The 55,065-nt window shown below is 62.5% G+C and carries 59 protein-coding genes, 2 tRNA genes and 1 pseudogene (1 of these 62 cut by a window edge); 40 read left to right on the plus strand and 22 right to left on the minus strand.

The features are described 5' to 3' along the window. Positions 1-54, minus strand: the beginning of a protein-coding gene (locus tag MTX21_RS28990; RefSeq protein WP_280968046.1) for an O-acetylhomoserine aminocarboxypropyltransferase. Its footprint begins 1,242 nt before the window's first position; 54 of the gene's 1,296 nt are visible here — the first part of the coding sequence; the start codon lies at positions 52-54; its stop codon lies beyond the left edge, outside the window. Between the two features lie 97 nt (positions 55-151). After that, complete coding sequence (locus MTX21_RS28995) at positions 152-946, minus strand: IclR family transcriptional regulator (protein WP_280968047.1); 795 nt, start codon at positions 944-946, stop codon at positions 152-154. A 139-nt stretch (positions 947-1,085) separates the two neighbouring features. On the opposite strand from MTX21_RS28995, the gene MTX21_RS29000 reads away from it, so the two are divergent. Genes MTX21_RS29000 through MTX21_RS29025 form a run of 6 tightly spaced genes read left to right on the plus strand, consistent with a single transcriptional unit; the run spans position 1,086 to position 5,703 of the window. Beyond that, positions 1,086-2,051, plus strand: a complete 966-nt coding sequence (locus MTX21_RS29000) for a tripartite tricarboxylate transporter substrate binding protein (RefSeq protein WP_280968048.1) — start codon at positions 1,086-1,088, stop codon at positions 2,049-2,051. Positions 2,052-2,054: 3 nt separating this feature from the next. Beyond that, positions 2,055-2,672, plus strand: a complete 618-nt coding sequence (locus MTX21_RS29005) for a flavin reductase family protein (protein ID WP_280968049.1) — start codon at positions 2,055-2,057, stop codon at positions 2,670-2,672. A 53-nt stretch (positions 2,673-2,725) separates the two neighbouring features. Beyond that, a complete protein-coding gene (locus tag MTX21_RS29010) occupies positions 2,726-3,586 on the plus strand; it encodes a fumarylacetoacetate hydrolase family protein (RefSeq protein WP_280968050.1) in 861 nt (286 codons plus the stop codon). A gap of 3 nt (positions 3,587-3,589) precedes the next feature. Next, positions 3,590-4,393 carry a 2-oxo-hept-4-ene-1,7-dioate hydratase gene (gene hpaH / locus MTX21_RS29015; protein WP_280968051.1) on the plus strand — a complete coding sequence of 268 codons (804 nt, stop codon included), beginning with the start codon at positions 3,590-3,592 and terminating at the stop codon, positions 4,391-4,393. 25 nt (positions 4,394-4,418) lie between these two features. Further along, complete coding sequence (locus tag MTX21_RS29020; RefSeq protein WP_280968052.1) at positions 4,419-4,814, plus strand: RidA family protein; 396 nt, start codon at positions 4,419-4,421, stop codon at positions 4,812-4,814. 13 nt (positions 4,815-4,827) lie between these two features. Further along, entirely contained in the window at positions 4,828-5,703 is an 876-nt protein-coding gene (locus tag MTX21_RS29025) for an amidohydrolase family protein (RefSeq protein ID WP_280968053.1), read from the plus strand. A 118-nt stretch (positions 5,704-5,821) separates the two neighbouring features. Here MTX21_RS29025 and MTX21_RS29030 read toward each other — a convergent pair whose 3' ends face one another. The 4 genes from MTX21_RS29030 to MTX21_RS29045 form a co-directional block, all read right to left on the minus strand. Then, the gene (locus MTX21_RS29030; RefSeq protein WP_280968054.1) at positions 5,822-6,820 is read right to left on the minus strand and encodes an LLM class flavin-dependent oxidoreductase; all 999 of its coding nucleotides are present in this window, start codon (positions 6,818-6,820) and stop codon (positions 5,822-5,824) included. A gap of 205 nt (positions 6,821-7,025) precedes the next feature. Further along, a complete protein-coding gene (locus MTX21_RS29035) occupies positions 7,026-8,072 on the minus strand; it encodes a hypothetical protein (protein ID WP_280968055.1) in 1,047 nt (348 codons plus the stop codon). Between the two features lie 230 nt (positions 8,073-8,302). After that, positions 8,303-9,538 carry a hypothetical protein gene (locus MTX21_RS29040; protein WP_280968056.1) on the minus strand — a complete coding sequence of 412 codons (1,236 nt, stop codon included), beginning with the start codon at positions 9,536-9,538 and terminating at the stop codon, positions 8,303-8,305. A 768-nt stretch (positions 9,539-10,306) separates the two neighbouring features. Continuing rightward, positions 10,307-10,381: transfer RNA gene (locus MTX21_RS29045), tRNA-Thr, on the minus strand. A gap of 320 nt (positions 10,382-10,701) precedes the next feature. Between MTX21_RS29045 and MTX21_RS29050 the strand changes: the two genes are divergently transcribed. The 12 genes from MTX21_RS29050 to MTX21_RS29105 all read left to right on the plus strand — a co-directional run bounded on the left by MTX21_RS29050 (position 10,702) and on the right by MTX21_RS29105 (position 19,370). Next, the gene (locus MTX21_RS29050; RefSeq protein ID WP_280968057.1) at positions 10,702-10,884 is read left to right on the plus strand and encodes a hypothetical protein; all 183 of its coding nucleotides are present in this window, start codon (positions 10,702-10,704) and stop codon (positions 10,882-10,884) included. A gap of 25 nt (positions 10,885-10,909) precedes the next feature. Then, on the plus strand, positions 10,910-12,616 hold the full coding sequence (locus MTX21_RS29055; RefSeq protein WP_280968058.1) for an FAD-dependent oxidoreductase: 1,707 nt from the start codon (positions 10,910-10,912) through the stop codon (positions 12,614-12,616). A 250-nt stretch (positions 12,617-12,866) separates the two neighbouring features. After that, the gene (locus tag MTX21_RS29060; RefSeq protein ID WP_280968059.1) at positions 12,867-13,175 is read left to right on the plus strand and encodes an EthD family reductase; all 309 of its coding nucleotides are present in this window, start codon (positions 12,867-12,869) and stop codon (positions 13,173-13,175) included. Between the two features lie 236 nt (positions 13,176-13,411). Beyond that, positions 13,412-13,921, plus strand: coding sequence for a hypothetical protein (locus MTX21_RS29065; RefSeq protein ID WP_280968060.1), 510 nt, complete (start codon positions 13,412-13,414; stop codon positions 13,919-13,921). A 107-nt stretch (positions 13,922-14,028) separates the two neighbouring features. Continuing rightward, positions 14,029-14,853 carry an alpha/beta hydrolase gene (locus MTX21_RS29070; RefSeq protein WP_280968061.1) on the plus strand — a complete coding sequence of 275 codons (825 nt, stop codon included), beginning with the start codon at positions 14,029-14,031 and terminating at the stop codon, positions 14,851-14,853. Positions 14,854-14,955: 102 nt separating this feature from the next. After that, the gene (locus MTX21_RS29075; protein WP_280970827.1) at positions 14,956-15,405 is read left to right on the plus strand and encodes a DUF2948 family protein; all 450 of its coding nucleotides are present in this window, start codon (positions 14,956-14,958) and stop codon (positions 15,403-15,405) included. Positions 15,406-15,695: 290 nt separating this feature from the next. Continuing rightward, entirely contained in the window at positions 15,696-16,991 is a 1,296-nt protein-coding gene (gene hisD / locus MTX21_RS29080) for a histidinol dehydrogenase (protein WP_280968062.1), read from the plus strand. Next, the gene (locus MTX21_RS29085; protein WP_280968063.1) at positions 16,988-17,485 is read left to right on the plus strand and encodes a UPF0262 family protein; all 498 of its coding nucleotides are present in this window, start codon (positions 16,988-16,990) and stop codon (positions 17,483-17,485) included. The genes hisD and MTX21_RS29085 overlap by 4 nt, the downstream gene beginning before the upstream one ends. Before the next feature lie 6 nt (positions 17,486-17,491). Further along, a complete protein-coding gene (locus tag MTX21_RS29090; protein WP_280968064.1) occupies positions 17,492-17,959 on the plus strand; it encodes a low molecular weight phosphatase family protein in 468 nt (155 codons plus the stop codon). A 185-nt stretch (positions 17,960-18,144) separates the two neighbouring features. After that, positions 18,145-18,774: a Maf-like protein gene (locus MTX21_RS29095; protein ID WP_280968065.1), complete on the plus strand. Its 630-nt coding sequence runs from the start codon at positions 18,145-18,147 to the stop codon at positions 18,772-18,774. A gap of 153 nt (positions 18,775-18,927) precedes the next feature. Next, complete coding sequence (yacG, locus tag MTX21_RS29100; RefSeq protein WP_280968066.1) at positions 18,928-19,107, plus strand: DNA gyrase inhibitor YacG; 180 nt, start codon at positions 18,928-18,930, stop codon at positions 19,105-19,107. Between the two features lie 187 nt (positions 19,108-19,294). Then, positions 19,295-19,370 (plus strand) — tRNA-Phe (locus tag MTX21_RS29105). Positions 19,371-19,497: 127 nt separating this feature from the next. Here the strand turns inward: MTX21_RS29105 and MTX21_RS29110 are convergent. The 5 genes from MTX21_RS29110 to MTX21_RS29130 form a co-directional block, all read right to left on the minus strand. After that, a complete protein-coding gene (locus tag MTX21_RS29110; RefSeq protein WP_280968067.1) occupies positions 19,498-20,619 on the minus strand; it encodes a cysteine desulfurase family protein in 1,122 nt (373 codons plus the stop codon). A gap of 18 nt (positions 20,620-20,637) precedes the next feature. Then, entirely contained in the window at positions 20,638-20,988 is a 351-nt protein-coding gene (locus MTX21_RS29115; RefSeq protein ID WP_280968068.1) for a DsrE family protein, read from the minus strand. Between the two features lie 42 nt (positions 20,989-21,030). After that, entirely contained in the window at positions 21,031-21,279 is a 249-nt protein-coding gene (locus tag MTX21_RS29120; RefSeq protein ID WP_280968069.1) for an SHOCT domain-containing protein, read from the minus strand. A 145-nt stretch (positions 21,280-21,424) separates the two neighbouring features. Beyond that, positions 21,425-22,717 (minus strand): MFS transporter, encoded by a 1,293-nt coding sequence (locus MTX21_RS29125; protein WP_280968070.1) that lies wholly within the window; start codon positions 22,715-22,717, stop codon positions 21,425-21,427. 4 nt (positions 22,718-22,721) lie between these two features. Further along, positions 22,722-23,462 (minus strand): MBL fold metallo-hydrolase, encoded by a 741-nt coding sequence (locus MTX21_RS29130; protein ID WP_280968071.1) that lies wholly within the window; start codon positions 23,460-23,462, stop codon positions 22,722-22,724. A 73-nt stretch (positions 23,463-23,535) separates the two neighbouring features. Between MTX21_RS29130 and MTX21_RS29135 the strand changes: the two genes are divergently transcribed. Both MTX21_RS29135 and MTX21_RS29140 read left to right on the plus strand, forming a co-directional pair. After that, positions 23,536-24,204 carry a metalloregulator ArsR/SmtB family transcription factor gene (locus MTX21_RS29135; RefSeq protein WP_280968072.1) on the plus strand — a complete coding sequence of 223 codons (669 nt, stop codon included), beginning with the start codon at positions 23,536-23,538 and terminating at the stop codon, positions 24,202-24,204. A gap of 21 nt (positions 24,205-24,225) precedes the next feature. Beyond that, a complete protein-coding gene (locus tag MTX21_RS29140) occupies positions 24,226-25,059 on the plus strand; it encodes a nucleoside phosphorylase (protein ID WP_280968073.1) in 834 nt (277 codons plus the stop codon). Between the two features lie 384 nt (positions 25,060-25,443). On the opposite strand, the gene MTX21_RS29145 is transcribed toward MTX21_RS29140, so the two are convergent. Further along, entirely contained in the window at positions 25,444-26,424 is a 981-nt protein-coding gene (locus tag MTX21_RS29145) for a LysR family transcriptional regulator (RefSeq protein ID WP_280968074.1), read from the minus strand. 102 nt (positions 26,425-26,526) lie between these two features. On the opposite strand from MTX21_RS29145, the gene MTX21_RS29150 reads away from it, so the two are divergent. The 12 genes and pseudogenes from MTX21_RS29150 to MTX21_RS29205 all read left to right on the plus strand — a co-directional run. Further along, positions 26,527-27,471, plus strand: coding sequence for a ketopantoate reductase family protein (locus MTX21_RS29150; protein ID WP_280968075.1), 945 nt, complete (start codon positions 26,527-26,529; stop codon positions 27,469-27,471). Positions 27,472-27,475: 4 nt separating this feature from the next. After that, a complete protein-coding gene (locus MTX21_RS29155) occupies positions 27,476-27,862 on the plus strand; it encodes a VOC family protein (protein ID WP_280968076.1) in 387 nt (128 codons plus the stop codon). A 19-nt stretch (positions 27,863-27,881) separates the two neighbouring features. Further along, entirely contained in the window at positions 27,882-28,352 is a 471-nt protein-coding gene (locus MTX21_RS29160) for a MaoC/PaaZ C-terminal domain-containing protein (protein WP_280968077.1), read from the plus strand. Further along, entirely contained in the window at positions 28,349-29,575 is a 1,227-nt protein-coding gene (locus tag MTX21_RS29165; RefSeq protein ID WP_280968078.1) for a CoA transferase, read from the plus strand. Before MTX21_RS29160 ends, MTX21_RS29165 begins: the two co-directional genes overlap by 4 nt. A gap of 3 nt (positions 29,576-29,578) precedes the next feature. Beyond that, entirely contained in the window at positions 29,579-30,406 is an 828-nt protein-coding gene (gene aroE, locus MTX21_RS29170; protein WP_280968079.1) for a shikimate dehydrogenase, read from the plus strand. A gap of 4 nt (positions 30,407-30,410) precedes the next feature. Beyond that, the gene (locus tag MTX21_RS29175; RefSeq protein WP_280968080.1) at positions 30,411-31,274 is read left to right on the plus strand and encodes a shikimate dehydrogenase; all 864 of its coding nucleotides are present in this window, start codon (positions 30,411-30,413) and stop codon (positions 31,272-31,274) included. 51 nt (positions 31,275-31,325) lie between these two features. Next, the gene (locus tag MTX21_RS29180; RefSeq protein WP_280968081.1) at positions 31,326-31,994 is read left to right on the plus strand and encodes an amino acid ABC transporter permease; all 669 of its coding nucleotides are present in this window, start codon (positions 31,326-31,328) and stop codon (positions 31,992-31,994) included. Between the two features lie 10 nt (positions 31,995-32,004). Beyond that, positions 32,005-32,661: an amino acid ABC transporter permease gene (locus tag MTX21_RS29185; protein WP_280968082.1), complete on the plus strand. Its 657-nt coding sequence runs from the start codon at positions 32,005-32,007 to the stop codon at positions 32,659-32,661. A gap of 48 nt (positions 32,662-32,709) precedes the next feature. Beyond that, positions 32,710-33,537 carry a transporter substrate-binding domain-containing protein gene (locus MTX21_RS29190; protein WP_280968083.1) on the plus strand — a complete coding sequence of 276 codons (828 nt, stop codon included), beginning with the start codon at positions 32,710-32,712 and terminating at the stop codon, positions 33,535-33,537. A 59-nt stretch (positions 33,538-33,596) separates the two neighbouring features. Next, positions 33,597-34,343 (plus strand): amino acid ABC transporter ATP-binding protein, encoded by a 747-nt coding sequence (locus MTX21_RS29195; RefSeq protein ID WP_280968084.1) that lies wholly within the window; start codon positions 33,597-33,599, stop codon positions 34,341-34,343. A gap of 13 nt (positions 34,344-34,356) precedes the next feature. Then, a complete protein-coding gene (gene aroQ / locus MTX21_RS29200; protein ID WP_280968085.1) occupies positions 34,357-34,806 on the plus strand; it encodes a type II 3-dehydroquinate dehydratase in 450 nt (149 codons plus the stop codon). A gap of 6 nt (positions 34,807-34,812) precedes the next feature. Beyond that, positions 34,813-34,947, plus strand: a pseudogene (locus tag MTX21_RS29205) (gfo/Idh/MocA family oxidoreductase); the annotation flags it as partial. Between the two features lie 144 nt (positions 34,948-35,091). Here the strand turns inward: MTX21_RS29205 and MTX21_RS29210 are convergent. The 3 genes from MTX21_RS29210 to MTX21_RS29220 are packed head-to-tail and all read right to left on the minus strand — an operon-like array spanning position 35,092 to position 37,924. Then, positions 35,092-36,006, minus strand: coding sequence for an aldo/keto reductase (locus MTX21_RS29210; RefSeq protein WP_280968086.1), 915 nt, complete (start codon positions 36,004-36,006; stop codon positions 35,092-35,094). Beyond that, entirely contained in the window at positions 35,991-37,301 is a 1,311-nt protein-coding gene (locus MTX21_RS29215; protein ID WP_280968087.1) for an MFS transporter, read from the minus strand. Before MTX21_RS29215 ends, MTX21_RS29210 begins: the two co-directional genes overlap by 16 nt. Continuing rightward, a complete protein-coding gene (locus MTX21_RS29220) occupies positions 37,298-37,924 on the minus strand; it encodes an NADPH-dependent F420 reductase (protein WP_280968088.1) in 627 nt (208 codons plus the stop codon). The genes MTX21_RS29215 and MTX21_RS29220 overlap by 4 nt, the downstream gene beginning before the upstream one ends. A gap of 1,526 nt (positions 37,925-39,450) precedes the next feature. On the opposite strand from MTX21_RS29220, the gene MTX21_RS29225 reads away from it, so the two are divergent. The 3 genes from MTX21_RS29225 to MTX21_RS29235 all read left to right on the plus strand — a co-directional run bounded on the left by MTX21_RS29225 (position 39,451) and on the right by MTX21_RS29235 (position 41,457). After that, positions 39,451-40,083: a DUF1326 domain-containing protein gene (locus MTX21_RS29225; protein ID WP_280968089.1), complete on the plus strand. Its 633-nt coding sequence runs from the start codon at positions 39,451-39,453 to the stop codon at positions 40,081-40,083. A gap of 49 nt (positions 40,084-40,132) precedes the next feature. Next, complete coding sequence (locus MTX21_RS29230) at positions 40,133-40,909, plus strand: DUF2182 domain-containing protein (protein WP_280968090.1); 777 nt, start codon at positions 40,133-40,135, stop codon at positions 40,907-40,909. 149 nt (positions 40,910-41,058) lie between these two features. Further along, a complete protein-coding gene (locus MTX21_RS29235) occupies positions 41,059-41,457 on the plus strand; it encodes a nuclear transport factor 2 family protein (RefSeq protein WP_280968091.1) in 399 nt (132 codons plus the stop codon). Positions 41,458-41,670: 213 nt separating this feature from the next. Here MTX21_RS29235 and MTX21_RS29240 read toward each other — a convergent pair whose 3' ends face one another. Then, positions 41,671-42,078 carry a hypothetical protein gene (locus MTX21_RS29240; protein WP_280968092.1) on the minus strand — a complete coding sequence of 136 codons (408 nt, stop codon included), beginning with the start codon at positions 42,076-42,078 and terminating at the stop codon, positions 41,671-41,673. Between the two features lie 329 nt (positions 42,079-42,407). Between MTX21_RS29240 and MTX21_RS29245 the strand changes: the two genes are divergently transcribed. Beyond that, complete coding sequence (locus tag MTX21_RS29245; RefSeq protein ID WP_280968093.1) at positions 42,408-43,343, plus strand: hypothetical protein; 936 nt, start codon at positions 42,408-42,410, stop codon at positions 43,341-43,343. 134 nt (positions 43,344-43,477) lie between these two features. Here MTX21_RS29245 and MTX21_RS29250 read toward each other — a convergent pair whose 3' ends face one another. Further along, complete coding sequence (locus MTX21_RS29250; RefSeq protein ID WP_280968094.1) at positions 43,478-45,274, minus strand: NAD(P)/FAD-dependent oxidoreductase; 1,797 nt, start codon at positions 45,272-45,274, stop codon at positions 43,478-43,480. Positions 45,275-45,601: 327 nt separating this feature from the next. Here MTX21_RS29250 and MTX21_RS29255 point away from each other — a divergent pair, with 327 nt between their 5' ends. Next, positions 45,602-45,994: a hypothetical protein gene (locus MTX21_RS29255; RefSeq protein WP_280968095.1), complete on the plus strand. Its 393-nt coding sequence runs from the start codon at positions 45,602-45,604 to the stop codon at positions 45,992-45,994. A 153-nt stretch (positions 45,995-46,147) separates the two neighbouring features. Here MTX21_RS29255 and ugpC read toward each other — a convergent pair whose 3' ends face one another. The 4 genes from ugpC to MTX21_RS29275 form a co-directional block, all read right to left on the minus strand. Then, positions 46,148-47,239 (minus strand): sn-glycerol-3-phosphate ABC transporter ATP-binding protein UgpC, encoded by a 1,092-nt coding sequence (gene ugpC, locus MTX21_RS29260; protein WP_280968096.1) that lies wholly within the window; start codon positions 47,237-47,239, stop codon positions 46,148-46,150. 38 nt (positions 47,240-47,277) lie between these two features. After that, positions 47,278-48,129, minus strand: coding sequence for a carbohydrate ABC transporter permease (locus tag MTX21_RS29265; RefSeq protein ID WP_280968097.1), 852 nt, complete (start codon positions 48,127-48,129; stop codon positions 47,278-47,280). Beyond that, positions 48,129-49,070: a sugar ABC transporter permease gene (locus tag MTX21_RS29270; RefSeq protein WP_280968098.1), complete on the minus strand. Its 942-nt coding sequence runs from the start codon at positions 49,068-49,070 to the stop codon at positions 48,129-48,131. The genes MTX21_RS29265 and MTX21_RS29270 overlap by 1 nt, the downstream gene beginning before the upstream one ends. 91 nt (positions 49,071-49,161) lie before the next feature. Further along, complete coding sequence (locus MTX21_RS29275; RefSeq protein ID WP_280968099.1) at positions 49,162-50,496, minus strand: extracellular solute-binding protein; 1,335 nt, start codon at positions 50,494-50,496, stop codon at positions 49,162-49,164. Between the two features lie 1,375 nt (positions 50,497-51,871). Here MTX21_RS29275 and MTX21_RS29280 point away from each other — a divergent pair. The 3 genes from MTX21_RS29280 to MTX21_RS29290 are packed head-to-tail and all read left to right on the plus strand — an operon-like array spanning position 51,872 to position 54,563. Next, a complete protein-coding gene (locus tag MTX21_RS29280) occupies positions 51,872-52,534 on the plus strand; it encodes a heme-binding beta-barrel domain-containing protein (protein WP_280968100.1) in 663 nt (220 codons plus the stop codon). A gap of 19 nt (positions 52,535-52,553) precedes the next feature. After that, positions 52,554-53,279 (plus strand): RibD family protein, encoded by a 726-nt coding sequence (locus MTX21_RS29285; protein WP_280968101.1) that lies wholly within the window; start codon positions 52,554-52,556, stop codon positions 53,277-53,279. A gap of 9 nt (positions 53,280-53,288) precedes the next feature. Beyond that, entirely contained in the window at positions 53,289-54,563 is a 1,275-nt protein-coding gene (locus MTX21_RS29290) for an NAD(P)/FAD-dependent oxidoreductase (protein WP_280968102.1), read from the plus strand. 50 nt (positions 54,564-54,613) lie between these two features. On the opposite strand, the gene MTX21_RS29295 is transcribed toward MTX21_RS29290, so the two are convergent. After that, positions 54,614-54,955, minus strand: a complete 342-nt coding sequence (locus MTX21_RS29295) for a hypothetical protein (RefSeq protein WP_280968103.1) — start codon at positions 54,953-54,955, stop codon at positions 54,614-54,616. Positions 54,956-55,065 lie beyond the last annotated feature (110 nt).

Below are 55,065 nucleotides of genomic sequence, written 5' to 3' on the forward strand. Positions count from 1 at the left end.
CTGGCCCGCATGCAGGCTCAGGGTCTCAAAGGCTGGCGGCTTGGGCGCGGGCATGCGTGGCCTCGTTGGTCGGTCGAGAGAGGCGGCCCTTGTGCCACAAATCGGCGCGCCGCGTCAGCCCATTGACAGCGCGGTGCGACGCCGCGCAGCGCTAGCCAAACCCACTCCGGATGTTCTGCTCGATGGCGCGGGCCTCGCGCAGCAGGATGTCCACGACTTCCTGCTCACGGCGGGGGCCGAGCCGCGTCCGCACGGCGGAGACGGTCATTGCCGCGGCGGGCCGCCCGTCGGGAGTCTTGATCCAGGTGGAGATCGATTTCGTGCCCTGCACCAAGCCGATCTCGCGCAAATTGTATCCCCGCCGCCGCGCTGCGGTGACCTGGGCGAGCACGGTCGCGACATCGGTGCGGTAGGCGTCGAACCGCTTCTCGTTGGCCGCGACGACTTTTCGCGCGTCCTGCGCCGCCATTGCGGCAAGGATCGCGACGCCCGCGCTGCTGACGCCGAGCGGCCGGCGCGCGCCGACCTCGATCGATAGCACCTGGATCGGATAGGCGCCGATCCTGCGGTCGACGCACAGCGTGTCGTTTCCGGTCCGCACCGTCAGGAACAGCGTGTCGCCGATGTCGGCGGATGCGCGCCGCAGCGAAGGGCCTGCCGCAACCAGCAGCGGCGAAGGCCGGGCGCGGGCCAGCGCCAATTCCGGCACTTGGTTGCCGATCGCGTAACGGCCGGTCTTGCCCTGCCGTTCGACTATACCTTCCTCGATCAGCACGTGGACGATGCGATGCACCGTCGGACGGGTGAGGCCGGTGACCTGCACGACCTCGGTCAGCGGCACACCGTCCTCGCGGCCTGCGGCAAGAATGCGCAGCACCGCGAGCGCGCGCCGGATCGCCTGCGCGCCCCGTCGCGGTTCCGCGGAGAGGCCGGGTGTCTTGTCCATAATATGGACAAGAACCGCATAATTCGGTCGACAGGTAAAGTCCGGAATCGACACATTGCGTTGGATCGGAGGCGCTGCGCACGGCGCCGATGGACTTTTGAGAAGAGGGCGGCCCCGGATCCGCTCGTGGGAGGCTGAGATGAGACTGCTCTGGATAGCCATGGCTGCGGTGGCGGCGATGCTGGCGGGTCCCGCGTCGGGCCAGCAATGGCCGGCGCGCAATGTCAAGCTGATCGTGCCCTATCCGGCCGGCGGCAATGTCGACAGCGCGGCTCGCATTGTCGCCGACAAGCTTCAGGAGCGGCTCGGCCAGCCCTTCATCATCGAGAACAAGGCCGGTGCCGGCGGCATGATCGCTGGCGAAGCCTTCGCGAAATCGCCGAACGACGGCTACACGCTGTTCGTCGGCGCCAACGGTCCGGTGCTGTTCGCGACCGAGATCAACAAGCGCGACGCCTATAGCTGGAAGCGGGATTTCCTCCCCATCTCGACCATCTCGATGACGCCGCTGGTGCTCGAGGTCCACCCATCCGTCCAGGCTGCGAACTTCAAGGAGTTTCTCGACCTTGCCAAGCGCGAGCCTGGCAAGCTGACGATGGCCTCGCCCGGTCCGGGAACCACCAACCATCTCCTCAGCGAATTGATGCAGTCCAGCCTTGGCCTGCAATGGGTCACCGCGCATTACCGCGGCAATGCGCCGGCGACCAACGACCTGCTCGGCGGCCAGGTGCAGTTCGCCTTCGACCAGCTTTCGGTCAGCCTGCAATACATCAAGACCGGCCTGTTCCGCGCGCTTGCCGTCACCAGCCCGCATCGCCTGAAAGCGCTGCCTGACGTGCCGACCTTCGCCGAGCTTGGCTACAAGGATTTCGATGCCCAGACCTTCACCGGCCTGTTCGCGCCTGCCGGCACGCCGGCGCCGGTCGTGGACAAGCTGCATGAGACGCTGGTGGCGATCCTCAAAGACCCCGGCGTGGTGGACAAGTTCGACAAGCTCGGAGCGGAAGCGGTTCCGATGACGCCGGCCGAGTTCACGGCCTATCTGGAGCGCGAGGATGCCAAGTGGATTCCGATCGTGCGCAAGGCCAACATCAGGGCTGACTGAGCGATGCAGATCGATCCTAGCGATCTCGGCGCAGAGCGCATCTATCGGCTGATGACCGGCATCGTGGTGCCGCGCCCGATCGCCTGGGTGACCAGCCTGTCGCGGAACGGCGTGCTCAATCTCGCGCCTTTCAGCGCCTTCACCTTCGTCTCGCAGAAGCCGCCGATGCTCGCCATCAGCGTCGGCCGCAAGGGAAGCGACTACAAGGACACCGCGCACAACATCCTCGATACCGAGGAATACGTGATTCACATCGCCGACACTCCGCTGATGAATGCGGTGCACGACAGCTCCATCGAGCATCCGCCCGAGGTCAGCGAGGTCGAGGCGCTTGGCCTCGAGACGCATCCCAGCGAGCGCATCAAGGTGCCGCGGCTCGCCGCCGCGCCGGTCGCGATGGAATGCCGCTTCCGGCAGTGCCTCGAATTCGGAGAAGCCCGCAGCCGGCTCATCGTCGGCGAGGTCGTGATGTTCCACCTCCGCGACGGCCTTCTGACCAACGGCAAGGTCGAGACCGAGGCGCTCGACCCGATCGCCCGCATTGGCGGGCCGCGCTATGCCCGTCTCGGCGAGATCGTGACGCTGCACACCGTCTTCCAGACTCCGAAATCGACCGATTGAGCGCGGGCCGGCGCATACCCGTCGCGCCGCCTGAATAATTTGGGAGAACGACAATGCGACTGCTGAGCTATCAGGTGGACGGGGAGCTGCGTTACGGCGCGGCCGTCGAAGGCGGTATCGTCGATCTGACCAGGCGGATTGGCCGGGACTTCTCCGATGTGAAGGCGCTGATTGCGGCCAATGCGCTCGCCGATGCGCAAGAAGCGGTGGCCGGGCAGAAGCCCGACTATGCGCTTGCGGACCTGGTCCTGCTCCCGCCGGTGCTCGCGCCGGAAAAGCTCTGGTGCATCGGCGTCAACTACGCCGAGCGCAACGCGGAATACAAAGACAATTCCGATCTGCCAAAATATCCGAGCCTGTTCGTGCGCAGCATGTCCTCGATGACCGGCTCTGGCCAGTCGATCGAGAAGCCGAACGTGTCGGAGCAGCTTGATTACGAGGGCGAGCTGGTCATCGTGATCGGCCAAGGCGGCCGACACATTCCACGCGAAAAAGCCTGGTCGCACATCTTCGGCATGACGCTGTGCAACGAGGGCACCGTGCGGGATTGGCTGCGCCACGGCAAGTTCAACGTCACGCAGGGCAAGAATTTCGATCGCTCCGGCAGCATCGGCCCGTGGATCGTCACGGCGGACGAGCTCGATCCGCGCGGTCCGCACGACATCGTCACGCGCGTGAACGGCGAGGTGCGCCAGCAGGATACGACCGAACGGCTGATGTTCCCGTTCGACTTCCTGATCTCCTATCTCTCCACCTTCGCCACGCTGAAGCCGGGCGACATGATCGTGACGGGCACGCCGACCGGGGCCGGCGCGCGTTTTGATCCACCACGATGGCTTAAGGTCGGCGACGTCGTCGAGGTCGAGTCGCGCCGCATCGGCGTGCTCAGCAATACAGTGGCGGCGGAGAGTTAAGCCGTGCTCGATGTCGCCACGATTGAACGTCTCGCCAACAGCCTGGACGAGGCCGAGCGCACCAAGACGCTGATCCCGATGTTTTCGAAGGACCATCCCGGCATCACCATCGCGGACGCCTATGCCATCCAGCGCGCCTGGACCAAGCTCCAGCTCGGCCGCGGCCGCGTCATCAGGGGTCACAAGATCGGCCTGACCTCGAAGGCGATGCAGAATGCGGTCGGCATCACTGAGCCCGATTACGGCGTGCTGTTCGCCGACATGTTCTATGCGGACGCCGGCCCCATTCCGTTCGATCGCTTTCACGCGCCAAGAATCGAGGTCGAGCTCGCCTTCGTGCTGAAAGCGCCGCTGCGCGGGCCGGACTGCACCATCTTCGACGTGCTCAACGCCTCCGACTACGTGACGCCGGCGCTCGAGATCCTGGAGACGCGCATGCACCGCGTCGATCCCGAAACCGGCAAGACCCGCAAGGTCATGGACACGATCTCGGACAATGCCGCGAACGCCGCGCTCGTGCTGGGCGGGCGGCCGTTCCGCCCGATGGATGCCGACTTGCGCTGGATCGGCGCGCTCTTGTTCCGCAACGGCGAGGTCGAGGAGACCGGGCTTGCCGCCGGCGTGCTCAACCATCCCGCCAACGGGATCGCCTGGCTCGCCAACCGGCTCGCGCCACACGACGAATATCTCGCCGCCGGCGAGGTCGTGCTGGCGGGATCGTTCACGCGGCCGGTCGACATCCGCCGCGGCGACACGTTCCACGCCGACTATGGCGGGTTCGGTTCGGTGTCGTGCCAGTTTGTCTGAACCAACAAGCAAGAGGAAGCGAACGATGACGGGTCATACGCGGCGCAAGAGCATTCACATCGGCGGCTTCAAGCACGCCAATCCGATTCCGAACGCCTGCCGTATCGGCAATCTCGTGATGTCGGGCGTCATCCTCGGCCGCGATGGCGCGACCGGCTCCATGCCGGAGAGCCTGGAGGCCCAATGCGCCAACATGTTCGCGCATATGAAGGCGACGGTGGAGGCCGCCGGCGGCACCACCGATGACATCATCAAGATGACGGTGTGGCTGAAGGATCGCTCGCAGCGCGGCCCGGTCAACGCCGAGTGGTTGAAGATGTTTCCGGACGAACATTCGCGCCCGGCGCGCCACGCGCTGCCGATGGACAACATGGATGGCGGCGCGCTGGTGCAGTGCGACTTCACCGCCGTGATCGACTGAAGGAGCATTGCGCATGCCGACCTATCTGCCGTTCGACCCCAATCCGCGCCGCCCGCTCAAGGCGCCGCCGCCGAAGACAGTCGACAGCCAGTTTCACGTGCTGGGTCCGCTGGACAAATATCCGATCCGCCCCGGTGCGGCCTATCAGATGCCGTCGGCGACTTGGGAGGCGGCGCTGCGCATGCACAAGACGCTCGGCATCGAGCGCGGCATCATCGTGCAGACCACGACCTATGGCGCGGATCATTCCGTTGTGCTCGACGGGCTCGCCGCCATGGGACCGAACTATCGCGGCTGCGCCAACGCCTTGGTCTTCGCCGAAGCGAGCGACGCGTACCTTGCGAAGCTGGATGACGCAGGCGTCCGCGGCGCGCGCTTCAGCTTTCGCCAGGAACTCGGCGCCGTGCTCTCGGATCAGGACTTCGCCCGTGCGATTGCGCGAATCCGCGAGCTCGGCTGGTATGTCAAGATCCAACCCGAGAAGGACGGCATCGTCTCAAGCGTCGCGAAGTACGAGAAGCTCGATGTGCCCGTGCTGATTGACCACATGGCGCGGCCCGAGCCCGTGCGCGGCAAGGACGACCCCAATCTGCGCAAGATGCTCGAGCTGCTCGCCAAGGGCAATTTCTGGGTCATGTTGTCGCTTGGCGAGAAGACCTCGCAGGCCGGCCCTCCTTACGACGACGTGATCCCGATCGCGCGCAGCTATATCGAGGCCGCACCCGACCGTTGCGTCTGGGCCAGCGACTGGCCGCATCCGGTCTCGGTGAAGCAGCCGCCCAATGATGCCGACCTGATCGAACTGATGTACCGCTATGCCCCGGACCAGGCGACGCTGGAAAAGATCATGGTGCACAATCCGGCCAAGCTGTTCGGCTTTCCGGATTAGAGCGTGACGAAATTAGGTCGCGGCGGCAAATTCGATATCGTCCTGGCTTTTGCCAGGACGACAGCGGAGTGTTTAGCGCGAGTGCGCCTTCGTCTTCGCCGATATCAACATCTTCGCTTCAAGGCGCCCCCAGCCTGTCGCGCACCTCGGCAGCGATCTCGAAGGAGCGAAGCCGCGCGGCGTGATCGTAGATCTGTCCCGTCGTCATCAATTCGTCCGCGCCGGTCTGATCGATCAACGCCTTCAGCCCGCGCTCGATGACTGCGGGCGAGCCGACTACGGAGCAGGCGAGCGACTGGCCGACGCCGGCCTTCTCCGCAGGCGACCATAACGCGTCCATGTCGTCGACCGGCGGCGGAAGGGGCCCAGGCGTGCCGCGGCGCAAATTGATGAACTGCTGCTGCAGCGAGGAGAACATGCGCTGCGCATCAGTGTCGCTGTCGGCGGCGAACACGTTGACGCCGATCATCGCATAGGGCCGGTCGAGCTGCGCGGACGGCTCGAAGCGCGACCGGTATTCGCTCAGCGCCTGCATCATCATGCCAGGTGCGAAGTGCGAGGCGAACGCGAAGGGCAGGCCAAGCATCGCCGCGAGCTGTGCGCCGAACGTGCTCGAGCCGAGGATCCAGAGCGGCACCTTGAGCCCCATGCCGGGCACGGCGCGGATGGCCTGGTTTGGCTGCACGTCGCCGAGCAGCGCCTGCAATTCCAAGACGTCATGCGGAAAATTTTCGGCAGCCGTGGCGAGGTCGCGCCGCAGCGCTCGCGCGGTGAACTGGTCAGTGCCCGGTGCACGCCCGAGCCCGAGATCGATCCGCCCCGGATACAGCGACTCCAGCGTGCCGAACTGCTCAGCGATGATCAGAGGCGAATGGTTCGGCAGCATGATGCCGCCGGAGCCGACGCGGATCGTCTTGGTGCCGCCTGCGACATGGGCGATCACCACCGACGTCGCGGCGCTGGCGATGCCGGTCATGTTGTGATGCTCGGCCAGCCAGAACCGTTTGTAGCCCCAAGCCTCGGCATGCTGGGCGAGATCGAGCGAATTGGCAAACGCCTGCGCCGCATCGCCACCTTGGCGGATGGGGGCGAGGTCGAGCACGGAGAATGGGATCATGCGAGGACACCGGAGTTGCGCAATTATGCGCGCTTGTAAGCTTAACATGTAGTGTCCGCGGCACGCGGCCGGTCACCCATTTGGGCAACGACGCCATCCAAAATTGCTGTGCATGGTATAAGAGTGGTGCTGCCGGGCAGGATTGAGCTGTCGACCTTTCCATTGCCAATGGAGAGGGTACCAATGCCTTGGTCTCGGGAAGGCCTTATAGGCGGCGAATAAGAGCTTTTGACCAACTCATACATGCTTCGATCGCCCAGTCGGACTGAACTGGATTCAGGGCGGGCGCAAACGAATCTCCTGCACCATGACCCAACGGATTGCGGACTTTCGCAAAGAAGGCCTTTAGCGCGTCAGCCTCCCATCCCCCAATCAGAGACCCGCGGACAAGATTGTCAATGTAGTTCGCCGCACCTCTCTCCTTTCCAGTTGATAGATTCCTATCGTTCGAAATGATTTTGATGGTGCTTTCCAAGGCCTTTGCCGCGTGGAACGGGGCATCGCCCAAACCGTTGTCGCGACGGTCGAAGGCTTCTTTCATCTCCAAATCAACATTCCTCCATTTGGGGTCGGCAACCAACTCCCAGAAGGGGATCTCGATTGTTTCCGCAGAGAGGGCATCGTCAGCGAGCTGAATGAAGCCGTTGTGATAGTGAAGCCTAGTTTCGGCCTGACGAAAGCGCTCGTTCAGCTCGATGACAGAATCCGAATAGAGTATGTTTTGGCGCTTGTTGATCTCGATTAGGTGTTCCGCGGGATCGCCCGGCAAGACGAGCCGGCCGGTGCTCCGTCGGCGTCGTTCTCTCTCGGATTTGACGGCGTTCGGCAGGGCGGCGTTCGACGCCGCAACTTCATCGCCGCACTTGCGAAAACCGATCTCAATCAAACTAATCCGCTCCTTGATAAAGCGGTCGGCAGTAATGCCTGTATTCGGATCGAAGTTCTGCAATATCCAATTTTTGCAAATGTAGTCGTATTCCCAGGTGCCTGACATAAAAGCCCCCGAGGGGGCCGTGAATGCATAAGCAACGGGGGAAAGAGAATCTAATCCCAATTCCATCGATATACTTGATTGCAAGTCTTGCCAAAACGCCTTGCCGCCGGCGTCAACTCTACCATTCGAGTCATAGTAGGGGCGTAGCTGATCAAGCAGAATTCGAAAGCCCTGTACGATGAGGCGTCGTTCGGGGACGCCAAACGCGTGCCATATCTTGGTTTTTGAGTATCGGTTCGCAAAGATGTCAGTAAGCATTTGCTGCGTCCGCTCTGGCTTCTGGCTGCTCGGAAGACGCGATAATCAGTTGCGACGCACTTAGGCGCGCACAGCGCAACGCCAACCTCGCCGACGCCCGAATCCCAGCCTCGTCAGCCGAATAATGTCGCGATTCGCCCGATAGCGCTATCCGTAGCTCATGTATCGACACTTGTCCGCCTGGAGCAACAATCTCCAAAAGAAGCCGTCGTAGCGGACGCAGGCGTTGGCTAGGATGGTCCTTGTGAGGCGTTTGAGAATCTCGCAACTGCATTCTGAACTACCGCCAAGGCAGCCTTCAAAATGCGAACATCCTCCCCACCGAATCTGATTCCCAATTGATGAGCTTTGTGGGGGTGCGCCAGATTTATGCGCTGTGCTCCATTGACGCCGAACAGCCGCTTCGAAACTGTTGAGCGATCTTCGTCGAAATATGCTTCGAATGCAGGCCAGTTGTCTCGGAGTATCTCGATAATATCGGCAAAGTAGGCATTACTGTACACGAAGCGTTGAATCTTTTCGTCCCAGAGCTTCTTCCTGACGCGCTCGGGCAGAAATTCATCAAGCGAATTCGAGGAGCTCTTCCGGATGAGGACGTCATATACAAACTGTCCCAACATTCTCTCGAGTGTCGCGAAGCGGTCGTAAGCGTCGGCCCGATCTCTCTCCTTTGATCGCGCTTCCTTATCGATAAAATCAATAAGATTTGCAGCGAACTCTCGATTCTCTTGGATTCCGGCGACATATCCTCCCGGAGATTCGTATCCTTCCTTCAGAAGACTAACTGAGAGAAGTATTTGAAGCTCCCGTCCTCGTCGGCGTCGTACAGCCACAGCATTCCGTCGTCCGGGAATGCCCGATGTGAAGAAATCGCTCTTGCCATCAACTAAGAAGTGCAGTGGAGATGCTTCAATAATTGGAAAGGAGCCAGCTTCGTAGTCCAATAAATAGGCGCCGTGTCCGACAAGCTTGTGAACGCCGTCAAACAATTCAGGATCATTCAAAGAATTATCTTCGTTGTTGAACTCGCATACATATGGGGAACTGTGTGAGGAGGTTGCGAGGAGTTCGCTGCCTACCTTCGTGTCCGTGGGATTGCAGCCGAAGCTTCTTAAGAGATCCTCCATTCCCTCCGGAGCTTGCTTTGTGGTTAGGCTGTGACGCATTCCACCGACTTGGAAGAGAATGGGGCATCCCTCAGAAGCTTTTTCTTTGATCCGTTGCAGCAGACGGGGCGCATCAGATCCAACTTGACGCAGAGTGACATAATCACCGAGGCAAATGATTATCTCTGCCTCAGCAACGGCGGCCCACACTCGTTCGAGCCATTTTTGTCCATCCGTTTGACCATCGAAGAAGGGCAATCGACGAACAGGTCGAGACATTCGTTGTCGCGCAAGTTCCGTAAACTGGCTCGCCCGGTCGTTGTATGAGGTGTAAATCGGATCGAATATCAGGGCGGTCATGGTGGTATAAGCATGTAGGACTACGAGTCTTGGCAAACTTCTGACTTAGATAATGCCGCAAGAGCAAACCAAAGCATATAGGATGAATAGAGACCAGCGAACCCATCAAAATCGCCAGCCCATGTCGACCCGTCGGGCAAAACACCTGCCCAATGAAAAAAACCGTCAAGCCTCTTCCACAAAAAAGATTCTGCTTTACAGAAATTCGGAATTACAGTATGCGTCCCCCATTCCGGTCCATGAAGAGGGGCGATCGTACGTCGTAACGAACGTGGATCGGGGTGCGGTGGACGCGGCAGCGTCGGGCACGCGAATGCGGGACCAGGGCGAGATGAACCTCGTGAGGTCCTTCTGCGTGCGGACGAACGGCGCCTGTGTCCGGTGAAGCTCTTTGGGCGGAGCCGGATGGCTGCGTACGGCAAAACCGTGTGGTCCTGGCCGTCGTTGCTACGGTCAAGCTTTGCGGAGATGGATCGGGGCTCAACCGGGTCTTAGGCCATCGTCAATTCGCGAAGCGACGGTGACAAAAGGAACTCGTCGCCGGGGAGAGCGCGGCATAAGCCGTCAACCCGCTGCGCAGGGAAGGCCGAGTGTTCGGCTACACCTGTATGCTGCTGTGCGGTTTCTCTGCGCTACATGCGCACAGTGGACCGCGGGTGCCAGCCGGCACCTGGTCTTCCCTGCGCCCTCTTCACCAAAGAGGGTCAAGGAAAAAAGCAAAACTCGGGCGCTTCGAGCCGCGAGAACGCTGATCCACGGGTGAAACGCTGGTGCTGCCGGACAGGATTGAACTGTCGACCTCTCCCTTACCAAGGGAGTGCTCTACCACTGAGCTACGGCAGCAAATGCTGGCGAAGAATCAGGCCGCGACATGGGCCCGCCAAGCGGGGCGATGGATGCCACAAGGCCCCCTCATGTGCAAGCTTGCCGCCTTGCGAAATCGATAAAATCGGCCCCGTTGGATGCCGGAGGTGGCCTTTTTGTCCCGAAATGACCGGTTTTGGCTCGATTTGGTTCCCGAAGAAATCCCCAGCCAACTGGCCAGTTGGCCGCGCCCTTGGATTCGACCAATTCTCCCGCCTTCGTTGCGCCGGCGGCCTGGCGCCCCTTGAGCTGTCGTTTTTCGGTGGCATGCTGCCGCCGACCAACCGTGATGGGCCACGATGACCGGCGAAAACGACAAGAGGCGAACGGGCGACTCCCGGCAGGACCGGCTGAAATCGGCGCTGCGCGAAAATCTGAAGCGGCGGAAGGCGCAGGCGCGCGAACGCGCGGAGAACACCGGTCCCTCGCACAATGACGAATCCTCCGTGGATGAGGAGACCGCCGGGAAGCCCGGCCGCTGAATTTTGCGAATGAGCGAGAGTGACGATGGTGCAGGACGAACCGCAACGAGCCGACAGGGACACGCTGATCTTAAAGTTCTCCCGCCCCGAGCAGACATTCCCGACGCTTGCCGCCGCCGAGATCGAGCGGCTGCGCCTGTTCGGCGAGATCAGGCATTACGAGAACGGGGAGCTCCTGTTCGAGACCGGCAAGCGCGGGCCGGGCATGTTCGTGGTGCTGTCGGGTCGTGTCGCCATCACCGAGCGTGATGGTCTCGGTCACGTCACGCCGGTGATCGACCAGGGGCCCGGCCAGTTCCTGGCCGAGCTCGGCCAGCTCTCCGGGCGGCCGGCGCTGGTCGATGGACGCGCCGAGGGCGATGTCGAGGTGCTGCTGATCCCGCCGGATCGGCTGCGCGCGCTGCTGGTCGCCGAGGCCGATCTTGGCGAACGCATCATGCGCGCGCTGATCCTGCGCCGGGTCAGCCTGATCCAGGGCGGCGTCGGCGGCCCCGTGCTGATTGGGCCGTCGAGCTCCGCCGGCGTGGTGCGATTGCAGGGCTTCCTCACCCGCAACGGCCAGCCGCATCACCTGCTCGACCCCGACAGTGAGCATGATGCGGCCGAGGTGATCGCGCGCTACTCGCCGAAGCCGGAGGACTGGCCGCTCGTCGTCACCGCCGACGGCACCGTGCTGCGCAATCCGAGCGAGATCGAGCTCGGGCGCGCCATCGGCATGATCGGCGGCGCGAAGGACGATCGCATCTACGACGTCGCGATCGTCGGCTGCGGACCGGCGGGGCTTGCGACCGCGGTCTATGCGGCCTCCGAGGGCCTCTCGGTCGCCGTCCTCGACACCCGTGCCTTCGGCGGTCAGGCCGGCGCGAGCGCGCGCATCGAAAACTATCTGGGCTTTCCGACCGGTATCTCCGGCCAGGCGCTGGCCGGTCGCGCCTTCACCCAGGCGCAGAAGTTCGGCGCCGACATCATGATCCCGATGTCGGTGCAGTCGCTGGATTGCTCGCGCGCCGGCGGCACCTTCGCGCTGGCGCTGGATTGCGGCGACACCCTGCGCTCGCGCGCGGTGGTGGTCGCGAGCGGTGCGCGCTATCGCCGGCCGGGAATCGCGAACCTGGACAAGTTCGAAGGCCGCGGCGTCTGGTATTGGGCCTCGCCGATCGAGGCACGGCTCTGCGCCGGCGAAGAGGTGGCCCTGGTCGGCGCCGGCAATTCGGCGGGCCAGGCTGCGGTGTTCCTGTCGGGACACGCGAAAAAGGTGCTGATGATCATCCGCGGCGGCGGCCTGGGCGCCAGCATGTCGCGCTATCTCATCGAACGCATCGAGGCGACGCCGAATATCGAACTGCTGTTCAATACCGAGATCACGGCGCTGGAGGGTGACGAGTCCTCGCTGCTGAAGCGCATCCGCTGGAAGAGCCGGCTGTCGAGCGACGAGGATTCCGCCGAGATCCGCAATCTCTTTTTGTTCGTCGGTGCCGATCCCGCCACCGGCTGGCTCGATGGCTGCGGTGTCACGCTCGATCGCGCCGGCTTCGTCGTCACCGGAGCGCAGTCCGAGCAGAATCTGGGACGGCTTGTAGCTCCGCTCGAAACCTCGGTGCCCGGCGTCTACGCCGTCGGCGACGTCCGCTCCGGCTCGGTCAAGCGCGTCGGCGGCGCCATCGGCGAAGGCGCGCAGGTCGTGGCCTCGTTGCACGGCTACCTCGGCGACGCCGCAAAACCGGCGCTTTAGGCAAGGATAAGACAAGCAATCGGCAAGCGGGATGTGACTTGCCATCTTGCCGGCAACCACTGACTATCCCCTCATCCTGAGGAGCGCGCCGCGCGCGCGTCTCGAAGGATGAAGGCCGAGCTGTTGCATTGCGGCCTTCATGGTTCTCGCGGCGATGCGAAAGCATCGTCCGCAAGGCGCTGGCGCGCCTCCTCACCATGAGGATCGAAAGCTGACCGAACGAACGAGGATTTCAATAAGGGAGGACTAAATGGCTGAACTCGTCGTGCTCTACAAGACGCCCAAGGATGCTGCGGCCTTCGACCAACATTATGCCGAAACGCACATTCCGCTTGCAAAGAAACTTCCCGGCTTGAAGAAGTACGCGATCAGCAAGGGGCCGGTCGGAACGCCCGCAGGTCCCTCGCAATTCCATCTCATTGCGATCCTGACCTTCGACAGCGTCGGCGATATCCAGGAGGCGTTCGGCACGCCTGAGGGCAAGGCGGCCGCAGCCGACGTGGCGAAATTTGCCACTGGCGGCGTCGAGATGCAGATCTTCGAGACCAAGGAAGTGTGAGGCGCGCAGCAAAGGACGGCGCGCGTGCGACGGGCCGTCCTTGCCAAGCCGACTCAACTTTCGTCGAAAGTTTGCTGTCGTTTGTGACAGCGGTGCAAAAAGTTCGAGCATGCGTCTGTCCATTCGCACGACGGCGCATGGCTCGGCGTGCGTGCGTGGCGCCAACGCATGTAGCAATCCGATGAGGGCCGTAATACCATACTTCCGATCTCAGCGCAGAGAGTAGGAGAGATGCCATGGTTCTCGGGTTGAGCCTGCCCGCCTTCACGATGGTACATGTCATCATCAGCTTGATCGCGATCGTCAGCGGCCTCTTCGTGATGTCTGGATTGCTCGGCTCGAAGCGGATGCCGGGCCTTACCGCGATCTTCCTCCTCTTCACCATCCTGACCAGCGCTACCGGCTTCCTGTTTCCGTTCAAAGAGCTAATGCCGTCGCATATGATCGGCATCCTCTCACTGGTGCTGCTCGCGATCGCCTGCATCGCGCTCTACGGCATGAAGCTATTGGGCGCGTGGCGCCCGATCTACGTCGTGACCGCGATGACATCGCTCTATCTCAACGTCTTCGTGCTGGTGATCCAGTCCTTCCTGAAGGTGCCGGCACTGGCTGCGCTGGCGCCCGCCGTGCCGCCGGCGCCGCCGTCAGGTCCCGTGTTCGCCGTGGTGCAGGGCATCGTGCTCGTGTTCTTCGTGCTCGTGATCATCGGCGCGTGGCGCCGCTTCAGGCCGATCGCGTTCGTCTGATCGATCGCGGGCCGGCTCGCCACGGCCCGTCATTCCGGGGCATCGCGCAGCGATGAACCTGGAATCTCGCACAACAATCCCCAGATTCCGGCCACCAAGGAGCAATCATGCCCACCATCACCACCAAAGACGGCGTCGAGATCTTCTACAAGGACTGGGGCTCGGGTCAGCCGATCGTGTTCAGCCACGGCTGGCCGCTGTCGTCCGACGACTGGGACGCGCAGATGATGTTCTTCGTGACCCGTGGCTATCGCGTCGTCGCCCATGACCGCCGCGGCCATGGCCGCTCGGCGCAGGTCGCGGACGGCCACGACATGGATCACTACGCCGACGATCTCGCGGCGCTGACGGCGCATCTCGACCTGAAGGATGCCATTCATGTCGGCCATTCCACCGGCGGCGGCGAGGTCGTGCACTACATCGCTCGCCACGGCGAGAGCCGGGTGGCGAAGGCGGCGATCATTTCCGCGGTGCCGCCGCTGATGGTGCAGACGCCGGCCAATCCGGGCGGCCTGCCCAAGAAGGTGTTCGACGATTTCCAGACACAGCTCGCCGCGGGCCGCTCGAGCTTCTATCGCGACATCGCCGCCGGTCCCTTCTACGGCTACAATCGCCCCGGCGCGAAGCCGTCGGAGGCGGTGATCCAGAACTGGTGGCGGCAGGGCATGATGGGCGGCGCAAAGGCGCATTACGACGGTATCGTCGCCTTCTCGCAGACCGACTTCACCGAGGATCTGAAGAAGATCAACGTGCCGGTCCTGGTGATGCACGGCGACGACGACCAGATCGTGCCTTATGCCGATTCCGCGCCGCTGTCGGCCAAGCTGCTCAAGAACGGCACGCTGAAGACCTACAAGGGCTTTCCGCACGGCATGCCGACCACGGAAGCCGAAGCCATTAATGCGGACCTTCTGGCGTTCTTCAAGGGGTGAGGCACGCCGCGTTGGCTTCAAGCCGCCGGTCCGCTAGCTTCGCGGAAATATCAGCGCTCCCGCGCGTTGAGATGATCCCGCGTCGAAGGAGAGGTGCCGGCGATGTCTCCTCTGCTCAAGATGATTGCGCTCGACGCCGACGATCTGGCCGTGATCTCGGCCCAGGTGCAGGATGCCCGGGTGCAGACCGCGGACATCATCTGGCGGCAGGGCGAGAAGCGGCTGGTGGTCGCCATGAGCCGGCTCGACTGGGAGCAGACGCTGGCCGGCGAAACCGAGCCGCGCCGGCTGGTCGCTGCGCTCCGCTTCGACCGCGTGCTCGCCTGCAAATCGCGCAACATCGATCTTGCCGTGCCCGAGCAGATTCTGGACCTCATCGGCATCGAGTTTCATCCCCAGGACGGCCGCGCCGACGAGCCCAGTGGCAGCGCCCTGCTCCTGTTCGCCCATGGCGGCGCCATCCGCCTCGACGTGGAATGCCTGGAATGCGAGCTGACCGATCTCGGCACGGACGAGCTCGGGATCGGGTCGAGAATAAAGGGGGAGGGGTGAGGCCCGGGGCGAGGGATGGATATCCGTGCCACATTTCCGCTGGCGTCCTGGCGAAAGCCGGGACTCATAACCCCAGGGTTCGGTTGTTGAAACGATATGTGGCCGAGGTCCGCGCCGTCGCATCTGCCGGTGGTAATGGGTCCTGGCTTTTCGCCAGGACGACATTGAACGGGGATGACGGCGGAAAACGACCACATCTCCCAAGGGTTGACGCCGCTTCCCCGCCGCGCCATTGAGCAGGGATCGGGTGAGCCGATCCGCCCCAAAGACCAGCCAGAAGCCAAGCCAAAATGCCCGTTCGTCTCGACCGCAGCAGCGCCGATTTTGACCAACGATTTGCGGCCTTCCTCGCCGCCAAGCGCGAGGCCTCGGCTGACGTCGAGGCCGCCGCACGCGCCATCGTCGAGGACGTGGCGAAGCGCGGCGATGCCGCCCTGATCGAGGCGACGGCGAAGTTCGACAGGCTGACGCTGGCTGCATCGGCCTTGCGCGTTTCCGCCGCGGAGGTCGAGGCCGCGAAAAAGGCCTGCGATGCCGCGACGCTCGATGCGCTCAAGCTCGCGCGCGACCGCATCGAGGCCTATCACGCGCGGCAGTTGCCGAAGGACGAGCGCTTCACCGATCCCCTCGGCGTCGAGCTCGGCTGGCGCTACTCGGCAATCGAATCCGCCGGCCTCTATGTGCCCGGCGGCACTGCGGCCTATCCGTCCTCGGTGCTGATGAACGCGGTGCCGGCCAAGGTTGCCGGCGTCGCGCGCCTCGTGATGGTGGTGCCGGCGCCGGACGGCAAGCTCAATCCGCTGGTGCTGGCGGCGGCCCAGCTCGGCGGCGTCAGCGAGATCTATCGCGTCGGCGGCGCGCAGGCGGTGGCCGCGCTAGCCTATGGCACCGCGACGATCGCGCCGGTCGCAAAGATCGTCGGTCCCGGCAACGCCTATGTCGCCGCCGCAAAACGACTGGTGTTCGGCAAGGTCGGCATCGACATGATCGCCGGCCCCTCCGAGGTGCTGGTCATCGCCGACGACACCGGCAACGCCGACTGGATCGCCGCCGACCTGCTGGCGCAGGCCGAGCATGATGCCAGCGCGCAGTCGATCCTAATCACCGACTCCGCGCGCCTCGCCGCCGATGTCGAAGCCGCGGTCGCGGCGCAGTTGAAGACGCTGCCGCGCGCCGCGATCGCTAGCGCCTCGTGGAACGACTTCGGCGCCGTCATCATGGTGAAGACCCTCGCCGACGCCATCCCGCTCGCGGATGCCATCGCCGCCGAGCATCTCGAGATCATGACGACGGATCCGGATGCGCTCGCCGCCAAGATCCGCAACGCCGGCGCGATCTTCCTCGGCGCGCATACACCGGAGGCGATCGGCGATTATGTCGGCGGCTCCAACCACGTGCTGCCGACGGCGCGCTCGGCGCGGTTCTCCTCGGGGCTGTCGGTGCACGATTTCATGAAGCGCACCTCGATCCTGAAATGCGGCCCGGACCAGCTCCGTGCGCTGGGCCCGGCCGCGATGACGCTCGGCAAGGCGGAAGGGCTGGACGCCCATTCGCGCTCGGTTGGATTGCGCCTCAATCTGTCATGACCAGCTCGCCCGAACAGGACGACTCCAGCAATCGCATCGTCGCGGTCACCCTCGACGAGGACTCGATCGGCCGTTCCGGCCCCGACATCGAGCATGAGCGCGCGATCGCGATCTACGACCTGATCGAGCAAAACCTGTTCGCGCCTGATGGCGCCGACGGACAGGGCCCGTTCACACTGCATATCGGCATCACAGGCAACCGGCTGATGTTCGACATCCGCCGCGAGGACGGCACGCCGGTGGTCGCGCATCTTTTGTCGCTGACGCCGTTCCGCCGGATCGTGAAGGACTATTTCATGATCTGCGACAGCTACTACCAGGCGATCCGCACGGCGACGCCGGACAAGATCGAGGCCATCGACATGGGCCGCCGCGGCATCCATGACGAGGGCTCGCGCACGCTCCAGGAGCGGCTGAAGGGCAAGGTGCGGGTCGACTTCGAGACCTCGCGCCGCCTGTTCACGCTCATCACCGTCCTGCACTGGAAAGGATAAACGCGGATGGCTGCGCCCGCACGCGCACGCGATCCGCAGTCGGTGCTGTTCGCCTGCGCGCTGAACAGCGTGCGCTCGCCGATGGCCGAGAGCCTGCTTAGGCACATGTTTCCGCAAGGCCTCTACGTCAAATCCGCCGGCGCCAGGAAGGGCGAACTCGATCCGTTCGCCGTCACCGTGATGGCCGAGCTGGGGCAGGACATCTCCACCCACAAGCCGATGACTTTCGAGGAGCTGGAGGATTGGGAGGGGTTGAACTTTGACCTCATCATCACGCTCTCGCCCGAGGCGCACCACAAGGCGCTGGAGCTGACGCGGACGCTCGCCGCCGATGTCGAATACTGGCCGACGCAGGATCCGACCGGCGCCGAAGGCAGTCGCGACCAGAAGCTCGCCGCCTATCGCGACGTCTGCGACCAGCTCCTGCTGCGCATCCGCCGCCGCTTTGCCAAGGTGGGGGCGGCGAGCGGGTAACTCTCGCCCCTGGATGCGCCGGGTCCGCGACAGACACCGCCGTAACACCCCCGTCACAGACCGCAGGCACACGCATCCTGGCAGCCTCGAATCAGTAAAGTCCGGGTTCCCGGGTTGTGAAATCAGCCCCCTTCCGATAGGTTCCGCGCGCAATTCACCCTGCTTCGTCCCCTCAAAATCACCTGATGCTTGGCCGCCCCAAATTCGTTCTTGCCTCCGGTTCGCCGCGCCGCCTGTCGCTGCTCAACCAGGCCGGCATTGAGCCGGACGCGCTCAGGCCCGCCGACGTCGACGAGACGCCGAGGCGGGGCGAGCTGCCGCGCGCCTGCGCCAACCGCCTCGCGCGGGCGAAGGCCGACGCGGCGCTGAAGTCGGTGCAGCTCGACGATGAGCTGCGCGGCGCCTTCATCCTTTCCGCCGACACGGTGGTGGCGGTCGGCCGCCGCATCCTGCCCAAGGCCAACCTGGTGGATGAAGCCGCGCAGTGCCTGCGCCTCCTCTCGGGCCGCAACCACCGCGTCTACACCGCGATCACGCTGGTGACGCCGCGCGAGGCCTTCCGCCAGCGCCTGGTCGAGACCCGCGTCCGCTTCAAGCGCCTGTCGGAGGACGACATCCAGGCCTATATCGGCTCCGGCGAATGGCGCGGCAAAGCCGGCGGCTACGCCGTGCAGGGCATCGCTGGCTCCTTCGTGGTGAAGATGGTCGGCTCCTATACCAACGTTGTCGGCCTGCCGCTCTACGAGACCACGGCGCTGCTCGGCGGCGAAGGTTTTCCGATCCGCTTCGGCTGGCTCAACGCCGCCGGCATGTGAGCGCGACGGCGGCGCCGGCCGCGCCGACAAAAATCTCGAAAACAACCCCATGCAAAGTAGAATCGCCCCTACGGGATACGTGCGCGTGCGCCGGAGGAACCCGTTTGCCGACAGGCGCTTGAACTCCCTCACCTTGTGGAAGTTGCCGCGACCATGAACGACCACGTCAAAAACCCCGCCCCGCAGCGAAAATGCCCGATCTGCGGCAAGCCCGCCGAGCATGCGACCCGCCCGTTCTGCTCCTCGCGCTGCCGCGACGTCGACCTGAACCGCTGGCTGAAGGGCGCCTACGTCATCCCCGGCCGTGACGACGAGGAAGACGACGTCGAATAGATGAATATTATCAAGTATTTATATAGATAGAGCGTCGCGCCCGGCTGCTGCATCCCGGCCCAGTCCCACCTTGTGCACAGCCGGGCCGCCCCCCCGCGACGCCTTCAGGCGAAGCCGGGTGGACAGGCCGCTCCGAGCCCACTATAAACCGCCCGCTCGATGGGCCTTGGCCCCTCTCTTGGAGCACGCCCAGGTAGCTCAGTTGGTAGAGCATGCGACTGAAAATCGCAGTGTCGGTGGTTCGATTCCGCCCCTGGGCACCAAAGCTACGCTTTTCCGCGCCCGAGCACGATCCTGTACGCCGCGAGCGATTGCACGAACGAAGCTGTTCTCCTGTTGGCGGAGAAACGACCCGTTCAGAACAACAAATGATCTGCTCCACCCAAGCGATCAGGTCGAGACGACCCCAGCCAGACGTGTGACCACATCATCGATCTCGTCCGATTTGGTGGTCCTTCCTAAGCTGAAGCGGATCGCTCCCATGCCGATCCTCTCCGGCACGCCCATCGCGGCAAGGACGGGCGAGAGCTCGATCCGTCCCGAGTGGCACGCCGAACCAGTCGATGCCGCGACGTCGCTGAGTTGTCCCAGGATATCCGAACCGATCTTGCGGACAAATGATACGTTGAGGGTGTTGGGCAAACGATGTGTCGCGTGGCCATTGAGCACGACGTGATCGCCGAAACGATCTTGCAGTGCATGCCAGAATCTATCACGCAGAGCCCGGACGCGTTCCATGGGAGCGAGGTCCTGCCCTAATGCGGATGCTGCTCCGAGCCCAGCAGCGAGCAATGCGCTCTCCGTCCCGGCACGGCGGCCCAGCTCATGACCAGCGCCGTGAATCAACGGCTCCAATTCGAGGCCGCCGCGCACGTAGAGTGCACCGACGCCTTTCGGCGCATAGAGCTTGTGACCAGCGATCGACAACAGGTCGACGCCGAGTTCGTCGACCTTGGTCGAGATCTTGCCGACTGACTGCGCCGCGTCGGTATGAAAACGGATGCCGTGCTCCCGCGCGATCTCGCTGATCTCCCGGATCGGCTGGATGGTGCCGACCTCGTTGTTGGCATGCATGATGCTGATGAGGGTCGTCTGCGGAGTGATCGCGCGACGGACGTCCTCCGGATCGACGCGGCCTGTTCGGTCCACCGGGACATGAGTAATCAAGGCGCCGAACCGCTCGAGAAATCGGCAGGGAGCAAGAACAGCCGGATGCTCGATTGCCGACGTGATGATGTGCGCCCCTTGGCGGTTCGGCGCGAAGAACGTGCCTTTGATCGCCAGATTGTTTGCTTCGCTGCCGCCGCTGGTGAACACGATCTCGTCGGGCGCGGCGCCGATCAGCGCGGCGACTTGAACGCGGGCGCGCTCCAGGGCGGCCTTGGTCGGCGTGCTCGCCCAGTGGCCGCTGGAGGGATTGCCGAAAGCCTCCTTCAGGAAGCGTTGCATCGCCGCCGCGACCGCTGGATCGATTGGCGTGCTCGCGTTGTAGTCGAGATAAATCGGCGGCAATGCCAGCTCCTCGGTGGTTCAAAATACCAGTACCTTCTCGGCGGAAGCGGTAAGGGTCGCGAGTTCGGCCATGGTGCTGCGTCTCGCGCCATTGATCATCTCGGCATCAGTGAGCCCGCGGGCGTCCATGCAGGTGCCGCAAAGCAGGACTTGCCCTTTGCCCGCGAGAACGCCCTTCAGCATGCGCTCCACGTTGTAGTAGCCGTCTGGCGTCTTCTGGCCCAACTTCGCGGCCACTACCGCGTCAGCCATCAAGAAGACCGTCACCGTGATCGCAGGATCGCTCTTTGCGAGAGCGAGGGAGAGGCGCAAGGCGTTGTAGGTCCGCTCGGTGCCGTAGGGCGGATCGTTCAGTATCAGCAGAATCACGTTCCCTCCTCCGACTAAGCGAGCTCGAGGCGGCGCGCCGAGTTATTCGCCGAGGACGCGTCGCCGGTCCTCGAATTCCGTCTTGTCGATCTCGCCACGCGCAAAGCGCTCCTTGAGAATATCGAGCGGCGTGCGGGCAGGCGGCAATTGGTTTGGCGGATATGTCCCTGGCCACGGGCCGCCCAGCCAGCGAGCAAGTACAACCGCGAGGGCAACAAGGAGCCCGAGAAAGAGGATCATGAACAACGGACCGAAGATCATGGCGTACCAGCCTCCGCCCCAGCCCATCATGTGTGGACCCCAACCATAGTAACGTTCGGCATCTGACGGTCCCTGAACCTGCGCCCACACTGCCCCCGGTAGGAGACAGAGAGCAGCGACCGTTTGGACCAAGACTTTCTTCATGGGCTTGCTCCAGCATTGAAGAACCCAAACTCTACTCCGCCGGTCGGCCCGCGTTTTGCGCCAGGTCAACCGAGCCAGCCGCACGTTCGCGCATCAAGACAGCCACGGCGGCGCCGGAGATGAACGTCAGGGCGGCGATCGAAACGATCGCTGCTGCAAGTCCAAATCTGTCCGCGATAATGCCCGCCGACAGCGCCCCGATCGCGTAGCCGAGATCGCGCCAGAAGCGGTAGACGCTGAGCGAGCGCGCCCGCCAGCTCGGATGCGAGGCATCGGACACCGCGGCGATCAGGCTCGGATACACCATGGCCGTACCGACACCGAGCAGCAGGCTGCCGACCAGCCACCACTCGAAGTGACTGGTCGCGGCCGTCAGGAACAGGCCGGCGGCCTGAATCCACATGCCGGCTGCGATCAGGCCCTTGCGGCCCCAGCGGTCGGACAGAGGACCCGTGGCGACCTGCAGGATGCCCCAGACTGCCGGGTAGACCGCCTTCAGGACCCCGATGCGTTCGACCGAAAGACCAAAGGACACGAAGAACAGCGGGAAGATGCCCCAGCTCATGCCGTCGTTGAGGTTGTTGACGAGGCCGGCCTGGGACGCCGCGAACAGGTTGCGATCCCTGAAGGAGGTGAGGAGGAATATCTCCTTGAAGCTGATTGGAGCGGCCTGCCGGGCGTGCCCCGCCGTCTCCAACCGCACATGCTCGCGCGTGTCGCGCACCAGCAGAATGGAGAGGGCCAAGCCGAGGATCGCGTAGGCAACGCCGAGGTAGATCGGCGCCGGCCGCAGCCCGTATTCCGACGCAATGTACCCGGTGAGATAGGCGGTCACGCCGACCGCGAGATAGCCGGCGAACTCGTTCAGGCCGACAGCGAGTCCGCGCGACTTCGGCCCAACCAGATCGATCTTCATGATCACGGTCATCGACCAGGCAAAACCCTGGTTGATGCCGAGAAGCGCGTTTGCGGCAATGACCCACGTCCAGCTCGGCGCCCAAATGATCATGAACGGCACCGGCAGCCCGGCGAGCCAGCCCAGGACGAGGACACGCTTGCGCCCCCAGTTGTCGGCGAGTTGCCCGGACACCAGATTGGCGCACGCCTTCACGACGCCGAAGCTGACGATGAAGGACATGACAAACGTGGTCGTCTCGACCCTGAATTCCTCGGCACCGATCAGCGGCACGACGGTGCGCTCGATCCCGACCATGCCGCCGACGAAAGCGTTGATGAGGACGAGTAGCGCGAATTGCGGCCAGTTCTCCTTCAGTCCCAGCCTGACCGATGTGGCCGCTTGTGACGCGGATACGGCTTCGCTCATGGCGTCAGGCCGCAGCAGCAGTGACGCCTGAATTGGCGGCTCTGATCTTCGCGGCCTCCGGCGGGGCCGGTGGAATCTCGGCGACCATGAACCGGACGAATTCGGCCTCGTCCGCGATCACTAAGGCCTGGTTGTGCCGCTTCTCGAAGCCGATCGTGGACCACGGCTTGCCGCTCAGCCGACGGCCGCAAACCGAACCCGCATAGGCGCCGGGCAGTACCTCGACGTAATCAGGCAAGCCCTTCAGCTTGCGCACGCTGCGGAACAGTTGCTTGGCGCCTTCTTCGGCGCTGGCGGCGAGCTCGGTACGGCCGAGATCGCCGACCATCAGAGTGTGGCCGGTCAGGACGAACCAGGGCTCGTTCGCGCGCGTCCGGTCGGTCACAAGAATGCAGATGTGCTCGGGTGTGTGACCCGGCGTGTGGAGAACGGTCGCCGTGACGTTGCCAAGCGTAAGGACGTCGCCGTCGCCAACCCCCTTGAACGGAAACAACACACCCGCGTTCGATGAGAGCACGTAGGACGCCCCCGCTGCGTCCGCGAGAGCCCGTCCCGCCGAGAGGTGGTCGGCATGAACATGCGTGTCGATGACGAAGTGAATGCGCATGCCGGCATTGTCGGCGGCTTGCAGATAGGGCTGGATGTCGCCGACAGGGTCGACGACCGCGCCGGCCGCCTTGCCGCCGCAGCCGAAGAGGTAGGAAATGCCGATGGGCTCGCTATGCAAGAACTGGCGGAGGATCATGGACTTGCACTCCTCTCAAAGAGCGGCTAGTGATATTCAATCAATCTGCTGATTGATATATTCAGGAGCTGCCGTGTCAAGTGCCGGACCGAAACACGCGATTTATGAGAACCTCGCCGAGGTGGCGCAGGCGTTGGGCCATCCGCATCGGCTTGAATTATTGGAGCATCTCGCCCAGCGGGTGCGCAGCGTCGAGGAGCTGTCGGCCCGCGCCCATCTGACGTTCGCCAACACCTCGCGCCACCTGCAGATCCTCAGGCGTGCACGCCTCGTCGAGACGGAGCGTCGCGGTAAACATGTTCTCTATCGCCTGGCCGGCGATACCGAAGTGGTCGCGCTGATGAAGGCGCTAGGTCGGGTCGGCGAGCGGAATGTCGCCGAGATCGGCCGCGTCGTGACCGACTACTTCCACGCCCGCGACGCGCTCGAACCGGTCTCGCGAGATGATCTGGTCGCAAGATTGCACGACGATCTGGTCACCGTGCTCGATGTCCGTCCTGATGACGAGTTCGCTCTTGGCCATCTGCCGGGCGCGCTCAACATCCCGCTTGGCGAACTGGAACGACGGCTCGGCGAACTTCCGAAGGGGCGCGAGGTGGTCGCCTACTGCCGCGGCCCCTACTGCGTCCTTTCGTTCGAAGCGGTCGCAACGCTCCGGGCCCAAGGCTATCGCGTCCGCCGGCTCGAGGACGGCTATCCCGAATGGAAAGCCGCCGGCCTGCCGGTCGAAGCCCTCGCTTGAGACAAGCCGATCAGGTGCATCATGGATGATAAGCCTCATCGCGCAGAAGCCGCGTGGCCGATTGTCGGCCTCAAGGACCACAACGCGCCCTCGGTCTTTCGGCCCGAAGCGCTGTTGAGGGAGGCGCGCCGGCAGAGGCAATTGCCGCTCGCCACTGTCCCGGAGCTTTGCGTCCTCGATCCGGACGGTGACGTCGTCCGTCACCTCAAGCGGACCGGCGCCGGCCGTGTCCATGAAGGCTGGGCCTGCTATCACACGGAGCTTCTTGCCTTCGATCTCGACGGCTTGGGCGAGGTTGGGATCGTCGGCTGCGCCGTGGGCGCGCCGTTCGCCGTGCTGGTCGCCGAGCAACTTTTCGCGTCCGGCTGCCGGCTGCTCGTCAGCGTCACGTCAGCCGGACAAATCACTCCGATCGGGCCGACGCCGTACTTCGTGCTCATCGACCGCGCGCTGCGCGACGAGGGGACGAGCTATCATTACCTACCGGGCTCGACCTTCGCCGAAGCACCTGACGCGTCGCTACTCACGAATGTCGAGCAGGCCGGGTGGGCTCTGCCGGGCATCACGATGCATCGGGGCGCAACGTGGACGACCGATGCCCCCTATCGCGAGACCGAGGCCGCCATCTCGCGAGCGCGGGATCTGGGCGCGCTCGCCGTCGAGATGGAGGCCGCCGCTCTCTATGCCTTCAGCGCGAAGAGCGGCAGTCCCGTCGTCTGTTTTGCGCACGTCACGAATGCGATGGCGCAGACGGAAGGCGATTTCGAGAAGGGCGAGGCCGATGGCGCGAAGGCGACGCTTGCGGTTGTCGCTGCCGCGATTCGGGGATGGTCAGCTACTCCTAGGCCAAGTTGAACCGCCAGGGGAGGGGACAAGGGGCGGCTTCAGCAGGCTATAAAGACGCTTTCCAGCGGGCCAGCCTGCCCCGGCGATGAGAAAAGCTCCCGCAATTGTGGGGTTTCGCGGCAGCAAAACTCCGCCACCCTCCCGGGGACTCAGGCCACCATATTAAGGACAAACAGCAGCTTGTCTTGTCGGTGATTACGTATGTTCCCCTCCCTGGGCACCAAAACTGCGCTTTTCCACGCTGAAGCACGATGTTGTACGATCATGCTCGCCAAATGATCGCGGGAAGAGTTCGCGGATTTATCTTCCTGGTAGTGCGCGAGTTTCCGTATGTTCGAATCCGGGCCCGCAACCGCCGTTCTAGCGATGTCCGCGCGACCAATAAGCGCTCCCTTACGACGGCAAATCGCGTGGCCTTCGTTTTTTTGGCCGCCCGGAACGATGTAGACCCCGCACTTCCTGCTGTTGAAAGAGCTCACCGCACACGTCACGCAACCATTGGCTTGCCGGGTCGTGATGGAAGCGGGCGTGCCAATATTGCTTCACCGTAAAGCCGGCGATCGCCAGCGGACAGTCGAGCACGCGCAGTCCGTAATAGTGAGCCAACGTTTCGCCGATGTGCCTTGGAAGGGTGGCGATCAGGTCAGTCGTGCCGATGATTGCGGGTAACCCCAAAAAGCCCGGTAGCTCGAGCGCAACGTCAAGGACTATCCGCTGCTCCTGTAGGGCGTCCGCGAGCAACTGATGTCCGGTGCCGGAGCGAATGACGACGTGCGCCTCACGCCTGAAATCACTTGCGGTGATGCGGTCGCGGATCCGGGCATGTTTTGCATTCGCCAGGCAGACCCAATCCTGCGGAAAGAGCGCTTGTTGGAAGTGCCCGGCGTCGAGGTCCGAGATGTAGCCGAGCGCCAGATCGGCCTCGCCAGACTGCAGCATTCGTGGGGTATCGCCGCCGATCTGCGCCGCCTCGATTCGGATGCCCGGCGCAACACGACGAACGTAGGCGAGGATGGCCGGAAGCAGCGTGATGTGGCTCGCATCCGTCATGCAGATCACAAAGTGCCGCTTTGCCGTCGCCGGATCAAACTCGGGACGAAGCTCCGCCAGACGCCGCAGCATCTCCAACGCCTGTCTGGCCGTGCCGATGAGCGCCTCGGCGCGCGGGGTCGGCAGCATTCCCTCCGCCGACCGAGTGAAGAGCGGGTCGTCCAACTCCTTGCGCAGGCGGGCCAGCCAGATCGAAATGGTCGGCTGACTTTGACCGAGCTTCTCGGCCGCCTTGGTAACGCTGCCCGTGGCGAACAATGCGTCGAAGAGCCGGAGCAGGCGCGGCTCCAGCAGGTTCGTCTCGGAGGCGTCTTGGTGCTTCATTGCGATCTGCAATAATGGATATAAGGATCATAGCATATCCAAATACCAGGCGGCCTGCTAGCACGCTTCCAACACCAAAATGGGTGAGGGAGAAGCGTTCGGATGAGGATCTGCTTTATCGGAGCAGGAGCCCTGGGCTCGACCATCGGCGGCACGCTGGCGCGCGGCGGTGCCGAGGTCTGGTTGATCGATCCGTTTCAGGCCCATGTCGACGCGATCAATGCCAGTGGTCTGCGGATGCTCGAAGGTGACGCCGAGACCGTCGTGAAGGTCTCTGCCTGCACCTCCCCGAGCCAGGTCGGCATCGTGGCGGACCTCGTCATCGTCCTCGTCAAATCCTATCACACGCGGGATGCGATCCGGACGGCAGCGCCGATCATCGGGCCGCAGACGGTCGTGATGTCGCTTCAGAACGGGCTTGGTCACGAAGACATCCTTTCGGAGGAAGTCGGCCGTGACAGGGTCATGGCAGGTAAGACCTACGTCGGCGGCGTGCTGCTCGGCCCCGGTCATGTGCGCTCCGGGGTCATCGGCAAGGAAACCATCATCGGCGAGTTCGATGGACGCTTGACGGAACGCGCACAGCGAATCTCCGAGACGTTCAATCGTGCCGGCATTCTCACGCTGCTCAGCGACAACATCCTGGGCACGATGTGGGACAAGTTGTTCATCAACGTCGCTGGAGGAGGGATTACCGCCGTTACCGGGCTGACTTACGGCGGTCTCTATTCGCTACCGATCCTGGAAGATTGCGCGCTGGCCGCGATCTCGGAGGGCATCGCGGTCGCGCAGGCGGCCGGCGTGAAGATCTCGATCGCCGATCCGCGCCGAGCCTGGACGATGGCGTCTGCCGGACTGCCGCCCGAGTTCAAGACGTCGATGTTGCAGAGCTTGCAGTCCGGCAATCTGACCGAGGTCGACTACATCCACGGCTCTGTCGTGCGTTGGGGCGCCAAGCTCAACGTGCCGACCCCCGTCAACTCGACCCTCGTCGCGCTCGTCAAAGGGCTCGAATACGCCCGCAGCGACTATCCGGGAAAGGCCTGAGACGATGTCGTTGCCCCGCGCGTACATTGAACACGTCGCGATCCGCGTGGCGGATGTCGATCATCACGTCGGCTTCTTTCGTGAGGTGCTTGGTCTTGCCATTCGCGACGAGCAACCCGCCGACGGCGCGCGCCCGCGTCAGGTATGGGTGCTCGGAAGCGTGCAACTCATCGAGGATCCGCATTTTGTCGGGCCGGAGGGGCGTCTCGCCCATCTCGGCATCATGGTCGACGATTACGCAGGCGTGCTCGCCCGTGCCGCCGCCTGGGGCGCCAAGGCGCTACCCGCCGGGCCGAACTGGCTCGAGCTTCCGGGCGGGCTCAACGTCGAAATCTTGCAAGCGAGCGCCGGCGCTGTGGAAGCCGCCCTGGCGATTAATCCTCGTGCCTAGAGTTAGAGGAAGACGCGACATGACCGATGAGCGCTACTGGGATGATGCCAAGGTCGGTGACGAATGCGTCACCCCCTCTGTGACGGTCACCGAAGCGATGGTGAATGCCTATGCCGAACTGACGGGTGATTTCACGCCGGTCCATGTCGACGAGGAATACGCCAAGACCACACCATTCGGCACGCGCGTCGCGCACGGGCTGTTTGGTCTGTCGCTGGCCGACGGTTTGAAGACCCGTGCCGACTACCGCTTCCTTCCGGGAATGTCGCTGGGCTGGACGTGGGATTTCAAGCTGCCGATCAAGCTCGGCGACACCGTGCACGTGAAGTTCCGCGTCGGCTCGATGCGCACCACCAAGCGTGAGGGGTGGGGCATCGTGGTGCTGCCCTCGGAGCTGATTAATCAGCGCGGCGAAGTGGTGCAGCTCGGTGAGCATCGGCTGATGATTCCGATGCGCCCGAAGAACAATGCCGTAGGAGAGCAGGCATGACGGGGCAAGATCTGCCGCTCAAAGGCGTTCGCGTCATCGACTACAGCCATTTTCTGGCAGGCCCGTTCATGGGCCGTTGCCTCGCCGCGATGGGCGCGGAAGTCATCAAAGTGGAGCGTCCGAAGGAAGGCGATGCGGGCCGCGCCCACGGCTATTTCAAGGACGGACAATCCGGCTACTTCCTGCAGCAGAACATGGGCAAGCAGGGCTTGTGCATCGATCTGCGCGACACGCGTGGTCTCGACATGATGATGAAGCTGGTCGACACAGCCGACGTCTTCATCGAGAACTACCGCCCCGGCGCACTTGAGCGCCTCGGGCTCGGTTACAAGGCGCTGTCGGCGCGGAATCCCAGACTGATCTACTGCTCAGTCTCCGCCTATGGCCACACCGGTCCCTATGCTGACCGCCCAGGCTTCGGCCTGATCGCAGAGGCGATGTCGGGCGCTCTGGCGCAACTTGGCTCCCCCGGTGAAGCGCCGCCGCTGCTGCGGATGCCACTGGCCGACATGTATACCGGCATTCACGGTGTGGCTGCCATCAATGCAGCGCTGGTCGGCCGCGCGTCGTCCGGGCGCGGTCAGCATATCGATCTGGCGTTGTACGACTGCATGGTCTCGATGCACGACTATGCGGTTCAGCGGTACTTCCTCTCCGGCGGTACCGACCTGCCGAAGCAAACCGGAAGCGGTCAGCCGGATTCCACCGTCTACGGCGTCTTTCCGGCCAAGGACGGCAATCTTGTTATCGCCGCGCAAGTCGATGATGCCTGGCGACGATTGGCGACGCTGATCGGAGGAAGCAGTTTGTTATCCGACGAGCGCTTCACCACGCCTGCCGCGCGCAACGCCCACTATGCCGAAGCGATGGACGTCGTGCGCAACTGGACGCTGTCGCAGCCGTCCCGGGATGCTTGTCTTGCCGCACTCGATGAAGCAGGTGTGCCGTCCGCTCCCGTGCAGACCATTGAAGAGGTCGTGAAGGACCCGCAGATCCACGCGCGCGGCATGCTGGTCGAGCAGGAACATGCTGTGCTCGGCAAGGTGACGTTGCCGAACCTGCCATTCCGTTTCTCCGATTGCGACACCACGGTGCGCACTCCGGCACCACTGCTCGGCCAGGACAATCGCCGCATTGCCGCCTCGTTGGGGCTGTCGGCCGAGCTCGTCGAGGCGATGGTGCGCGACGGCGTCCTCTACAACGAATCCGCCGTGCAGGAGTGAACCATGAGCGATCGTTATGCGGTGATTGGCAACCCGATCGGCTTCAGCAAATCACCCCTCATCCACGGCACTTTCGCCAAGATGACGGGACAAGACCTCGTCTATGAGGCGATCGAGGGGCCACTCAATGGCTTCAACGAACGGGTCGATCAATTCCGGGCCGAGGGCGCCAAGGGGCTGAACATCACCGCCCCATTCAAGCTCGATGCCTTCGCCTATGCAAACGAGCTTTCAGAGAGCGCCAAACGAGCAGGCGCCGCAAATTGCCTGAAATTCGACGGCGATCGGATCATTGCCGAGAATTTCGACGGGATCGGCCTGGTGCGTGACATCGCGGTCAATCTCGGCGTCAAAATGGCCGGCCGGCGCGTCCTGATGCTCGGCGCTGGGGGAGCAGCGCGTGGTGCGCTGCTGCCGTTCCTGCGCCAGGAGCCGTCTGAGCTTGTTCTCGTCAACCGTACGCTGTCGAAAGCGGTGGCATTGGTCGAAGAGTTTGCCGGCTGTGGTCCCCTGATTGTCAGCGGCTATGCTGAACTGGCCGATCTCGCCGAGGGTTATGACGTCGTGGTCAACGCGACATCGGCCAGCCTGCGAGGTGAAATGCCTCCGCTTCCGGGCAATGTCTTCCAGGGCGCGGAGCTGGCGTACGAACTTGCCTATGGGAAAGGATTGACCCCTTTTCTAAAGGCTGCCCGCGCAGAAGGCGTAGCCAAGCTGGCCGACGGCGTCGGCATGCTGGTCGAGCAGGCGGCGGAAGCTTTTGCCTGGTGGCGCGGCGTTCGACCGAATACTGCTCAGGTCATCGCCGAACTGACCGTCTCATTGAGCTGACGTGATGCCGAGCATGCATCCGAAGTCCAGCTTTCTCGTCGGCCTGATCGGCAGCGGCATCGCTGCGTCCCGCACCCCGCCCATGCACGAAGCGGCCGCCGACGCCGCCGGCATTCGCTATCTCTACAAGAAGATCGATCTGGCCGAGTTGAAGCTCGGCGTCGAAGCCTTGCCCGAATTGCTCACCGCCGCGAAGCGGATGGGTTTCAGCGGATTGAACGTGACGCATCCGTGCAAGCAGGTGATCCTTCCACTCTTGGACGAGCTCTCGTCGGATGCAGAAGCGCTTGGTGCGGTGAATACCGTGGTCATCAGGAATGGCCGAATGACCGGCCACAACACCGACTGGTTCGGCTTCGCCGAGAACTTTCGCCGCAACATGGGGGGTGCGCCGCTCGGCCGCGTTGTCCAATTCGGCGCGGGTGGTGCAGGCGCGGCGGCAGCTTTCGCGCTCATGAAGCTCGGCGTGAAGGAACTGACCATCATAGACCTCGACTCCGCCAAGGCGCAGGGCGTGGTCGACGGATTGTCCCCCCGATTTGCAGAAGCGCGCTTAGGGGTCGGCCAGGATGTTGCAGCGGCAGTGGCTGCCGCAGACGGAATTGTCAACGCAACGCCGATCGGCATGGACAAGTATCCGGGCACGCCGCTGCCGACGGCCCTGCTGCGTCCCGATTTGTGGGTCGCTGAGATCGTCTACTTCCCACTGGAAACTGCACTGCTGCGGGCGGCACGTGCCCTCGGCTGCCGCACCGTCGATGGCGGTGGCATGGCGATCTTCCAGGGCACCGAAGCATTCCGCCTGTTCACGGGCATCTCACCTGATCCAGACGTCTTCTTCGCCACTTTTGCATCCCTGGGAGGGTGACACCCGGCCGATGGGCGAGCGGCACGCACAACGCCCGAGAGGAAACGCAAGATGGGCTACACGCTCGATTTCTCGGTGGTTTGGCATGCAATGCCCGCGCTACTGTGGGGGTGCGTGGGTACGTTGGGCCTGGCGCTTGCCGGAATGACGCTCGCAATGATTATCGGTGTCGCCGGCGTCGCGGCACGCGATGCGAGGGCGGCCTGGTTGCGTGCCAGCGTGATCGGCTTCGTCGAGATCGTGCGAAACACGCCTTTCCTGGTGCAGATCTTCTTTCTGTTCTTTGCTCTGCCGCTCATCGGATTGAAGCTCAATCCGACTGCCACCGCCATTATCGCACTTGGTGTCAATGGCGGCGCCTACGCCATCGAGATCATCCGCGGCGGGGTACAGTCTATTCATAAGGGACAGGTAGAGGCCGGCTACGCGCTCGGACTGCATAAATGGCAGGTATTCCGGTTCATCGTGCTCAAGCCCGCACTTCGCGCGATCTACCCCTCGCTCACGGGGCAGTTCATCATGCTGACGCTGACCTCATCGATCTGTTCGGCCGTATCGGCTTACGAATTGACCTCGGTTGCGCAGCGCATCGAAAGCGACACATTCCGCAGCTTCGAGGTCTATTTTTCCGTAACCTTCCTGTATCTCGCGATCTCCTGGCTGTTGATGCTGGGCTTCTCGGTCGTCTCTCACCGCTTCTTCTCATATCCGACACGCTGAGGGGGAGATCATGGCACCGCATTTTGGTCCTCCTGAGTTCGGTTTCCTGCTGCGTGGGTTGCAATGGACGATGCTGCTTACGCTGGTCGCGTTTGCAGGCGGCTGCACGGTGGGGCTAGCTGTCGCATTGCTGCGCACCTGTGGTCATAAGGGGGTAGAGCGGGTCATCCGCATTTACATCGGGATATTCCAGGGCACTCCGCTGCTGCTGCAGCTTTTCGTCGTGTACTACGGATTGGCGCTAACCGGGCTGAAGCTCGACGCCTTCGTCGCGGTGGCGATCGGTTTCACCGTGAACGCCTCCGCCTTCCTTGGTGAGATTTGGCGCGGAGCGATACAGGCCGTGCCGCGCGGCCAGACCGAGGCGGCGATGGCGCTTGGACTGCACTATTCGTCCCGCATGCGCGACATCGTGCTGCCGCAGGCGATCCGCATCTCGCTGCCGGCGACCATCGGCTATCTCGTACAGCTCATCAAGGGCACTTCGCTCGCCGCCATCGTTGGTTTCATCGAACTCGCCCGCGCCGGTCAAATCGTATCGAACCAAACCTTCCAGCCGTTGCTCGTCTTCGGCGTGGTCGGCGCAATGTACTTCATCCTCTGCTGGCCACTCTCATGGTGGGGCAGTCGCATGGAGGCCAGGCTCGCCCTGGCCAATCAAAGGTAGGAACGGGCGCACCTGCTCAATCACATACAGCCATCATCGGGAGGAGATATGTTGTTTTCACTCAATCGTCGCCAGTTCGGCATTGCGCTGCTGACGCTGGGGGCTATCGCCGTCGCAAGTAAATCGCAGGCGGGCACTCTGGAAGACGTTAAGAAGAAGGGCGTCGTCGTCATCGGCATTCAGGGCGATAATCCTCCTTGGGGCTATGTCGATAGCTCGGGGAAGCAGGACGGCATCGATGCCGATATGGGGCGCGCCTTCGCTGACTATCTCGGCGTGAAGGCCGAGTTCGTCCCGCTGGCGGTGGCCAATCGTATTCCGGCGCTGACCACAGGCCGCGTAGACATTCTGTTCGCAACCATGGCCATGCTGCCCGAGCGCGCGAAGGCGGTGCAATATTCCAAGCCGTATGTCGCCAACGAGATCACGCTTGTCGCTGCCCAGGCGACCCCGATCAATAGCAATGCCGATATGGGCAAGTACGTTATTGGCGTTCCGAGGTCCTCGACGCAGGACACCCAGGTCACCAATAGCGCTCCAGCAGGCACCGAAATCCGCAGGTTTGATGATGACGCGGCCACGATCCAGGCGCTGCTCTCCGGTCAGGTGCAGGCCGTCGGCGCGAACAGCTTCTACCCCCAGCGTCTGAACGCCGCAAAGCCTGAACTTGGGTTCGAGCCCAAGCTTCACTTCACTGCTCTGTACAACGGGGCCTGCACGCGCCTCGGAGAGAAGGAGTGGAACGAGACGGCCAACGAATTCATCGACCAGATCAAATCTAACGGCAAGTTGGCCGCCTTTTACGCCAAATGGATGAAGGCGCCCGTGCCGATCTTCCCTGATTCGGTCCCAGGCGTTCCTTTCACAGTCCAGTAGCCACTGCGAGCGGCCGACGCGCGATCCGCGTTGGCCGCCGCCCGATAGCGGAGACCAGCATGCGGGACCAGATCCTGATCGAAATGAAGAGCGTGCAGAAGCGGTACGGCGGGTACCAAGCTCTCCGCAACGTCGATCTCACCGTGCGCAAGGGCGAAAAGATCGTGCTCTGCGGTCCGTCCGGTTCGGGCAAGTCGACGCTGATCCGCTGTATCAACCGCCTGGAGGAGATCCAGCAGGGCAGCATTGTAGTGAATGGTCATCGCCTGGACGACAGCATCAAGGCTATCGATGTCGTACGTCAGGACATCGGAATGGTCTTTCAGAGCTTCAACCTTTTTCCGCATATGACGGTCTTGCAGAACTGTACACTCGCGCCTATTCGCGCGCGCCGCATCAGCAAGACCGAGGCGGAAGAGACCGCACGAAAATACCTTGAGCGCGTGCGCATCGGTGATCAGGCCGAGAAGTATCCAGCCCAACTTTCGGGCGGCCAGCAACAGCGCGTCGCGATTGCGCGTGCGCTCTGCATGCAGCCCAAGGTGATGCTGTTTGACGAGCCGACCTCGGCTCTCGATCCCGAAATGGTCAAGGAGGTACTCGATACGATGATAGGCCTCGCCAACGACGGCATGACCATGATCTGCGTCACCCACGAGATGGGCTTTGCCCGCCAGGTTGCTGATCGTGTGATTTTCATGGCCGAAGGCCAGATCATCGAAGAAGGCGCGCCCGACGCTTTCTTCCGCAATCCACAGCACGCCCGCACCAAGCAGTTCCTTGGTGAGATCCTCGCCCATCACTGAACGGAGTTCTTCTATGAGTCGTCTTGTCTACGTCCTCAACGGGCCAAATCTCAATTTGCTTGGCAAGCGCCAGCCCCACATCTACGGTCACGAGACGCTTGCGGATGTGGAGCGGGATTGCCGAGCGCTAGCCAAGGAGCTTGGCCTGGAGATTCGCTTTCATCAATCCAACAGAGAATACGAGCTGATCGACTGGATCCACGAGGCGCGCGAGACGGCTGCCGGCATCGTAATGAATCCCGCGGCTTTCACCCATACGTCGGTCGCCATCCTGGATGCTTTGAACACGTTCGAGGGGACAATGATCGAGGTGCACATTTCCAACGTGCACAAACGCGAGGAATTCCGCCACCACTCGTTTGTCTCCAAACGAGCTGATGGGGTCATCGCAGGCTTCGGCACTCAGGGTTATCTGCTCGGCTTGCGTCGTGTGGCCAAGCTGCTTGATGAGAAGAAGGGATAGCATCGTATGAGTGCACCCGTCCCCCTGTCAGTGATGGGAGCGGGTCTCATCGGCAAGCGGCACATCGAACACGTTCTCGCGCGGCCGGAGGCGATATTGTCGTCGATCGTCGATCCGACGCCGGTGGCCCGAGAGTTGGCGGTTTCCACGCTGGAGCACGATCCTGTACGATCGCGTTCGCTGGATGATCGGCGCGAAGGGCGCTCGCGGATTTCTCCGCTTGGGGTTCAGAGATCGACGACACTGCTCGGCAACCTGCGCCCCCGTGGCGACGGCGAGTCATGATCAAAGCGAATCGGCGAACTCGATCATTCGACGGCGCTGATCGGGATCGGGCAACGGGCCACGCATCGCGCCAGCGTTGTCCGTCATGTGGCTGGGATCGCCGGTCCCGGGGATCACGGCGGTCACACGCGAGTCGGCGAGCAGATATTTCAGGAAGAACTGTCCCCACGAGTTCGCGAACACTCGCGCCCAGTCCGGCAATTCCTTGCCGCGCACCGCCTTGAACAATCTGCCATTGCCGTAAGGCAAGGCCGTCAACACGCCGGCTCTGATTTCGGCCGCCAGTGGCAGGATGGCTTTTTCAGCCCCGCGGTTGTCGAGTGAATAGTCGATCTGGACGAAATCAGGTTTCTCCCGTTCCAGCACGGCCTCGAGCGCGGGATAGTCGCGGCGGAACGTCGAAGTGATGCCGACATAGCGGCATAGGCCTTGTTTCTTCCACTCCCTGAAGCGTTCGAGAGATTGTTGCTTGCTCCTGACGTTGTGGAGCTGCAGCAGATCAACGCTTGCGGTCTTCAGTCGAGCCAGGGATCGCTTGAGTTCCCGGGCGTCGGGCGACTCGAGCTTGGTGGCGAGGAAGAGCTTGTCGCGCAGTCCTGCCGTTGCCGTGACCTGGCCCAGCACGCTCTCCGCGTCGCCGTAGGTTGACGCCGTGTCGATCAGCCGTCCGCCATTCTTGATCAGCGCCTGCACGATCGCATCGGCCTTGCTGCGGGTCGCTTCGTTGTTATCATCGAAAACATAGGCGGTGCCTAGTCCAACGGCGGGAATGCGCTCGCCGCTGGTGGGAATCGCACGGGTGAGGGGCTGTGTCTCCGTTTGGGTTTGGGCAACGGCTCTGGTCGATACCAGAAATCCGCCGGTGAGTGCAGCAAGGTCGCGGCGGGTCACTTGGCGGGTCATTCGGATCGGCATGCCGGCGCTCCTTCGTCATCTGCTTTCGTCGAAAGACGCTCCTGCGTTCGCCCCAGCGCGGTCGAGAGAAGGACCCAGCCCGCTGCGATCGGCAGCGCGCAGAGCGCGATGGCGCCAAGCTTGAGTCCCAGCGCCTGCAGGCTGTGATAGACCCAGCCATACAGCGCGTCGGAGCCGCGGTAGATCACCACGTCGATCAGGTTCTTGGCCTTGTACTTTTCCTCGCGTCCAACCACGGTGAAGAAGACCTGCCGCGCCGGATTTGCGATTGCAAAATTCATCCAGCGCTGTGCGACCTGGAGTGCCACCACGACCGACAGGCTCGGCGCAATCGCCAGCGCGCCGAAGCCCACGACATAGATGGCGGGCAAAGCCGCGGCCGAAATGCCAGTGCCGAAGCGCTCGAGGAATGCGGCGGTGGCGAAAACCTGTGTTGCCAGGCTCAAGAGGCCCACCGCGAGATCGATAGCTGCAAACAGGCGGGTTTGCGCTGCCGCGTCGTGCATCGTTGCCGACACGATGTTGGCCTGCGCGAAATACGCAATCGTCGCGCCAAACGAAAGCAAGCTGACCCAGCCGGCCACACCCACGAGATAGGGCGAGCGTATCAGTTCGGACAAGCCTGCGAACGCGCTGCCGCCAATGCGCTGCTGTGGAGCATCTACTTCCGCCGGTGGTTCGGCCACGCGCTCAATTCGCTGAACGCAGAGCACAGCCAGTTCAAGCAAGATGGCGGCCGCGATCAAGAGGTTGATCGGACCGAGCGGCCCGGACAGCCAGATCGTGATGATGGGACCCAGAAGCCCGCCAGCCGTCCCTCCAGCACCGATGAACCCGAACAGGCGCTTGCCCTGCTCCGACGTAAAGAGATCAGCCATGAACGACCAGAACACCGCGACCGCAAACAGGTTGAAGACGCTGACCCAGACGAAGAACACGCGCGCCACGATAACTTTTTCGACGTCCAGGAACAGCAACAGCCAAAACAGAAGGAGGTTGGCGACGAAGAAGTGGTAGACGATCGGAATAAACCTGATCCGCGGCAACCTCGCCACCAGCGCTCCGTAGATCGGTTGTGCGACGAGCAGGCTGACAAAGGTGGCCGTGAACAGCCAGGGCAGGTTTTTGGTCCCGCCCGCAATGCCCATCTGATCGCGCAGCGGACGCAGCACGTAGTATGCGGCGAGCAAGGTGAAGAAATACGCGAACGACCACAGCGCCGTTTGCCGCTCTCGCGCGGTACCGGGCACCGTGCGCTGCAGCCAGTCGCCGAGAGCCGCTGCGGAAGCCATCATGGTGCCAGCGACAGCTTCTGCCTGAGCTCCGCGGCGCTCACATTCTGACCATATCCCGGCGCGCCGCGCTGAAAGCGGCTCGCATCGGCCAGTTTGCCGACCTCCACCGGATCAAAGCCGGCGTCGCGCACCAGTTGCGCTGCGACCTGGACTGCCTCCTGATCATCGCCCGCAATCGGCACCGCGAGCCTGGGGGCGGGCCGCTTCGCTTCCTGTTCAAAGATCCTGTAGTTGAGCGTGTTGAAGGCGCGCACCAGCCTCGCGCCGGGCAGATACTTCTGCGATGTAACACCGATGCCGCTGCGCTCGACCTCGTCGGCAATGGCGCCGTCGCGGCTGGCCACGGCGTTGTTGGCATCGAGCACGATCTTCCCCGCCAGCGATTTGCCGTAATCCCTGCTGATCTGCGGCAGCGCGCCGTAAGGCACGGCAATGAAGACGACATCGCCAAATGCAATGGCCTGATCGACTGTGCCGGCCTGTGCAAGTGGGCCGAGGCGCGCGACGAGGTCCCGCAACTCCTCCGGATGACGCGATGAAAAGAAGACGGGATGGCCTGCCCCGATCCAAAGGCTGCCGATCGTGCTGCCGACGTGACCCGCGCCGATAATGCCGATTTTCATCTTCGGACCAGCAGCGTCCTGACCCGATGCGGTCGTCGGTCGGAGCGCCGCCTGGAGGATCAGCGCTCCTGCAGCGCCCAACAGTCCGCGGCGACCGCGATCAATAGTGACATGCTTGAACATCAGCACACCAGTCGCAAATGACAGCAAACTCGTCGCTAACGTTTCACAGCGCGAAACGTGACATAAACTAGCCGTCAGGTATTGGCGGCTCGCGCAGAGTTGATCATTTGCCCCGGATTTCGAACGCTTGCCGCTACTGGCTAGCGGCCGGCGGATCTATCTGGGGCGGCTCGAGGGAGCGGCATTCGTCTTCGGTTCGGGAATAGGTGGCACGTCATCCTTTACGCTGCACTGTTTGACATAGGACTCTTCCGTCATATCGCGTTTCATCATCGCTTCCCGATCGGCCCTCCACTCCTCCTCGCAATCCTCAACTGTCTTCGAGCTCTGTCCGTCTGTCTTGTCGGGTGCGGATCTGGGAGCAGTAGCCGGGTTTGGCTTGGCAGTCTCCGCAAGTGCGGTGCAGTGCAGGATCGTTATCCCAGCAAGTGCGCAAGAGATCAAAAGAAGGTGCCTTTTCACCCTTCGACTCCTGTCGCCGTATCGCGAAGAACTTTCCTAAACGCTGGGCCAGTCGTGATATCGCCCAAAGCCAATTCGAACTTTTCGCGCCTGTTCCTCCAACGAACTGTCAGTTGCTGAAACTTGATCGATATTTCTTCATGGCCCACTTCCGACCAAACCAATTTGGACTCGCGTCGGCTCGTTGGGCCAGACCGCGACTGGTCTATAGGGGGCGGGATCGCGCCCGCTGAGTTAGTTGGCAACCGGCGCCGCGTCTCCGCTTACGTGTTGGAGGTGCTGGTCCAACACCGTCGTGGATCTTCCGCTTATGCAATGAACCTCGGAATTTCCTGATCGATCAATCGCAAGAAGCGTGTGTTGCGTGCCTCCGCAACCACCGATACTTGTGATATCGGCGCAGGCGACCCGGAAGGCTCTCCTTTTGCGCTTTGGGAACCAGTTTGCAGCGGGTTCAGGCAGGCCATAAGGATGCTTCCCAGCGAGCTGGGCCGCGAGCCAATAACGAGCCAATAATAAGGCGGGCTCTCGCGATTGTGGATTTCGCGATGCAGCGAACCTCCACCACCGTGCCAAGCGCTCGCCACCCTGCGAAGGACCAAACAGTCGTTCGTCGTGTCCGTAATTGCGTATGATATTCCCTCCCTGGGCACCATTCCGCTGATTTTGCCCAATCTTCTGGCGCGCAACGGCGGAGCTCCGCCGGTGACGCCGCTCCCGCCCATCGAGGCAGCGTCTCACTGTACGCCCCGGGCGGCGGCTGATATGCTTTTTTCATTGGGACAGTAGATTGCAGTCCGCACGACAGACTTCGCGAGCTGGCTTTTCTGATCGACGATCGATCGCGCTCGCAGTTTCCTGGCTAAACGAATTCAACGCTCAACGTCATTGTTACAATTATCAAGCGGCTGCCTCGTCCTGCTCATATTGGGAGATGTGCCATGGCTGCACCGGACTGGCGTCTCGAAGGCGAATGGATCAAGAATTGCAATTGTGCATTTGGCTGTCCCTGCGATTTCAATGCCCGGCCGACGCACGGCTTTTGCAAAGGGCTGGTCGGCATGAGGATCACCAAAGGGCATTTCGAGGGCACCAAGCTCGACGGCCTCTGTTTCGCGGCCACGGTCGACTTCCCGGGAGCGCTGCATGAAGGCAACGGGAAGATGCAGCCCATCATCGATGAGCGCGCGAGCCCAGAGCAGCGCCAGGCGCTGTTCAACATTTTCTCCGGCAAGTATTCGGCCGAAGGCACGCTGTTCCAGATTCTCAGCCTGATCGTGACCACCGTTCACGATCCGCTGTTTGTGCCGTTCGAATTTTCCTTCGACAAGAACGGACGCGTCGCGAGGCTCGTCGCCAAGGGCGTGCTGGAGACGGAGGTCGAGCCGATCAAGAATCCGGTGACGGGCGCTCCTCATCGAATTCAGGTCGTGATGCCCGAAGGCTTCGAACACCGCGGCGCCGAGGTCGCCTCTGCCAACATCAGCTCGACCGGCGCGATCAAGTTCGAAACGAAGGGCACGCACAGCTCGCTCGCCACCATCGCGCAGACGCCGGAGGGTGTTGCCGCCTGATCGGCTGAATTCGCTGTCCGATTTGCCGCGCTGTCAGTCAGGTGGCCTCATGACCGAGCTGAGACTGCTCGAACACGTGCTGCGCCGCGATCGCCTGGTCGTTGCGATCGGGCTTGTCGCGGTGGTGGCGCTGGCCTGGACCTACCTGGCCGTCGGCGCCGGCATGGATATCGAGATGATGGCCGAGATGCCGGACATGGAGCCGATGCCATGGACGCCTGTCTATGCCGCGCTCTTGTTCGCCATGTGGTGGGTGATGATGATCGCGATGATGGTGCCGAGTGCGGCGCCCACCGTGCTGTTGTACGCGGCCGTCAAGCGCAAGGAGCGCACCCCCTCTGCTGCAATCGAAGCCTGGGTCTTTCTCGCCGGCTATCTCGCGATATGGGCCGGGTTCAGCCTCGTTGCTGTCCTGGCACAATGGCTGCTCGAGCACGCCGGGCTCCTGTCAATGGCGATGGCAAGCACAAGCGCGGTGTTGGGCGGCGTCATCCTGCTGGCCGCAGGGCTCTACCAGTTCACGCCGCTCAAGGCCGCCTGCCTTCGCTACTGTCAGAGCCCGCTATTGTTCCTCAGCCAGCACTGGCGCCCCGGCGCGATGGGCGCGTTCGGCATGGGGATTCGCCACGGCGGCTATTGTGCCGGCTGCTGCTGGTTTCTGATGGCTCTGCTGTTCGTCAGCGGCGTGATGAATCTGATCTGGATCATCGGCATTGCGCTCTATGTCGCCTGCGAGAAATTGCTGCCGCTCGGCCGCAGGCTGAGCCAGGCGGCCGGCGTGGCCCTCATCCTGTCCGGCGCGGTCGCGCTTGCGCGCGGGATGTGAGATGCGAAAGGACGCGGCATCAACCGGATCGACTGCCATTGCGGCGGTTTCAGTGATTGAGAGGGGGTGACGTCACGAATTTGAGAACGCGAGCATTTTGAAAATTCATCGAGCAACCCATCGCATTCCATTTCCCAAGGAGCAGGTTCATGGCATCCAATCTTGAGATTGCAAAAAGGGGCTACGAGCTTTTCCAGCAGGGCGACATTCCGACCCTCGTCAACGACCTTATCGATGACGGCTGCACCTGGATAACACCCGGTCCGAGGGACAAGTTGCTGTGGGCTGGTCATTTCAAGGGCAAGCAGGAGATTGCCGGCTTCTTCGCGAAGGTCGCCGAGAATGTCGACTTCAGCGAGTTTGCGCCGCGCGAAATGATCGAGCAGGGCGATACCGTCGTTGTGCTCGGCGTATCGTCCGGGCGAATGAAAAAGACGGGCAAGGTCAGCAAGAACGAATGGGCCCATGTGCTGAAATACAGCCAGGGAAAGCTGGTGTTTTTCCAGGAATATTACGACACCGCTGCGGAAGTCGCCGCAATGTCGTAACATGCGGCGAGATCGGAGGGCGCCGCGTGGCGCCCCTTCGGTTTCCCAGGACGTGTGCTCCCAAATCGGGGATGTCTGCCTTCGAAGGCCAAGCGGAGATGCGGCTCCGATCACGGAATGTCGCCTTGTGGACCCTGAGCGGCCATGCACACGAATGGCGCGTCGTCGCGCGCCATCCGCTCCTACCATCAACTCTTGCAAAAGAAACGGACCTTAAGCCTTCAGGTCCGTGATCCGCATAATCGCGACCACACTCCCGTCGTTGTGCGCCTGTTCTTTTGTTTCCTTGTTGCAGGTCCAGACAAAGTTCTTCTTGCCCGTAAAAGTCTTTCCGTCCTGCTCAAGCCGAAGCTCCCCTTCGGTGATGTGGCAGACCATGGCATTCATCATCGGAGGCCCCATGGTCTTCGACCCCGGCTGTATAATGATATCGCGCATTGAGACGGTCTTAAAACCTGGGATCAGGGATGGTGTCTCGCCTTCATATTCACGCACCACGACACCTGGCCAAGGCGTCGTATCCTTGTAGCCTGTGGCTTGAGCGGCGGCTGGCTTGATCATGGCAGCCGAAGCTGCTGCCAACCCGATTCCCAGTGCGGATCTTCGATCGACTTTGGTCATCGCTTTTCTCCCGACATACCGAACAAGCCGCTGCAAAAGCAGCGCGCAAAGTTCGTGGTGAACGGTGGTGCGAAACCGAAAAAAGAAACGGTCTCTAGGAGAGCGTGCCTGCCGATAGCACCAGTGCTGCTCGTTTGCCCGGACGGTGATGTCGGCACGTCCCGCTTCAAGGGCCGTGACATTCTACGTCACCTGATGCATTCGGGAAACAAGCGGGTCGCACGAGAACACTGCGCCCCTTTGGAAGGTACGGAATTGCCCCCAAAGCGCACATTGACCCGGCATGGATCGACAATACACTTCCGGTAGTTCAATCCCGGAGCGATGTCATGGCGAGCTTCGTTCAGTTCTTGCAGCATTCTGGTGTGTACGCCGCGCAAAGCTTCATGATCGTCCCTCGGGGAGGCTTCAACCTGGTTTGCCTCCGCGACAGCAAGGACGTTCGCCTATCGTATGATCGCGATCGGTTACAGATCGACGATGTGCGCCTCGAGCACGTCGAACGCGTCGCTCAGGAATACATCGACACTCGCTTCAGGAAGCAAAGAAGCCAGGAGCGCGAAGATCAGTTGCTGCGACTGCGTACAGCGCTCTATGCCGCCGCACGGCCAGAGGGCCTTGCGCGCGCCCTCAAGGTCTCGGCCAAAGGTGTCGGTATTCCAGAACTCAAAGCCATGCGCGGCAACACAGGCATCAAGTTGGAGGTCGCCATTCTGCCACGCAAAGAGTTCAAGATCGCGTTCAAATTCCTCAAGCACCTCGATCATTCGGGCAAAGTGATCAACGCCACGAAATGGACGCCGGATGATGTGCCCTGGCTTCTCACCAAGCTGAACTGGACGTTCGGGGCTCAGGCGAACATCTTTTTCACCCTTGTCGATGCGACATGGTTTACGGTCCAGAAAGCCCTGGAGCCAAAAATATCGCGGGATGTCTTTCGAAAAGATATCGTGCCGTTCAAGAGGCGCGACGCCGATCTCACGTGCTTTCTCGTCGGCGACTATGATGCAATGGACAATGAGGCGGCGGGCGAGTTTCTGCCTGATCAGCAGGTATGCGTGGTTGTCGATCAGGGCAATCCACCCGTGTTCGATTACGGCGAAGCGTTCATCGGCGTCATGGCGCACGAGGTCGGTCACTTTTTGCACCACAAACGGAACATGCCCGGGAGTGGACACCATGACCGAAGCGGTATTTTGCTTTCCAGCGGCATGGAAGGCCTATCTCTGGACAAGCAGCTCGTCAGCGACCTCAACGCGTGGTGAGAGCGCTCGATCTCGACTTCCTTTCGGCACGTTGAGGCCACGGTCAGCGAAAACAGGGCGGACCTTGTGATAGCGAGAGCGGAGCTCCGGAAGTGGCATGAGCCAATCCGGGCCCCGCTGTGCACCCGGCAATTTCAGGCCTTGTGATGAACAGTCTGCAGGCCGTAGACCGGCGTCGGGATGCTCTCGTAGCGCGCCTTCAACTGCAGGGATAGGAATTGCGAGTAATGCCGCGACTGATGCAGATTGCCGCCGTGGAACCAAAGTCCTTCCTGCTGCGTCGGTTTCCACATGTTGCGCTGCTCACCTTCCCATGGACCGGGGTCCTTTGTCGTATTCGAGCCGAGGCCCCAGACCTTGCCGACTTTGTCGGCCATTTCCCGACTCACGAGATCGGCGACAAAGCCATTCATCGAGCTGTAGCCGGTGGCATAGACGATCACGTCCGCTGGCAATTCCTTGCCGTTGTCGAGCCTGACGCCGTTGGGCGTGATTTCCTCGACCTGGCCAGCGAACAGTTTGATTTTGCCGTCAATGATGAGCTGCGAGGCGCCGACGTCGATGTAATAGCCCGAGCCGCGGCGCAGATACTTCATGAATAGCCCGGAATCGTCGTCACCGAAGTCGAGCCTGAAGCCTGCCTTCTCGAGCCCGGCATAGAAGGCGGCGTCGTCCTGGCGGATCTTGTCGTAGACCGGCTTTTGAAACTGATTCAAGATCCGGTATGGCAGCGAGGCGAAGAGCAGATCGGCCTTCGCCGTCGTCATTCCGCTGCGGACGGCACGTTCGGAATAAAGATCGCCAAGGGTCTCCATCAGCGTATCCGAGCGCACAATGTGCGTCGTCGAGCGCTGCACCATCGTTACGTCGATGCCGGCCTCGTACAGTGCAGCACAGATGTCATGGGCCGAATTGTTCGAGCCGATCACCACCACCGTCTTGCCTTTGCAGCCGTCGGAACCGGGATGGCGTGAGGAATGGTGTTGCTCGCCCTTGAAGGTTTCCATGCCTTTGATTTTCGGCATGTTCGGCTTGGCCGACATCCCGGTTGCGAACACAAGCTGCTTGGGTCGCAGCGTGATCTCCTTGCCATCGCGTTCGACGACGACGGTCCATTCCTTCCTGGTGTCGTCCCAACTGGCGCGTTTGGCCGTGGTGTTCGTCCAGTAGTTCAGCTCCATGACCTTGGTGTACATTTCCAGCCAGTCGCCGATCTTGTCCTTGGGCGAGAACACCGGCCAGTTCTTGGGGAAATCAATATACGGCAGATGATCGTACCAGACAGGGTCGTGCAGGCAGAGCGACTTGTAGCGGTTGCGCCAGGAATCGCCGGCGCGTGCGTTTTTCTCGGCGATGATCGTCGGCACTCCGAGCTGGCGCAGCCGCGCCCCGAGCGCAATGCCGCCTTGTCCGCCGCCGATGATAAGCACGTAGGGCTGGGTCTTGAAGCCGAGTTGCTCGACTTCTTCGTCACGCAGTTCCTTCCAGGTCTTGGCGCCGGGATTGACGCCGTGCCTGGCGCCGAGCGGTCGGCTGAAGCCAGCCTTTTCCTCATGGCCTTTGAGTTCGGACATGGTCGTCAAGAGCGTCCAGATGTCGCCGTTCTGCAGGCGGAGGAGGCCATATCCGCGCGCGACCGCGGTCTCGAACGAGATCCAAGACTCGGTCACGCCGCCAGTCTCGGTTGGCACTTCACCCTCGGCGATTTTCCAGTTGCGCGGCTTCACGTGCGCAAGGCAATGCGCGAGCATGTCGCGGATCTGATCGCGGCCTTCCATTGTCTTTATGTTCCAGGTGAAGGCAGCAAGGTCGCGCCAGTAGCATTCCGGAGCGAACATCCCCACGGCGGCGTCGAGATCGCCCGCCGCAAGCGCGGCTTCAAACTTGTCGAGGAAAACCTGGACGCGCGCGCTAAGCGTGGTGTCGAGCATCACTTCCTCCCGGATGTCGTCGCAATTTTTTGCAAGTTTTTCTGCACAGGCGGCGTGAGCTTACCCGAAATATCGCGGGAATCCAGACTGCGCGGCCTGCGGCAGGGTACAACGGTCAAGGCGCTGAAAGGGCTTCGTCTTTCAGAGCCTTGAAGTCAGTCACTCGTGAGCGACGAGCGCGGCGCCGCCGGTCGCTCATGACCTCAAAGCAGTCCCAGCCTGGCGGTGCGATTTTTTCCGAAGTCGCATAGTCGGGCGTCGCAAGCGTCCATAGGCTACCGCCAGACGTGGCGTGTTGCGCCACGGTCCAACCGCAAGGAGCAAGCCATGATGAACCTGAAAGTTCTTGGCGCGGTCGTGATTGCAGCATCCGCCCTGTCCAGCTCTGCTGCACTGGCGCAGGCCGCCCTCGCCAATCCGGACACCTGTGAAGCAGAATTTGCCAATTGCACGGGTCTTGGAACCGGGAATGCCTACACCGGCGGCTATGGATATCGGAAGTCATCTCGGCGAACAGCTCAGCGCCAGCCCGCGGCGGCCGGCGCTGCTGTAGGAACTGCGGGTGCTGCCGTCGGCGGCTGGGGCAATTCCTACGCCATGTACGGCGGCGAATACGGCTGGAGCGGCAACTGGAATACGTATGCCGCCCGCAACGGCATCGTCTGCAGGCCCGGCACCTATTTCAAGGGTGCTGGCGGTGTCCGGCAACTCTGCCAATAGATCATCCGCTCTGAGGCTAAATCAGGCGGCCCCAAAGGGCCGCCTGATTCATGCCGGACTGTGGCGTCCGGAGTAGGTCAGCATCGACGCTGCCGGGTTACGGCACGTGCGAGCACGCTGCGGCATCTCGATCGGACTCAACCGAAAATAACGTCAGATTGCCGCTTGCGACACACCGTCAAAGAAGTACAGCCGGTCGGGATTCAGCGCGAGGCGAAGGCTGTCATGCACTTTCGCTTTGACGGTCGGCTCCACTGCCGCCACCATCGTGGTGGGGCCCACCTTCACGTCCAGGAGAATCTGAGAGCCGAGTTTCTCGATGACTTCGACCACGGCATTGAAGCTCTGGTCCGCCATATCGCTGCCAGATGCGACGTGTAGATCCTCCGGCCTGATCCCGAGCGTGACATTTTCTCCCATGCGCCGCCGGAGCCGGCCCGCGATCCCGTCCGGCAGCTTGATGCGGATGCCCTCATGGCGGGCCCAGAGGGCGCCCTCGGCATCGGCTATTTCCACCGTCGCGAAGTTCATGGCTGGGGAGCCGATGAAGCCTGCGACGAAGCGGTTGGCGGGCTCGTTGTAGAGCTCGAGCGGCTCGCCCACCTGCTGAACCAAACCGTCCTTCATGACGACGACGCGATCGCCGAGCGTCATCGCTTCGACCTGATCGTGGGTCACGTAGATTGCGGTGGTGCCGAGGCGGTCGTGAATCTTCTTGATCTCCACCCGCATCTGGATGCGCAGCTTGGCGTCGAGGTTCGATAGCGGCTCGTCGAACAGGAACACCTGCGGATGCCGCACGATGGCGCGGCCCAGAGCGACGCGCTGCCGCTGGCCGCCGGACAACTGCCGCGGCTTGCGTTTCAGGTGTTCCTGGATGCCAAGGATTTCGGCCGCGGCCTGCACGCGTTTTGCGATCTCGACGTGATCGAACCCCCGCATCTTCAGGCCGAAGGCCATGTTGTCGTAGACGCTCATGTGCGGGTAAAGCGCGTAGTTCTGGAACACCATGGCGATGTCACGGTCCATCGGGGGCAGTTCGTTGACGACCCTGTCGCCGATCAAGATCTCGCCCGACGTGATCGATTCGAGTCCGGCCACCATGCGGAGCGTCGTCGTTTTGCCGCAGCCCGAGGGACCGACAAGAACCACGAATTCCTTGTCGCGAATCTCGAGACTCACGTCCTTAACGGCATGGACCCCGTCAAACTTCTTGTTCAAGTTCCGTATGATGACCCGCGCCATGGCTCACCCTTCGACGGATTTGTGGTCACCCTTTGCGGTCACCCTTTGACGGAGCCGGTGATCCCGGCGACGTAGTACTCGACGAAGAAAGAATAAATCAGGGCCACCGGCACCGAACCGAGAAGGGCCCCCGCCATCAGCGAGCCCCAGTAGAACACGTCGCCGCGGACAAGCTCCGAAGTGATGCCGACGGAGACCGTCTTCTGCTCAGGCGACGACAGGAAGACGAGGGCATAGATGAACTCGTTCCACGACAGGGTGAAGGCGAAGATTCCGGCCGAGAGAATGCCCGGCACGGCGACCGGGAAGACGATGTAGACCATCGCTTGCCAGCGCGTCGCGCCGTCGATGCGCGCACATTCCTCGAGCTCGCGCGGGATCGCCTTGAAGTAGCCCATCAGCAGCCAGGTGCAGAACGGGATGAGGAAGGTGGGGTATGTGAGGATGAGCGCCCAGGGCGTATCGCCGAGGCGAAAGTTGCGGATGATATCGGCGAGCGGAATGAACAGCAGCGTTTGCGGCACAAGATAGGTGATGAAGATGCCGGTGCCGAGGCTGCCGGCAAACGGAAATTTGAGCCGGGAGAGAGCATAGCCGGCGAGGAGCCCGCAGAAGAGCGAGATCGCGGTGGCAGCTACGGAGATGAAGAAGGTGTTCAGCATCCACCTGCTGAACAGTGTCTCGTCCAGGAGATAGCGGATATGGTCAAGGGTCGGATGGAGCGTCCAGAACGGCGTGTAGTTCGGCGCCATCCACGGCCGATAGAGCTCGGCGTCCGGCCGCACCGTCGTCACCATCATCCAATAGAAGGGGAAAAGCAGCCCGAGCACGAACAGCGCGAGCGGCAGATTGAAGAAGACCCAACGACGCCAGCGCGCACCTTCTATCATCAGTGTGTCTCCACGCGGCGGATATAGAGGAGCTGCACGACGACGACGACGAGCAACACCGGGAACATGGCGAGCGATATCGCCGCGCCTTCGCCGAGCAGACCCGTGCCGACGCCGATCTGATAGGCATATGTGGCGAAGAGCTGCGTGGCGTTGGCCGGCCCGCCGCCGGTCAAGACATAGACGAGCTGGAAATCGGCGAATGTCTGGATCACCGAGAACAGCACAACGACCATGGTGACCGGCAGCAGCAGGGGCCAGGTGATGTAGCGGAAGCGTTGCCAGGGCCGCGCTCCATCGATCGCGGCCGCCTCGGCCAGCTCCGGGCTGATGGTCTGCAAGCCAGCGAGCAGGCTGATTGCGTAGAACGGCACGCCGCGCCAGACATTGACGATCATCACGGAGATGAGCGCAAGTCCGGGGTCGCCCAGCCAATTGATGCGGGTGCGGATGATGCCGAGGTGAAACAGCGTCCAGTTGATGACGCTGAAGGTCGGATCGAACATCCACTTCCAGGCAAAGGTCGAGAGCACGGTCGGGATGATGAAGGGCAACAGGACGAAGGCGCGGGTCAAGGCCTTGGCCCTGAAATGGCGGTTGAGCAGCAGAGCAAGCCACAAGCCGAGCGCCAGCTTGAAGACGGTCGTTACCGCCGTGTAGAGGATGGTGTTCCAGACAGCGATGCGGAAGATGCTGTCATTCATCAGCACCGCGAAATTCTGCAGTCCGACGAAGTTTCCGGGCACGCCGACCTTGGCGTCGGTCACGGCCAGCAGCACGCCCTTGATGAAGGGATAGGCGATGAAGAGGCCGAGCAGCACCGCCGTCGGCAGCAGCAGGAAGAAAGCGAACCAGGGCTCGTGCTCGAGAACCCGCGTGATCGGCCCGCGCCGCGGCGCGGCCACATAGGGTCTTGCAGCGGCGACGGAGTCGACGGCCATCGAGCGAATCTCCGAACGGCTGCCGGAGCGCTGCGGCCCACGGGCCGCAGCGCCGAGGCGAAAGCAAACCTAGCGCGCCGAACAAGCGGCTTCAAGCGGCATAAATCCTGGCGACCTCGTCGTGCGCCCATTTCACCGCGTCCTGTGCCGGCATGCCCTGGATCGCCTTTGCAGTCATGTCGACCACGATGTACTTGCTCAGTACCTCGGCCGCGCGGCGGTCGGCCGGTCCGGCGTAGCCAGGGAAGCGTCCGGCCCGCGCGGCCGTCCGGAAGGGCAGCATCACGGGGTCCTTGTCCCAGAGCTTGTCCTGCTCCCAAACCGTGGTCGCCCCGACGGAATAGCCCTGCTGCGAATCGAACCATGCCTGATAGACCGGTTTCGAGGTGATCCAGCGCAGGAACTCCTTGCCGGCCTTGGGGTCCTTCACATACTTCATCAGCATGTTCGACATCGGCAAATGATAGCCGAACTGGCCGGCGGTGCCCTTGGGTAGCGGCGCGTGCAGGATGTCCTGCCAGAGCGGGGCGCCGGTTTCGGTCAGATAGACCGCGGGCTTGCGCTTGGCCTCGAGATAGATCGAGGCGCCGTTCAACGTGGAGCTGATCGTGCCCGCGAGGAAGGCCCGGTTGTTGCTGCTGTCGTCCCAGGCGAGCCCGCCCTCATCGTAAGCGTCGTTCCAGAAGCCGACGGCGAACTTGACGGAATCGACCGTTGCGTTGGAGTTCAACACGACCGTCTTGCCGTCCGCTTCGACCTCCTTGCCGCCCCATGACCAAAGATAGGGATAGGCATAAGTCGGCGGGTCGCCGAAGCTGTGGCCGACCGTTTGCCCGAGGGGGCGGCCCTTCGCCTTGAGCTTCTTGCCGGCCTCGCGATATTCCTCCCAGGTTTGCGGGAACTTTGGAGCGTCGTATCCGATCTCCGCGAACCAGGACTTGCGGTATGCCAATTGCGCGCCGAGCACGCACCAGGGGACTGCGATCCATTTCTTGCCGTCATTGGCGACGACACGTGATTCCTCGTAGAAGCCGCCCTGCGCCTTGCCTATCTCCTCGGCTACGTCGCTGACGTCGGCGACGCTCTCGGGGTAGAGCTGCGCCCAGTTGTTGAGCGCGCAGATCACGTCGGGTCCGGTGCCGGACTGAATCGCCGAGGTGGTGCGTGCCTGGATGTCGTTGCCGTTGATCATTTCAATGTTGAGCTTGATGCCGAGTGCCTTGCTGCATTCGGGAACGATCACCTTGCGCAGCACCTCGTCCGAGGCAGGAACGAAATCGTTCCAGCGAAGCCAATGAATCGTCGTTGCCTGGGCGTAGGCGGGTGCCTGTTTCAGCGCAAGAATTGAGGCTATTCCACCGGCCCTTGCCGCGACCGCACCGCCGCCAGAAAGCTTGAGCATCTCACGCCGACTTATGCGAGCCATGGTCTTCCCTCCCTGTTGTCTTGTGAGCTGGGCTGAATTCTCCTCTCCTGGAAGTCCGTAAGAAATTTGGGCGTAGCGGGCTCGAGATTCAACGTGCTGGTCACGCCGCTGGAAGGATTACTCCTTCGGGGGCGATCCTGGCCCTTCGCAATCGCGTGCGATTGGGCAAGACGGATGGTTGCAACGCAGCGCCAAGCTCGCCCACTTCGGCAAGGCTCGCCCGCTTCGGGAAGAAGCTCCGGCAAGAGCGTGCAGCGCGATTTGTGGGCCGGTGAATCTGGCCCGTTGCGATTCTACCGGGCGGGTCGGCGATCAAGATTATAAAGCAGTTTCAATGATATATGTGTTCGTGGCTCTGCCGGAGGCCCTTTGAGGGCTGAAAGAACACAAGACGCCCTCCTCGACGTCGTCCTGGTGAACCGTCTGGATCCCGCGCGGGCGCTTGCGCTCGTCGCGATTGCCCAAGGGAGTGGTTTGGGGAAGACTCGCTGTCCGGTACTGCTACCGATCCCCACGGCCGGATTGCGCGGCATGGATCCTGGCCTTTCGCCAGGACGACATCGGAGATGTGGTCAGGGCCGTAGCGGGGATGAGCGAAGCGACCATGCGGAGCCCGTTACCCCATCCACAGGCGCTGCCACAACTTCCGTCATTGCGAGCGCAGCGAAGCAATCCAGAATCCCACCGCGGAGAGACTCTGGATTGCTTCGTCGCTGCGCTCCTCGCAATGACGACGTTGAGAGAGCACTGGTTAGGGCTGTAGCAGGGATCAGCGACCTGTCCGCCGACATCACAAAGAGGCGGGTCATCGAATTGAGCAGTTGACCCGCTCCAACGTCGATTCCCCGTAGACTGCCTCGACGCCTAACTCAGTCGAATATGCTTTGTGTTCGGTCTGCCCTTTGGGCAACTCGGATTTGACGTCGGCGAAGCAGCCTTGGCCATTCACTGAAACGATGCGTGTCTCATCCCCTGCGTGATAAGTTCGCCGAATGGTCTGCCGGTCCACGACGCGATACTTGCCGACGCCCAGCCGTTGCTGACTCGTGGTCGGGGATTTTGCGCGCTGCCCGTAGGTTCGGTGCTCATCGCTAACCGTTCCATCTGGGTGGAGCACGATGTGTGTTGTGTTACGCCCATGCTTCAGCATGGGAGACGGTCGAATGCGTTGATGCCGCACCACGAAGTCGACAGTAATTAAAGTATCCCGCTCTTGCCGTACCCGGCGACATCGGTCCCGCCGCCAAAACCAAGACCATCATCAATCCACGCATCGTGGCCAGCCCCCTCTGGCGATCCAATTCTATTCGATCCTGGAGCCACGCACACCTCCCTTGTGCTATTGCTGCTCCCACTCCCCCCGCGAGGCCGCCCCATGCTCCCCGTTCCCGCCGACATCTTCACCGAACCCGACGACGTCTCTCCCGACGGGCTCGCCAATCTTGGACCGCTCCGCCGTCTCGCCGGGATCTGGCAGGCCGACAAGGGGATCGACATCAATCCCAAGGCCGAGGGGCCGGAGCGGCGGACCTTCATCGAGCATATCCGGATGGACCCGATCGATCCGCAGGCCAACGGGCCGCAGCTCTTTTACGGGCTGCGCTATCACATCCACATCAACACGCCCGAAGAAGACATCACCTTCCACGACCAGGTTGGCTACTGGCTGTGGGAGCCGGCGACCGGGCTCGTCATGCAGACGCTGGCTATACCGCGCGGGCAGGTGCTGCTGGCGTCGGGCACGGCCGGGCCGGATGACAAGAAACTCTCCGTCACGGCGAAGCGTGGCGAGACCGCCTACGGGATCTGTTCGACCGAATTTTTGGAACGGGCCTTCCGCACCGACAGTTACCGCTGCGACATCACATTCAACGATGATGGAAGCTGGACCTACCTCATTCAGACCGAGCTTTTCGTGAGAGGCGCGCCGTTCAATCATCACGACACCAACACGCTCAAGCTCGTGGCGCCGCCTAAACTCAATCCGCTGGCGGTGATCCTGAAAGATCGCGCCAAGCGCGGCGGACCGGCGGCTTGAGAGTATCCCGGAGTTTTGCATGAAACCGCATGTCATCTGCCTGATGGCTTCGAGTGTCGATGGTCGCACACATCACAGCCGCTGGCGGCCGAAGGGAGCGGGGTCGGAGTGGTTCGAGCGGATCCATGACGAACTCGGCGGCGACGCCTGGCTGATCGGTCGCGTCACCGGCTCGGAGTTCGCCAAGGGTAAGCCGTATCCCGTGGCGACGACCGCGACGTTCCCGCGCGAAAACTGGTTCGCGCAGCGCGATGCCAAAACCTCCGAGAGCAAGGCCTATGGCGTCGTGCTCGACGCCCGCGGCAAGATCGGTTGGGGCCGTTCGGACATCGGCGGCGATCCGATCGTGGTGGTGCTGACCGAGAGCGTGCCGGACGCGCATCTCGCCGGGCTGCGGGGCGAGGGCGTGTCCTACATCTTTGCCGGCAAATCGGAGATCGATCTGGCGCTGACGCTCGAGATTCTCAATCGCGAGCTTGGGGTGAAGCGTCTCCTGCTCGAAGGCGGTGGTACTGCCAATGGCGCGTTCCTGCGCGCCGGCCTGGTCGACGAACTCAACCTGATCCTGTGTCCCGCGGTGGATGGCGCCAGGGGCGCGCCGATCGTGTTCGACTCGACGGACGCCGAGAGCGAGCAGCGCGCGCCCGTCACCGCAATGACGCTTGAGAGCACGCGGCCGCTCGGCGGCGGCGTCCTGCTGCTGCGCTATCTGATCCAGAACGATCCGCAAGCCGTGGCCAGGTAAAGCGCCGGCATGTCGCGAAGATCATCAAAGCACGTTGTCATCGTCGGTGCCGGCGCGGCCGGCCTGATGGTGGCCCGCGAGCTGGCGCGCGCAGGAACGCACGTGACGATCCTGGAGGCGCGCGAGCGCTGCGGCGGGCGCATCCACCCGCTGCCCGCATCGGAGTTCGGGTACGCCGCCGATGGCGGCGCCGAATTCGTCCATGGCGAGGCGCCGGTCACGCGCGGTCTCGTGCGCGAGGCGAAGCTGTCGCTCGAGGAGATCGCAGGCACGCAATGGACGTTTGACGGCCAGACGCTCATCCGCGAGGGCCGCCTCGATCCGCATGAGGCGGAGCTTCAAGCGGTGTTGCGCGAGCTCAAGGACGATATGACCGTCGCCGACTTCCTGCGCCGCCATTTTGCCGGGGATGAATACGAGCGGCTGCGGCACGCCATCGGGCGGATGGTCCAGGGCTACGACGCCGCCGACCCCGAGCGCGCCAGCGTGCTGGCGCTGCGCGACGAATGGATGGGTGGTGGGCACCGCCCGCAGGGGCGGATCGTCGGCGGCTATGGCACGCTCGTCGACTATCTCACGGCAGAGTGCCGCAAGCATGGCGCTGCGATCCGTTTCGGCTCCGTCGTCTCGGCGATCGAGGAGCGAGGACGTGCAGTGGGCGTCCGCTGCGTCAATGGCGAGGTGCACGCCTGCGATACCGTGATTCTCACCGTGCCGCTGCCGCTGTTGCAGGGAATCGCGCTTCCGCCACGCGCGCGCAGCAAGGCGGCGGCCGCAGCCGACATCGGCTTCGGCAACGTCGTCAAGATCCTCTTGCGCTTCGAGCGGCCATGGTGGCGCGACAGGAAGGAGGACCTCGGCAATCTCACCTTCCTGTTGTCGAATGAGACGATCCCGGTGTGGTGGACGCAGCGTCCTTCGATGCGTCCCGTACTGACCGGCTGGTTCGGCGGCCCGCGGACGGCAGAACTCTCTAGCCTCGATCCGCAGGCTCTGATCGACGCGGGGCTGGATTCGCTCGCAACCATCTTCGGCCTGTCGCGCCAGGATATCGCGCGCGGCCTTGTGGCGGGTGTTGCGATCAACTGGGCGCAGGATCCGTTTGCGCGGGGCGCCTATTCCTGGGCGACACCGCGGACGCGCGATGCGCAGGCGATACTGTCGCGCGCTGATGGCGCGGTCCTCTTCTCCGGCGAAGCACTCTATCGCGGCCGCGACATGGGAACGGTCGAGGCGGCGCTGGCGAGCGGCCTCGAGACGGCGCGGATGATTTTGCTCGGGTAGAAACTCGTACGTAGATAAGAAAAAGGCCCGCATTCCTGCGGGCCCTCCGTCTACCAGCGATAGCCGCCGGTGCCGAAGCTGAACGTCACGCCGGGACCGCCGCCGTAATAGCCATACGGTCCGCCTCCATAATAGCCGCGCCGCGGATAGTAGCCGTAGCTGCGATAGTGCGGACGATAATAGCCGTGATGGCGCCAGTGATGACCATAGTGGTGCCCGCGCCAGTGATGGTGATAGTGCCGGTGTTGCGCGCTGATGTCGGTTGATTGGCTGCGTTGTGATTGGTTGCCTTGCGCGTTCTGCGTGGCCTTGCCGTTATTGGCCGCGTGAGCCACAGAACCGCCAGCCAACGCCGCGGCACCAACAGCCATCGCGACAAAGAGATACTTCATGTCATCACTCCAGTTGAGAAGTCGTGTGATAACAGACATGCGTCCGCAACGTTCCGGCGTCGAAACGACGCAGAGCTCAGTTCCGATCAACGCGTGTGAATGACTGAGTC

This window comes from Bradyrhizobium sp. ISRA430, from assembly GCF_029909975.1.
Classification (GTDB): Bacteria; Pseudomonadota; Alphaproteobacteria; order Rhizobiales; family Xanthobacteraceae; genus Bradyrhizobium.

Coding starts and splice junctions, on each gene's coding strand:
- MTX21_RS29030 (WP_280968054.1), bottom strand. CDS start 6,820: ATGATCCCATTCTCCGTGCTCGACCTCGCCCCCATCCGCCAAGGTGGC.
- yacG (WP_280968066.1), top strand. CDS start 18,928: ATGAACGACCACGTCAAAAACCCCGCCCCGCAGCGAAAATGCCCGATC.
- MTX21_RS29160 (WP_280968077.1), top strand. CDS start 27,882: ATGACCGATGAGCGCTACTGGGATGATGCCAAGGTCGGTGACGAATGC.
- aroE (WP_280968079.1), top strand. CDS start 29,579: ATGAGCGATCGTTATGCGGTGATTGGCAACCCGATCGGCTTCAGCAAA.
- MTX21_RS29060 (WP_280968059.1), top strand. CDS start 12,867: ATGGCTGAACTCGTCGTGCTCTACAAGACGCCCAAGGATGCTGCGGCC.
- hisD (WP_280968062.1), top strand. CDS start 15,696: ATGCCCGTTCGTCTCGACCGCAGCAGCGCCGATTTTGACCAACGATTT.
- MTX21_RS29155 (WP_280968076.1), top strand. CDS start 27,476: ATGTCGTTGCCCCGCGCGTACATTGAACACGTCGCGATCCGCGTGGCG.
- MTX21_RS29215 (WP_280968087.1), bottom strand. CDS start 37,301: ATGATGGCTTCCGCAGCGGCTCTCGGCGACTGGCTGCAGCGCACGGTG.
- MTX21_RS29225 (WP_280968089.1), top strand. CDS start 39,451: ATGGCTGCACCGGACTGGCGTCTCGAAGGCGAATGGATCAAGAATTGC.
- MTX21_RS29230 (WP_280968090.1), top strand. CDS start 40,133: ATGACCGAGCTGAGACTGCTCGAACACGTGCTGCGCCGCGATCGCCTG.
- MTX21_RS29125 (WP_280968070.1), bottom strand. CDS start 22,717: ATGAGCGAAGCCGTATCCGCGTCACAAGCGGCCACATCGGTCAGGCTG.
- MTX21_RS29040 (WP_280968056.1), bottom strand. CDS start 9,538: ATGACCGCCCTGATATTCGATCCGATTTACACCTCATACAACGACCGG.
- MTX21_RS29025 (WP_280968053.1), top strand. CDS start 4,828: ATGCCGACCTATCTGCCGTTCGACCCCAATCCGCGCCGCCCGCTCAAG.
- MTX21_RS29245 (WP_280968093.1), top strand. CDS start 42,408: ATGGCGAGCTTCGTTCAGTTCTTGCAGCATTCTGGTGTGTACGCCGCG.
- MTX21_RS29070 (WP_280968061.1), top strand. CDS start 14,029: ATGCCCACCATCACCACCAAAGACGGCGTCGAGATCTTCTACAAGGAC.
- MTX21_RS29235 (WP_280968091.1), top strand. CDS start 41,059: ATGGCATCCAATCTTGAGATTGCAAAAAGGGGCTACGAGCTTTTCCAG.
- MTX21_RS29285 (WP_280968101.1), top strand. CDS start 52,554: ATGAAACCGCATGTCATCTGCCTGATGGCTTCGAGTGTCGATGGTCGC.
- MTX21_RS29185 (WP_280968082.1), top strand. CDS start 32,005: ATGGCACCGCATTTTGGTCCTCCTGAGTTCGGTTTCCTGCTGCGTGGG.
- MTX21_RS29050 (WP_280968057.1), top strand. CDS start 10,702: ATGACCGGCGAAAACGACAAGAGGCGAACGGGCGACTCCCGGCAGGAC.
- MTX21_RS29065 (WP_280968060.1), top strand. CDS start 13,412: ATGGTTCTCGGGTTGAGCCTGCCCGCCTTCACGATGGTACATGTCATC.
- MTX21_RS29055 (WP_280968058.1), top strand. CDS start 10,910: ATGGTGCAGGACGAACCGCAACGAGCCGACAGGGACACGCTGATCTTA.
- MTX21_RS29165 (WP_280968078.1), top strand. CDS start 28,349: ATGACGGGGCAAGATCTGCCGCTCAAAGGCGTTCGCGTCATCGACTAC.
- MTX21_RS29270 (WP_280968098.1), bottom strand. CDS start 49,070: ATGGCCGTCGACTCCGTCGCCGCTGCAAGACCCTATGTGGCCGCGCCG.
- aroQ (WP_280968085.1), top strand. CDS start 34,357: ATGAGTCGTCTTGTCTACGTCCTCAACGGGCCAAATCTCAATTTGCTT.
- MTX21_RS29195 (WP_280968084.1), top strand. CDS start 33,597: ATGCGGGACCAGATCCTGATCGAAATGAAGAGCGTGCAGAAGCGGTAC.
- MTX21_RS29210 (WP_280968086.1), bottom strand. CDS start 36,006: ATGCCGATCCGAATGACCCGCCAAGTGACCCGCCGCGACCTTGCTGCA.
- MTX21_RS29275 (WP_280968099.1), bottom strand. CDS start 50,496: ATGGCTCGCATAAGTCGGCGTGAGATGCTCAAGCTTTCTGGCGGCGGT.
- MTX21_RS29220 (WP_280968088.1), bottom strand. CDS start 37,924: ATGAAAATCGGCATTATCGGCGCGGGTCACGTCGGCAGCACGATCGGC.
- MTX21_RS29250 (WP_280968094.1), bottom strand. CDS start 45,274: ATGCTCGACACCACGCTTAGCGCGCGCGTCCAGGTTTTCCTCGACAAG.
- MTX21_RS29035 (WP_280968055.1), bottom strand. CDS start 8,072: ATGCTTACTGACATCTTTGCGAACCGATACTCAAAAACCAAGATATGG.
- MTX21_RS29085 (WP_280968063.1), top strand. CDS start 16,988: ATGACCAGCTCGCCCGAACAGGACGACTCCAGCAATCGCATCGTCGCG.
- MTX21_RS29175 (WP_280968080.1), top strand. CDS start 30,411: ATGCCGAGCATGCATCCGAAGTCCAGCTTTCTCGTCGGCCTGATCGGC.
- MTX21_RS29255 (WP_280968095.1), top strand. CDS start 45,602: ATGATGAACCTGAAAGTTCTTGGCGCGGTCGTGATTGCAGCATCCGCC.
- MTX21_RS29145 (WP_280968074.1), bottom strand. CDS start 26,424: ATGAAGCACCAAGACGCCTCCGAGACGAACCTGCTGGAGCCGCGCCTG.
- MTX21_RS28995 (WP_280968047.1), bottom strand. CDS start 946: ATGGACAAGACACCCGGCCTCTCCGCGGAACCGCGACGGGGCGCGCAG.
- MTX21_RS29240 (WP_280968092.1), bottom strand. CDS start 42,078: ATGACCAAAGTCGATCGAAGATCCGCACTGGGAATCGGGTTGGCAGCA.
- MTX21_RS29075 (WP_280970827.1), top strand. CDS start 14,956: ATGTCTCCTCTGCTCAAGATGATTGCGCTCGACGCCGACGATCTGGCC.
- MTX21_RS29130 (WP_280968071.1), bottom strand. CDS start 23,462: ATGATCCTCCGCCAGTTCTTGCATAGCGAGCCCATCGGCATTTCCTAC.
- MTX21_RS29190 (WP_280968083.1), top strand. CDS start 32,710: ATGTTGTTTTCACTCAATCGTCGCCAGTTCGGCATTGCGCTGCTGACG.
- MTX21_RS29095 (WP_280968065.1), top strand. CDS start 18,145: ATGCTTGGCCGCCCCAAATTCGTTCTTGCCTCCGGTTCGCCGCGCCGC.
- MTX21_RS29150 (WP_280968075.1), top strand. CDS start 26,527: ATGAGGATCTGCTTTATCGGAGCAGGAGCCCTGGGCTCGACCATCGGC.
- MTX21_RS29090 (WP_280968064.1), top strand. CDS start 17,492: ATGGCTGCGCCCGCACGCGCACGCGATCCGCAGTCGGTGCTGTTCGCC.
- MTX21_RS29295 (WP_280968103.1), bottom strand. CDS start 54,955: ATGAAGTATCTCTTTGTCGCGATGGCTGTTGGTGCCGCGGCGTTGGCT.
- MTX21_RS29140 (WP_280968073.1), top strand. CDS start 24,226: ATGGATGATAAGCCTCATCGCGCAGAAGCCGCGTGGCCGATTGTCGGC.
- MTX21_RS29180 (WP_280968081.1), top strand. CDS start 31,326: ATGGGCTACACGCTCGATTTCTCGGTGGTTTGGCATGCAATGCCCGCG.
- MTX21_RS29265 (WP_280968097.1), bottom strand. CDS start 48,129: ATGATAGAAGGTGCGCGCTGGCGTCGTTGGGTCTTCTTCAATCTGCCG.
- MTX21_RS29000 (WP_280968048.1), top strand. CDS start 1,086: ATGAGACTGCTCTGGATAGCCATGGCTGCGGTGGCGGCGATGCTGGCG.
- MTX21_RS29010 (WP_280968050.1), top strand. CDS start 2,726: ATGCGACTGCTGAGCTATCAGGTGGACGGGGAGCTGCGTTACGGCGCG.
- MTX21_RS29280 (WP_280968100.1), top strand. CDS start 51,872: ATGCTCCCCGTTCCCGCCGACATCTTCACCGAACCCGACGACGTCTCT.
- MTX21_RS29005 (WP_280968049.1), top strand. CDS start 2,055: ATGCAGATCGATCCTAGCGATCTCGGCGCAGAGCGCATCTATCGGCTG.
- ugpC (WP_280968096.1), bottom strand. CDS start 47,239: ATGGCGCGGGTCATCATACGGAACTTGAACAAGAAGTTTGACGGGGTC.
- MTX21_RS29290 (WP_280968102.1), top strand. CDS start 53,289: ATGTCGCGAAGATCATCAAAGCACGTTGTCATCGTCGGTGCCGGCGCG.
- MTX21_RS29020 (WP_280968052.1), top strand. CDS start 4,419: ATGACGGGTCATACGCGGCGCAAGAGCATTCACATCGGCGGCTTCAAG.
- MTX21_RS29120 (WP_280968069.1), bottom strand. CDS start 21,279: ATGATGGGCTGGGGCGGAGGCTGGTACGCCATGATCTTCGGTCCGTTG.